This is a genomic window from Qipengyuania sp. HL-TH1, assembly GCF_036365825.1.
Classification (GTDB): Bacteria; Pseudomonadota; Alphaproteobacteria; order Sphingomonadales; family Sphingomonadaceae; genus Qipengyuania; species Qipengyuania profunda.
This window is the reverse complement of the sequence record NZ_CP142674.1, coordinates 54,983-112,653: the sequence shown is the minus strand read 5'-3', so window position 1 is coordinate 112,653 and position 57,671 is coordinate 54,983. Positions and strand designations below refer to the sequence as shown.

Genomic DNA, 57,671 nt, shown 5'->3' with positions numbered 1-57,671 from the left:
GCAGATGATGGAGCTTCAGTCGCAGGTCGACAGCCTGCGCAACGAGAACGCCGCTATGGCCCGCGATGGCCAGCGGGTTCTCGAGGCATACGAGCGCGAGAACGAGCAGCTCCGTCAGCAGGCGAGCCGTGGCAATGCACGCCCCAGTGCTCCCGGGCCGGTGGCCGCCGCGCAGGCGCTGGGGGTTGCCCCCTCCTCATCGCCTGCCGCGGCGGCACCTCAGCCGCCCCGACGCAGCAACGACGTCCAGATGGTGTCGTTCAGCGCGAATGGCGGCACCGGGTCGCGCATCGACGCGTCCAAGTCGCCCGCGGTCTACACGGATTCGCCGAACTATCTCCCGCCCAACTCGATCGCGAAAGCGACCGTGGTGGTGGGGGTGGATGCGACCACGAACACCCGTAGCCAGAGCGATCCGCTGCCGGTGCTTCTGCGCATCACCGGGCCCGCGCGCTCGGTTTACAGCGAGGGGCGCCTTCTCGCCACGCGTGTGCAGGGATGCATGGTGAACGGCGCGGCGTATGGCGACCTCTCCTCCGAGAAGGTCTACGTGAAGCTACAGCGCATGACGTGCGCTCAGCCCGGTGGGCGCTTTGCGGTGTCCGAGGTTCAGGGCTTCATCGCGTTCGGCGGCAAGGTCGGCATTCGCGGCCGCGTCATTAGCCGTGAAGGTTCGCTCACGACGCAAGCCTTCCTTGCCGGTCTCGTTAGTGGCGCCGGGAATGCGGTGAACAGCGCCTTCAGTGTTCCCATAGCGGCGGTCGGGCAAGATCGCGATGGCGATTCACGCCTTCCGAGCCCGAGCGCGGGTGACATTGCCCTCCGTGGTTTTGGAGGGGGCGCTGAAAATTCCGGAAAGATGCTCTCCGAATATCTCATCGAGCGCGCCGAGCAATATCAGCCAGTCGTCGAGATGCCCACCGGCGCCAGCGTCGAGGTCGTGTTCCTTGACGGCACTTTCATCAGGAACTGAGCCTCATGAACAACCAACGCATTCTTCCGGCCTCCGGCGGCGACAGCTACAGGAGCGGTGTCAAACGGGTCCTTCAGGGACTGCTCATCCTGGCCACTGGCGGCGGGATCGCAATGGGCGCTGCCGCGCTGGCACAGAGTTCGGGCCCGTCGGTCGAGAAGGCCCTCGCAGAACGACTTCCAAAGACCGAGATCACAGCGATCGACTGCGAGAAGATCAAGGGGGTGTGTGAGGTCCAGGCCCGTCAGAACCTGTTCTACATCGATCACGGCGCCCGCTATCTCATCATCGGCCGCGTGTACGACATGGAGACGAAGCAGGATCTGACAGCGGCGCGGCTGCTGGAGATGAACCCCGATATGCTCATTGGGGGAGGGGGGACACGTCATCGTCCGATCCCGCCCAAGCGCCGGGGCAGCAAGGCGCAGACACCGCCTCGATCGACGATCAGATCGATCCGCGAGCACTCGCTGCACTGCCGCAAAACGGTGCGGTCGTCATGGGCCGCGGCGCGAGGACTCTCACCGTCTTCAGCGATTTCCGCTGCGGCTACTGCAAGCGTCTCCACGAAACCCTCGAGACGTTGAACGTGAAGGTCGTGGAGCGGCCGATCTCGGTGCTCGGCACCCGCCCCATCTCCGAAGCGGTCATCTGTTCGCCGGACAAGCGCCGGGCCGTCAACCAGGCCTATGACGGCGGGTCGATCACGACCGGATCGGATTGCGACACCTCCGGTCTCGACGCGAACGAGGCTTTCGCTCGCAAGCACGGCTTCAACGGAACCCCCGTAATCGTCCGCGAGGATGGCGCCGTCGTCCACGGCTTCCGTCCGCGCGAATTCCTCGAAAGCTGGATTCAAGGGAGTGCGTCGTGAACAGCAAAGCCATCCTCGCCATCGCGGTCTTCGGAAGCCTAGTCTCCGGCTGTACCACCCTCGGCACCAATGTGAGCGGCAGCTTTCGCTGCGACGCCCCCGACGGGGTGTGCGCGCCTTCCACGGTGATCGACGACAGCGCGATCTCCCGGATCGAGGAGACGAGTTCCTCCGACCTGCTCAATCCGGCCGGCCCGTACCAGATGGATGACGGGATCGACGCGCCGGTTCACAACACCGTCCTCGCAGCTGCACCGATGACGGCGAGGAGTGCTCCAAGCTACGAGCTCGCGGTCGTATTCCCGGGCTACACCGATGCCACGGGCATGAGTCACGCGCGGCGCACGGTCCGCACCGAAGCCGTCTTGCCCGGTCGCGGCGATGCGATGGACGCGATGGCTATGCGCGGCCGCCATCCGACCCGCAATCAGGGTCTCCTGGCGGCTGCGGAGAGCGCGCCTCCGTTTCTCGCCATCGCGCCGGACATTGTCGGCGCTTCGCCGGGTCAGGCCGCGCAGCCGAGGGAGGTCGCGGTAGCGGCAGGACCCGATCCCATCGCCGCGATCGAAGCACAGGTGTCGGAACGACTGGCGGCGCGTGAGACGAAGCCGCGGCGTCAGGCCGCTTCGTTCCCCGGCGTGGTGGAGTGAGCCGCTATGATGAAAGCATTCAGCAACATCGTGGACCTGGTAGTCGGCGACAGCCGCAAGCCTGAGCACAAGTCTGCCCCACCGCAGGTTCCCATGCTCGCGCATTACCTCGGCTATCGTTCCTACGACGAAGGCAAGCGCATTTTCCATCAGGTGCGGTCGAAAGGCTTCATTCTCGAGCTCGCGCCCCTCGTCGGTGCGAACGACCGGGTGAACGACATCATCAGCTCGCTGTTCTCGGACATTCTCCTGCCCGGAACCAAGTTCAGCGTGACGAACTATTCCTCTCCGCGCGTCGCAGAGAAGCTGCAGGACTGGGCTCTGCCGCGCTTCAAAGCTTCGGGCGTCTTCCAGACGCTCGCCAAGCACCGTCTCGACAAGCTGCGCAACGGCGCATGGTCGACCCTCGCGAGCGACGGTCCGTTCTTCGTCCGCAATTACCGCGTCGTCATGTCGGTCGGCATCAGCCAAGGATCCGGCCTCTCCACCGACGATCTGGTGACGATGCGTGACGGCATAATTTCCGCGCTGGAATCGATCGACGTGCCGATCAGGCAGTTCGAGCCGACCGACCTGATCCGTTTCTTCGATGAGATATTGGCGCCGTCCACCGGTGCCGGCGACGAAGTGCCTGGCTACAACCGCTTCGATCCGATCAACGAGCAGTGCGTGCGGCGCGATCTCGTCACTCATGTCGAGAAGGATCGACTTATCCTCCATGCGCAGTCGCTGCGCCCGACCGGCACCTCCGTCGAGGGCGTGCCTGAGATGAAGGACTTCGTTCCGGAGCGTTTCGATATTCGGACGATGGCGGTGCGCAACTTCCCCGACCGCTGGGCTCCCTGGGATACTCAGAAGATCATCGGCGATATCTTCAATCCGAAGCTGAACCTGCCATGCCCGGTGCTCCAGACGGTCTGCGGGATCATCCCCGGCCAGGAGTCCTCGGAAAGCAAGGCGGGCTACAAGTTCGCGCGCACCAGCTCGCTTGCGGAAGGGAAGGGCGTGAAGCTCGTTCCGAAGCTTCGTACCGAGGCGGCCGAGTGGCAGTTCATCCAAGACCGTGTGAAGCAGGGGGAGAAGCTGGTCTCCTGCTATTATGCCGTCTCGATCCTCGCTCCGAAGGGCCGTGGAGAACCGTGCGAGCGGACCCTCAAGGCGCTCTACAAGGCGAGCGGATGGGATCTGATCGACGAGACCCACATCCAGCTACCCGCTTTCATGGCCCACTTCCCGCTGATGCTCGCCGACGGCTTGGATTCCGATTACAAGCGGATGAAGCGTCTGCGCACGATGCGCTCCGCGAATGTCGCGGCGATCGCTCCCATTCAGGGTGAATATGTCGGCGGGAACATCCCGCACCTCCTGTTCGTCGGGCGGCGCGGACAACCGCAGTTCTGGTCGCCGTTCCAGAACGGCGCCGGCAACCACAACGTCGCGATCGCCGGCAAGTCGGGGTCGGGCAAGTCGGTGCTTTTGCAGGACCTCACCGCCAGTTTCGCTGGCGTCGGCGCCAAGACGATCGTCATCGACGATGGTCGCAGCTTCGAGCACATGGCGAAGGCGCTTGGCGGCACCTTCACCGAGTTCAAGCTCTCGTCCGGTATCTCGATCAACCCGTTCCGGATGATCGACGAGGAGCTGGCCGAAGGCGACGACGACTATCTGGTCGACTGCCTCGCGATGCTGAAGTCAATTATCTCGCAGATGGCGCGCAACGAGACGCGGCTTAACGATACCGAGCGCGGCCTCATCGACCAGGCGGTGAATGCCGTGTGGGAGGCACAGGGTCGCGACGGAACGGTCGATCACATTATCGAGGCACTCAAGCAGCCCGAGCACCCGTTCGCCTACGATCTGGCGACCTCGCTCCTGCCGTTCGCATCGACCGGCACCTTCGGGCGGTTCTTCCTCGGCGATGCCAATCTCGATCTTTCGGCCGACCTCACGGTCTTCGAGCTTTCCGATCTCGCGACACGCGAGGAGCTGCGCGGCGTGGTCCTGACATCGGTCATGTTCATCGCTTCGCAGGTGATGCGCAGGATGGACCGTGCGATCCCCAAGCCGCTCATCATCGACGAGGCTTGGCAGATGCTGAAGGGCGGGGCGATGGCCGACTTCGTTGAGACCTATTCGCGCACCTGCCGCAAGTATGGCGGCTCGCTCATCACCGCCACGCAATCCATCCACGATTACTACAAGTCCGAAGGTTCGCGCGCCGCGCTCGAAAACTCGGACTGGTTCCTGATCCTCCAGCAGAAGGGCGAGACGATCTCGGACTTCCGCAATTCGGATCGCTTCGAGATGGACAACATGACCGAGGCACTCCTTCGATCGCTCAAGCGCAACGGAGTGGACTATTCGGATGTCTTCATCCGCGGGCCGGACACGGAAAGCATCGGGCGGCTCGTCCTCGATCGCTACTCGGCCACTCTCTACTCTTCGAGCCCGGACGTCTTTGCCGACATCGAGGACTACGTCCACCGGGGCTTCCCCATGCACGATGCCATCGAGGCGGTGGCCTTTCCCGAAACCCATCAGATGCTGGAGGCGGCGGAATGAACGCTCAACTTCTCGCACACCGGGCGCTGACCCGCGCGCCGGTCGAACGAGGTCAGGACGCAATGGTCGTTGCCCTCCGGCTGACAGGTTGGATCGCCACGACCGTGCTTGCGACCCTGGGCGTCGCGACGCTGTTCTTCATTCTCCTTGGCAGCTTCACCCTGTCAGGAACCATGTTGCAGCTCGACAATCTCGCGGCGCGGTTCCTCGCGGCCGACGCGGCGCGGCAGGCGCAGTTCCAGACGATCGTCTTCACGGTTCTCGGCGGCGCCTTCGTTCTCATCGCTTTCTTCCGCCGCGCGAGCCTTCGCTCGGCATTCGACGTCGCTGGAGGTGACAATGACTGATCTGTTCGAAACCCAGTCCTTCCGCGCGCCTGATGATTCGGCGCGCAAGCCGAAGGCGGCCGTCGCGAAGCGTGGTTTCGCCGGTCTCTCGCCGCGAGAGATCATCCTGCTCGCCGCTGCCCTCGCCATTTTCATGTGGGGAGCCTGGGTCACTAAGAACCTCGTTTTGCAGGATGGAGGGCGGCAGGAGTTCGTGCAGCTCCAGCTGCAGGGCATCATCGGCGAATATCTCCAGGCGCAGGCTCGCTCGAGTTCCGATGAACAGACGGCAGCTCAGGAGACGGCGGTGTTCATGGCCGCGCTGGACCAAACGGTCGCCGGGCTTTCGAAAAGCGGGAAGGTGGTTCTCGTCCACGAGGCGGTGATCGGCGGCGAGGTGCCGGACGTCACGCAGAGCGTCAAGACGGCCGTCTACGCGAAGGTGCCGCGCCCGCAGATCGCACAGGCCTCGCTCGATGTTCAGCAGAGCCAGGGCGCGCGTGTCGAACAGGAGATGCAGGCGTTCATGGCTGCCAACGGGGGAGGGCAGGGCGGTGTCCAGAACTGAAACCAGGCGCCTGTCGACCAAGAGCAAGCTCCTCGCGATCGCAGCCCTGTTCGGCGTCGGCACCGCGGTTACGTCGCTGCAGCACTGGAGCGAAAGCCACGCCTTCATGATTAACGCGACGGATTCACTTCCGAACTGGGCCTTTCTGGTCGAGAGTGGCCGGTTTCCCGATCGCGGCGACTACGTGATCTTCCACCCGGGCCACGATCCGGTCACGCAGAAGTATTTCGGCGAAGAACCCGGAGCATTTGCCAAGATCGCTTTTGGCCTCCCTGGCGATGTCGTGACGCGGGAAGGCCGCGACGTGCTGGTCAACGGCGAACGGATCGTCTCTACCAAACCGCTCACGAAGAAGGGCGACGCCCTCACCGAAGGGCCCTTGGGGGTCGTGCCCGACGGTTGCGTGTTCGCGGCCACCCACCACAAGGACGGTTTCGACAGCCGGTATTCGCATATCGGCTTCGTATGCCGCGACCGCCTCGTTGGAACCGGAGTGGCGATCCTGTGAGGTACCGTCTCGCCATCGTCTCCTGCATTGCCGTTGGCGCTGCCGTATCAGCGCCCTCGATGCTGACCGCGCAGGCGCAGGATCACGGTCAGATGGGGCAGACCTGGCCAGTCATCGAACCCGACTTGCTATCCGTCATCAAAGCGCGGCTCGATCATGCGCGAGAGACCGGCAAGCTCGAAGAGATGAACCAGCAATTCGCCGCGAAGGTGAAGGACCGCGTCATGCGCCCGGTTCCCGTCTCGGGCATGTCCCGTGCGGAACAGACGCGATCGTGGGAATTCGATCCCGCCATCGTGGTCGAAAACGACATCCGCGACCATCAGGGCAACCTGATCGCGGCGCGCGGCCAGAGGGTCAATCCGCTTGCTACCTCGGGTCTGTCGAAGAAGCTGGTCTTCGTCGATGGCGACAATCCCGCCGAGATCGAGTGGGCGCTCAGGCACGGATCGGACGAGCGGGCGAAGATTATCTTCGTCGATGGATCTCCGTTCGAGTCCATGAAGACCCACCAGCGACGCTTCTACTTCGATCAGGAAGGCAAGCTCACCAGCCATTTCGGTATCCGGCACACCCCCGCTCTCGTCGAGGCGAAGGGAGATGTCCTGGTCGTCACCGAGACCGCTCTTCCGCGGAGGCAATCGTGAACTCCTGGCGCGATCTTATCCCGGTTCCTCTTGCTGCTCCCGAAACGAGGGAGCTGCGCTCCGCCCGGGTGCGCGTCATTGCGTCCTGCGTCGTGGTCGCGATTGCGCTGCTCTTCTTTGGCCAGCTCCGCCAGCTGCTCGGCACCGCCGCTCTCCCCATTCTGGTCGCGGCGTTCACCTTCACCGTTGTCCAGGGCTGGGCGTGGGCCAAGCTGAAGAATGCCGCCGACGACGCCTGGCTGTTCCGGGAGACGGACGATGTGGCGTAGGTGGCTTGCCGCGATCACCACCCTCGCCGCCTTCGCGCTTGCCGTGCCGGCGTCCGCGCAAGGGTTGCCTTCCGGGCCGGGGCGGTGTTCCGGATCGTTCGTCAATCCCATCACGGATGTGTGCTGGGGCTGCATGTTTCCCCTCTCGCTCGGATCGCTGAAGATCTGGCCATCGTCCCGCGCGGATACCAAGAACCCTGATCTCCCGATCTGCGCTTGCGGAACCCCTGTCCCCCGCGTGGGGCTGGCAATGGGCTTCTGGGAGCCGGTTCGCCTTGTCGATGTCTCGACCAAGCCGTGGTGCTTTCCCAATCTCGGCGGCATCAAGCTCGACCCGGGGTTCTCTATCGGAAACGGTTACGCGTCCAACTCCTCCCAGATAGGCGGCCAGTCGCAGAACACCGCGAAGTATCACGTTCACTACTACATCTATCCGCTGCTCTATTGGCTCGAAGTCGTAACTGACTTCCTGTGCCTGGAAGCCAGCTCGTTCGACGTCGCATACATGAGCGAGATCGATCCGCTGTGGCAGGATGATGAGCTCACGACCCTGCTCAATCCCGAAGCTGCGCTGTTCACCTCGCCGATCGCTCAAGCCGCCTGCTCGGCCGACTGCATCGCATCCAGCGCCAAGCTGCCCTTGGATGAGCTATTCTGGTGCTCGGGTTGCCAAGGGCCGATGTACCCTATGAACGGCAATATCGGAGCGAACGTCGGCATCAAGCAGTCGGCTAGGCTCGCGGCCGAGCGCATGATCTACAAGATGCATCGCCAAGGTCTCGCGTGGGGAACCAGCGGTTCGAAAGCGCTCTGCTCGAAGTACATCATGCCGATTCTGAAGAAGAGCCAATATCGCCTTCAGCAGGTCAATCCCACCCCCATGGTCAGCGGACGCGAGAGCTGCTCTCCGATCGGCGCCACCACCATCCTGCCGAAGTCCGGCCAGGTTTACCCGGTCAAGGGAGAGGACGTGGGGTTCCTCCTTTGGCGCAAGCGCAATTGCTGCGTGCTGTAGTCGGAAGGACCGCCCGTGAACCGCAAGATCGCCTTCTCCCTCGCCGGTTTCAGCCTCTTGGGCTGCGTCACGGCCGTCTTCGCCCAGACCACCGATGGCTTCGATCCGCAGGCCATCGAGGCACGCGCCGGGGAGTTCCAGGAGGATGCCCAGGCCCTGTTCGATTACGTCACCGCGAACGGCGAGAAGCACCAGGAAGAAGCTCAGACGGTCGTGCAGGACGGATATGCGTCGATCGAAGGGCTCGACGTGTCCGATATCGCTGGCGGGGACGGCCCGTTCGACTTCGACGAAATGGTCGCCGGCGCCAAGGCGGGCATGGCCAATCCGGAAGGCGCGCCCCTGTTCATCGCGTTCGCAAGCCTTTCGATGCCGGAAGAGGCGCTGGCGAAGATGATCGAGGATACGACGAAGGCGGGCGGCGTGGTGGTGTTCCGTGGTTTCTCGGCCGGAAACCCCCAGGCGTTCATCACCGGCATTCGCAACGTCGTCGATCAGGCGGGTGCGAGCAACGTCGCTATCGATCCGCGACTGTTCCGCTCGTTCCGCGTCGACCGGGTGCCGACCTACGTCGCGCTCTCCAGCGATTTCGAGCCTTGCGACCAGCTCGATTGCGTGACTGCCCCGCCTCCGCATGATCGGATCGCGGGCAATGTCAGCGTCGGTTATGTCCTCGAGACCTTTTCGAATGCCAATGGCCCGGGTGCCCCTGTCTCGCGCGTCGCGCTTGCCAACTACCGGTCGGCGCGGTGAATCTGCGCGGACTCGCCCTTGCATGTGCCGCGCTCGTGGCGACGGGTCAGCTTGCGCACGCGCAGATGACCTCTTCCGATGCGCGGGCAGAGGGCGAGGCGCTCGGTGAAGGTGTACGCGACGCGACCAACGGTTCGATCCTTGCCAACGGCGCCGAAGCTGATGTGCCGACATTTGGCGGGACGAGCTTTCCATCGCTGGATTATGCCGACGATGCGGTTGGGCTGACGACGGCGGGGGAGGCGCAGCGCTATCAACAGGACTATCAGGTCGTGGTCGATCCCTACCGCAAGGTGGTTGATCCGGCGACGATCGACCTTTCGGCGGCATCGGCGATCGAGGCGGATCCGGACACCTACCTCGGGCCCGGCGGCGCTCTTGGCGGGTCCACCGGTTCGTGTAACCCGCTACCGCCTGGGGGAGGGGGCTCCACAACCTATCTCGAAAGCTGCAACCAGGGTTCGCAGCCGTTCGACGAAGCGAGGACCTGCAGGGCGCCTCTCGTGGTCCAGACCCAAGGCACACGGTATTGGGAGTATCAATGCTCGACCGGCTTTATCAAATACCAGACTAGCGGGCCGTACTGCGACATTATCCAGCCTGATCTCGATGCGGGAAGCTGCCGTCTCATCGATCGGGAGCGTATCGGTGAAACCTGCCTTCAGTGGGGCGGCAGGGATGGGCGGTGGTGCACCGAGCCAGGCGATCCCGTCTACCGTGAAACCTACAGCTGTCCTTCCCAGCTCAGTATTCCGGGCGGCGTCGAACGCAATTCAGTACGGATCGTCAGCGAGGCTGTCGACGAAGCGCAGTGTCAGGCCACGATCGGCACGGCGTCATGCTCTCTCCAGAACGAAACCTGCACCGCGCCGAACGAGACGCGAGTCATCAACGGATTGTCTGTGACGCGCCCGTGCTGGGAGTGGAGCCGCACCTATCAGTGCCAGGGATTGCTGCCCGCCAACGATTGCGCTGCGCTCGAAGCCCGCCCGGAATGTTCGTTCAGTCACGACGAATGCCTGAGCTACGATACCGACGGCACGACCTGCAATGTCTACGATCGCTGGTTCCAATGCACGACGCCGGATACCGGCACACCGCCCCCGCCGGCCTATGTATGCGCCGGCGATCTCTACTGCATCGATGGGGAATGCACGAGCGTCACGCGCGAGGCGTCAACCGAGTTCAAGGATGCGATGGTCGCCATGAACGTCATGGGCGAGCTCAAGGATGGGTTTGATCCCAACCAGTTGAAGATCTTCAGCGGCGAGAATCTCAAATGCACGAAGAAGGTGTTCGGCCTGTCGAACTGCTGCAGCGGGAAGGGTGTTCCTCTCCTGACGCCGTGGCTCTGCAACAGCCAGGATCGGGACGTCGACAAGAAGGATGACGCGGGCCTGTGCCACTACGTCGGCACCTATTGCTCGGACAAGATCCTCGGGGTCTGCGTCACCCGCAAGCAGTCATACTGCTGCTACGGGAGCAAGCTGGTCCGCATCCTCAACGAACAGGGCAAGGCGCAGCTCGGAATGCAGTGGGGTAAGCCAAAGGAACCCGACTGCGAAGGTTTCCTCATTGCTCAGTTTCAGCAGCTCGATCTCAGCCGGATGGATTTCCGCGAGGTCTACGCCGAATTCGTGGACGCTGCAAAGCTGCCGGACGAGATCGAGATGTCGATCCAGATCCAGACCAGGATCGAGAACTACTACAACACGAACGGGGGGACATGACGTGGCGGGTGCCGAAGTCATCGCTTTTCAAAAAGGGGATCCATTCCCCGCAGCCGAAGTGCTCGATCTTGCGATAAGCGTCGCGATCGGACGCGATCTCGCTGCCAGCGAAGAGGAAATGCTCTCGCGCATCCAGGACTGGTTTCTGCGTCCGGCGTCGCGTCCTGAATTCATGGCTTCGATCGGACGTCTCCTGGAGCGTGGCTGGATCTCGCGCAGAAGCGGAAGCGAAGGTGATTTCGACTTCTGCCTCACCAATGCCGGCGTCGATGGCGCCACGACGCTTTCGGGCGGGATGATCCGCATGATCGATCGCGGTCGCGGCCACTTCAAGACCGCCTTCCTCCTCCAAATGCTCGAACTCGACAAAGGGAAATGCTCATGAACAAGCTCGCTTTGCTCAGCCTTGCGGCCCTCGTCGCCGCGGCTACGGCCCCCGGTTTCGCGCAGACCGCCGATCCGGCGTCGCAGCGCGATTCCTTCTACTGCGACGAGCGTAAGCTCGGGTCGTGGTTCTACTGCAATTCGGAAAAGGTGAAGCGCGAGGCGAGAGAGCGGCAGCAACAGCCCGCCCAGGCCGCCCCGGCCGTTCCCGCTGTCGAGCGGATGGCGGCGATCACCAAGCAGCTCGACGAGCTCAAGGCGCTGGCGATCCTCGAACCGACGTCCGACAACATCGTCAACTACATCCGCTTCCAGCGCGAGCAGCTCGATCGGGCGTCGACCTTCGCCGATACGTGGAGCCGGTCGATCTGGCAGAACCCCGAGCTCGATTACACGCTCGAACGACCAGTCGGGACCCTGGCCAAGCAGACCTGGCTCACGGACCGGCGCGACCAGCGCGAGGGCTCGATGCAGGCGCTGACCCAGCGATACGGGGTCTTCTACTTCTACTCCTCGAGCTGCTCGGCGTGTCGCACGTTCTCGCCCGTCATGCGTGCCCTTTCGGACAATTACGGTCTCGAGGTCCTGGCGGTGTCGATGGATGGCGGACCGAACGAGGTCTTCTCGAACTATGTCGTCGACAGCGGGCAGTATCAGCGGATGGGCCTTCAGGGAGGCACCGTGCCGGCGATCGTCCTCTTCGACACCCAGACCAAGCAGCCGATCCCGATCGGCTACGGCGTCATGGCGGCCGACGAAGTCATGCAGCGCATCTTCTACCTCACCCAAATCGAGCCAGGGAGCGATTACTGATGTCTATTCGGACGAGAGGCGGCATCGCCGCCCGTTTCGCAAAACGCGCCGGCGTCGCGCTGTGCGCCCTGGCAGCGGCGGGGATGGCCGCAGCGCCGGTGAACGCTCAGGTGGGCGCGGAGCTCAACGATTTCTTCAACGACATGGGCGCCTCGGCGAACGCGACGGGACCCACGGCCTATCAGGGCCAGTCGGCGGGCTATTATTCGGGGGGCAACATCTGGACGCGGTTCCCGCAGAAGAGCGTGAATCCGGTCAACCTGCAGCTGCCGTCGATCAAGGCGGGTTGCGGGGGCATCGATGTCTTCTCGGGCAGCTTCTCCTTCATCAACACGGATGAGATCGTCGCGATGTTGAAGGCGACGGCCAACAACGCGCTCGGCTTCGCCTTCCAGCTCGCGATCAAGTCGATCAGCCCGCAGATCGCGTCGACCATCGAGGAGATGGCGCAGAAGGCCCAGCAGATGAACCAGTTCAACATGAACAGCTGCGAGACCGCGCAGAACCTCGTCGGTGGTCTGTGGGGGAAATCGGACCGCATGTCGTCGGAGATCTGCAAGTCGATCGGCAACAGCCAGGGGCTCTTCTCCGATTGGGCGAAGGGCCGGCACGAATGCGGGACCGGCGGACAGCGGGAGTCGACGATCGCCGCGAACAGCGACCCGACCATCCCGTCCGAAAGCTACAACTTCACGTGGGAGATGCTGAAGCAAAGCTACCCCAGCTTCTCAGATGAGTTCCGCGAATATCTCATGACGTTCGTGGGCACGGTCATCTACTACCAGGACGGCGATCCAAGCGGCAAGCGCGGCTACCAGTTCGTCGGGTCCGGTGATCGCGCCTTGCTTACAGCTCTCCTCGACGGAACGAACTCGGTCACGATGCTCGACTGCCGCGGTGATGACAAATGTCTCGAGCCGGTGACGCAGACGCTAAGTGTAAGCCAGGCTGAGGCTCTCAAACCGCGCGTCCGCGCGATGATCGAGAGCATGAACGACAAGGTGCGGTCGAACGCCGCTCTCACGACGGACGAGATCGGCCTGCTCGGCGCCACCACCATCCCGCTCTACAAGATCATCTCGGTCAACGCGGCAGCGACGCTCGGCGGAATGACCGATAACGAGATGAACGATCTGGCCGAGATCGTTTCGATGGATTTGCTCGATGCTCTCGCACAGCAATATTACGGCTACGCCTCGAGGGGGGTCGGCACCTTCCAGAACGCAAACGAGGAGGCGCTGTCGCAGTGGCGAGAGCAGATTACCTCCGTGCGCGCGGTCCTCGATACCTATTCCAAGGGCATGAACCAGCGCCTGGATCGGACGCACCACGTCGTTCAGCGCGCGGTCTTCTTGGAGAGCACCCTGCGCAACAGTCTCTCTCCGCAAATGTCGGCAGCGCTGTCCTTCAGCACGTCGCTGTCGAACCAAGGCATCCAGTAAGGGTCACGAGCGATGATGGAGATATTCACGATCGGTGGCGGCGAGTACATCGTCAACGTCCTCAATGCGGTCAGCGCATGGACGGGGGGAGGGGGCTTCCGATCCCTCCTCCGCGTCGTCATGGTCATGGGTCTCATCTACTCGCTGCTGATCGTCGCCTTCAGCCTCAACTGGCGCGCTTGGCTCAACTGGTTCCTCGGCGCCACGCTGATGTACGGCGCATTGATCGTTCCGACCACGACCGTGAAGGTTACGGATCGCCTCAATCCTAGCTTGGCCCCTGCGACTGTCGCCAACGTGCCCGTCGGACTGGCTCTAATCGCCTCTGTCAGCTCGACCGCCGGTGATTGGCTGACGAGAACGTCCGAAACGGTCTTCACTATGCCGAACGCGCTCCAGATGTCCAACAACGGCATGATCTATGGGGCGCGGCTATGGGACCGCACGCGGGATTTCTCGATCCGCGATCCTCGCATCAGCGCCAACCTTGAGGAGTATTTCAAGCAGTGCCTGTTCTATGACATCCTGCTTGGCCATGAGTCATTCGATGCGATCGCGAACTCCAATGACATTCTAACAGAGATGGGTCCCGGTTCGCCGGCGCGCGGGATGAAGTGGATACCCGCCAGCGGTTCCCCGTCGATCGTGACATGCCAAGCCGGCTATAACAGCCTCCAGAGCGGTATTGTCACCTATACCGATACCCAGCTCGAAGAGGAGGGCCGAAAGCTGTTCCCCGGTCTGACCCCAGCGGCGGCACGCGCGAAGTTGATCGCCGATCTCCCCGTGATCGCGAACCAGTTCCACGGCAGCAGCCAGACAGCTCAGCAGATCTTCCATCAACGCTCGCTGGTGAGTGCCTTCCTCGAAGCTCGCGCCAACCTCGGCGCGGCGGACGGCGACACCTTTGCGATGCTCCGGGCAGAGGAGCAGGCACGCAACACCTACACCTCGATCACACAGCAAGCGATGACGTGGGTTCCGCTTCTCAACATCGTGCTGACGGTGGTCTTCTACGCGATGTTCCCGGTCATCTTCCCGCTCTTTTTGGTTCCGCGCACCGGGGTGACCGCCCTGAAAGGATACTTCACCGGGTTCTTCTATCTCGCGGCATGGGGGCCGCTCTATGCGGTGCTGCATATGTTCATCATGGACCGCGCCTCGGACTCGTTGAATGCGACAGCGCCGGGCGGAATCACGATGGCGGGCATGGCGGGCATCGATGCAGTCAATGCCGATACCGCCACGATCGCCGGCTTCCTTATGATGTCGATCCCGTTCCTCGCCGCCGGCATGGCGCGCGGAGCAATGGCTGTATCCTCCCAAGCGACCTCGATGCTTGCGCCAGCGCAGGGCGCGGCCGAAGCTGCGGCGGTCGAGCGGACGACGGGCAATTATTCCTACGGGAACGAGAGCTACATGAACCTGTCGAGCTTCAATCGGCAATCCAATCAATGGAATACCGCACCGTCGTTCACGGGCGGTGCCGCGGTCATGTCCACTGTCAATCCGAACGGGACTCTGACGAAGACCACAGCGGACGGCTCGACCGTCTTCGACACCTCGCCAGGCATGAGCCGTTTGGCATTCGGATCGTCCCTGTCCTCGTTCAACAACGCCGAGAGGCAGCAGACGCTTTCCGAACTCGAGACGGCACGCAACACCCTCACCGAAGAGCGCTCGAGGGCTGTCTCGTTTCTCGACCGGACGTCCACCAGGCAGACGAGCGGGGTTCGGAACGCGAGTGGTTCGGAAAGCTCGGCCGGTTATCGCTCCGGAGAGAATACGCAGCGGTTCGACAACCAGTCGATGGACGCCCGCGATGGCGTAAGCGAAAGCGAGCGCATTACCCGCAGTCAAGGTGATCAGCAGGTCAACACGGATCGTCTTGAGACGACGAGAGGTGGAAATATCGGCGTCGGAGGATCTGCCGGCAGGGGTAATACGGGCGGGCGGCCAGGGCGGGGCTCTGGCGCGGGGCTCACCGGCGGCGCGCAAGCTGGGATGTCAGGCGGTCGCACGCGACTGGATAGTGTGGATCGCGGAAGCAGGCGGGACGAAACGCAAGGCTTTGACTCGTCCACATCGGATAATCGTTCGAATGGATCGAACGTCACCCAAGACAGTGGGACATATTCTCAGAGTGGGAGCTTCAACAGAAGCGAGGCCTACACCGACAATTCGTATTCCCGCGAGCGGGCACTGGAGCAGATCCGCAGGATCGACGAACGTATCGCAGCGATCGACGAGACCGCACTGTCTCTCAGCAACAATACTTCGACGCGCGATGGCGTCGGGGCGAACGTGAGCTTCGATATGAGCCAGATCGTCGCCAGCAGGTATCAAGAGAAGGCGGCGGAGATGGGCATAACCGCCCCCAGCCTCGCTCGGACGGATTACTCTCCTCAAGAGCAGGCCGCTTACGATCTCGTCGCCCGAGAGATTATCTCGGATTACTACGACCAGCGAGTGGCACCCTATCGCGATCTCATCCCGCAAAGCGGCAGCGTCGTCGGAAATGTTTCGGGACCTGGCAATTTCACCGAAGCGGACCTTCGCGGTTCAACCCCGCGGCCATCCCATGGTGGTCCCCGCAACCATGTAAGCGGTACCTCGGATAATTCAGTGGGCGACAGGATTGATGAAGGTGGAAGTTCGATAGGCGAACGCTACGAGGCTAATGGCCAACGCTATGGTCAGCGGCGTCAGGAGTTCGAGCAGGGTAGAGATGGTCTTGGTGGTGCCGACGACCGCTTCAATGAGCGCTTCTACGACCGCGATGAAAGACGTCGCAGCCCGCTCCAGCGCCGACTACGTGGAGATAAGGAATAGTTACATGCCTAGGATTGCGACGATCAGGAAAATCATTGCCAACGCTAAGCCAAGGTACGCGTTGGCTCGCCGGCTAAGGCCAGTCCGACTATCAAAAACAGGCCCTTCAGCGTTATCGTCATAGGACATTGAGACATCTCGTGGCGAAGCTCCATGAGAAATATCTCCAGTTTTCACGGCATAGCTGATTGGGTCGTCAAATCGATACGGATCGTAGTTTTCCACTTCCATCTCCTATTTTGAGCGTAGCATTTTCGGTCATAACTTTCAACGGCTGACCGAATGCTTCGTTCAAAATCAGATGGGGTAAGACGCTACGGATTGCTTGCTGACAGATGATGCCAAATGATAGTTTCTGACAAATGCCAACCGAAGAGAAGGGTAAGGCAAACCTCGTGAACGAAAGTCTTTCCAAGATCGATGCGACTTATATCGAGCTTCGGGAGCGCATTCTCTTTGGCGAACTGGCAGCAGGTGCGCCAATGTACGCCGAGGATATCATGCGGTACACCGGCGTGTCGCTCTCCATGGCTCGCCAATTATTGCTCTCGTTGGGTGCTGGCGGATATCTGAAGAAGTCTGGACGGTCCTACGTCGTGTCGACGTTTACCAAGGAACAGGTCGAGGAATGGCGCCTGGCGCTGTGCGCCATCGTCGAAATTGGGGCGCTGAAGCTTGCGCTGACGGGGGCCGAAAAGATCGATGAAACCGCGGCGTTTCTCAATGCGCATGTACGCGGCATCGACGTGCGAAACGAGCGCTTCTTCATAGGCGCGATGGCGCTAACCACCTTCGTGCTTGGCGGCCCGCGCAGCACTCTCTCGCAGCTCGTCGAGCAGTTCATCCCGCAGGCGTTTTTCCGACTTCTTTGGATTGCTGACTCCTATGCCGACAGAACCGGATTCCTGGTCGAGGCCGGAGACCGGTTTCTCAGCGCCGCAAGGTCAGGCGATCTGGAGGGGATCAGACAGTCGGTCCGATTTTTCTTCGATGGGACTGCGCCGTCGCTCTACACACTGATCGACAATATGGCGGGGGGTTCGTTTCCGGCGAACGAGAAAACCGACGGTTTCCAGACGATCGAGCTGCAAATCAGCGGCGTGCCAACCTATGCCGGAAGCAGTCGCTCTTCGACGCCAATCCTTCGGCCGATCTCCGATGCAGGGAAACTGGCGTTCGCCCTCTGAGTGTCGTTAGCTCAGGCTTCGACCGGCGTCCTGGGGGTGGAGGCGCATTGCCGTCGCAGCAGCTGCGCAATCGCGAGGAGGCATGGAGCAAATCGTGCGGATCATGCTTGCGGCCGATCTTACCATACCCTTCAATGCGTCGCCATCAAGGCGACGCGCTTGAACATAGGCGAGGGCCACGGTTGCTCGTTTTGCGTATTCTTCGAGGAGATGCACTTCGCCCGTTGCAGCGACCACGGACAGCATCAGCTTTTGATGCGCCAATGACGATGCAAGGGGTTTACCGGCGCGAGCAGTCTGTTCGAAGGTCTTCTCTCTCTTGCGGAGCTCGGCACGCGCGGCTGCGCAATCCAGCGACGCGAGGCGGATGATCGCGGTGGCTTCGACGCCTGCAAGGGCGGCCATTTCATCGTCGATATACGGCGACGTAGGCTGGAACCATTTGAACCGCATCAGGTCGCTTTGAATGAAGCCGTGCGACCGCAGGCTGTCGAAGGCATAGCTTCCCCAAGAGGCATCCCGGCCGCTTGCTTCGGCGATACCCCCTGGATTGGGTGCGCCAAGCGAACCCGGGTCCTTAATCACCGATCGGCGGAGTTTCTCAATGTCGGAATCCGCGCTTTTCGCCATCTTCTCGACAGCGGACCTGTATAGCTGGTCGACTCCCTGTTCCATTGTCGGATTATATCAGCAACGGCGGTTTCATCCAATTATCTGTGATGGCAGCTTCCGACCCTAATTGCGGACATTGGTCGGTCCGTGAATTTGAGCTAGACGTTACTTTGTGAGAGCTTGCCGCCCGAAATGAAGAAGTTTGCGCTTTTCGCTGCCGTCCTGATTGTTGCAGCATTTGGTTGGCGTACGTCACTATCGATGACGGACCACGATGTGGGTGTTGCTGACTGGTGTCCGGTTCCAGAAATTTGCATTCCCGCTGCCGATATCAAACGATTCTCGATACCTACATATGCCACTAGCCAGAGAGCGCTTCCGACGGAATTCTTGATGCGCGCTGGGGCCGATCTAGGGGTTCGAGAAGAGGCTGTCGCAATTGCGATCTATCCAAAACCATCGGCAGCTATCGATGATTTCGAGCTTGTTTCGGCAGTGGAAGACGACCTCTATGCTAAGGTTCTTTATAATGAGAAGTTTGGCAATCAGCACACATGGAGAGTGATGGCACGCAGTCATTCTCAGCGCGGCGGAAGCTTCTACAGGACTGAGAATCTTGTCTATTATTGCAACGAACATGACATTTGCAACGCCCTCATCCATAGAGGGAAATTCGAGGCGTCAATATTCCTGGATCGAGAGAGCTTGAATAAACTACCGGCCCTGCGCCAGTTTTTCTTATCCATGTTTCAGAGCTGGAACCAGTCGGATTGAGTTGGAGCACAGCATTGCGCAGAACGAAAGCAGCGCTCGCGGCTATGGGCGTAACTTGCCTTTCAATATGGCCAAGCCATGTTGCCGCAGAAAGCATTTGGGCTGTCCAGAAATTGCATGACTACGAACGGGGGCCTGAGCTTATCGAGCAGTTTTTCGATGATGCTTGGGAAGGGAATGCACGCGCCCGATTTCAAAGCTTCGGATGCACCTCGGATGATAGTCTTTACGAGCGTCAGGGTCGGCGCGATGAAAGACCAGTCGAGGTTGCGCGTATAAAGCTTCTTGGCGAACCAAGGGCGCAATCTCGACCAACATACCTAGTAGCTGGAAGTCGTTCGGCTTGGTTCGAGAACCATGGGAGCTTTGTTGAGCTTTCGTGTATTTGGCTCATCTCGTTCGAAGGCAACCAAGTCCGGTCGGTGCGGGAAGCGGGTGAACTTGGCTATCTGCTTCGATCCGGCTCAAAAGACTGACCGAGAGTGCCAATGAAGCCCTTGATCATCGCGCTACTTGCGGGGATTCTTGTCGTCTCGTGTTCCGAAGAAAGATCATCGGATAGTGGCACAGATTCCCGCATTGCGATAGCGCAGTGCTTGAATGAGAAGCTTGCTGGCATAACCTCTGAGCATACTGAACTCCGCTCCGTTTTCCTGCACGAGGGTCGCGTCGTCAGCTACATTTTTCATGTCTTCACCGGCCAATTCTACACGATCGATTCTGGCACATTACTCCCCAAGAAGAATATGGTGATCGCTGCAAAATTCTCTGAAGGATATTTTGACGCCCTCAAGGCCGCCTCGCCGAAGAGGCGGGAGGATTATGAGCCGCTGCGCGAGCGTTTTGGTGAGGCTGATGCCAGGCGTATCTCAGACATTGTTCGCCATGGTGACCTCTATTTTCTCGGTCCAGAAGTTGCCGCGGTAAGTCGAGACTTAAACAGCATCACGCCGAAGCAGCCATATCTTCTTCGGGATGGCAGGTGGATCTACCAGATGATCAGCGATGGTCCGCCGAATGACATTCTGCGCTCGGAAACCTCAGATGTTCTTCACGGAATTGATCGCTTCAGCTCAAAATGTGAGAAGAGCTGAAAGGACAGTTCGTCGTCAGCTTTCCATCTGTGGACGCCCCGCAGGATGCAAGCGGATTTTTGAGAGTTTTGGCACGTAGTCGGATGCTGCCATCTGTCCGGCCTCCTGGTGCAGCTTTTTGTGCTGCGGGCCCGTATGGGAGTTCGCGGACCGGAACCACATCACCCTTAGCGTGCTGATGAAGCACGGTGGAAAGCCCTGGTTCTTCCGATCCCGTCTCGCCGACTGTTTTGCCATACTCTCCTTCGTCCGCCTACGTCCTTCCGACGACCTCTGGTCCGCCTCGGCTTACGCCGCGACCGCGACCGGAGCTCTGTAATCCTCGTTCCTGGTCATCACTGCCCAAACGATCCGCGCCGTCTTGTTGGCCAGCGCGACCGTTACCAGCATGCGCGGTTTGCGCGCCAGCATCTGTTCCAGCCACGATCCTTTGGGCGCACCGCGTCTGCTGGCCTGGAGCACGACTGCGCTGCTGCCGATGATCAGCAGCCTTCGCAATGTGCGCTCGCCCATCTTTGAGATCGCGCCCAGCTTCTGTTTGCCGCCAGTCGAGTGCTGCCTGGGAGTAAGCCCGACCCATGCGGCAAAGTCGCGGCCCTTGGCAAAGGTGCCCGGCGGCGGCGCCAGCGCGGTGATCGCGGTAGCAGTGATCGGCCCGATGCCCGGAATCGTCATGAGCCGGCGCGCGGTCTCGTCCTCGCGAGCACGCCGAGCGATCTCCTTATCCAGTTCGGTAATGCGGTCGCTCAGCACTGCCATCTGGTCCAGCAAGGTTCTCAGCACTGGCCTTGCAGCCTGCGGAACTGCATCTGGATCCTCCAGCAGCGCGGCCAGCTTCTTCATATGCGCCAGACCCTGCGGCGCGATCCAGCCATGCTCGGTCATGTGGCCGCGAACGGCGTTGCTGATTTGCGTGCGCTGCTTGACCAGCAGGTCGCGCGCCCGGAACACCAGCGCGGCTGCCTGCTGCGCCTCCGTCTTCACCGGCACAAACCGCATGCTCGGCCGCTGTGCCGCCTCGCAGATAGCTTCGGCATCCGCCGCATCGTTCTTCTGACGCTTCACGAACGGCTTTACGTAAGCCGGCGCGATCAAACGGACATCGTGGCCCAGCTTGCTCAGCTCGCGAGCCCAGTGATGCGCGCCGCCGCAGGCCTCCAGCACTACTTGGCAGGGCGGCTGCGAGGCGAAGAACTCCAGCAGCCTGGCTCTGCTGACCTTCTTGCGGAGCACCGCGCGCCCCGATGCATCCGCGCCGTGCACCTGAAAAACAGACTTTGCGATATCGAGACCAATTATGCTAACTTCCGACATGGACGCCTCCTTCACTAGTGGTGTGTAAACACCTCCACTATGGCACATCGATGCCGTCGGGGGGCGTCCACCCCATCACCCCATTACTGCCGTATAGTCTTGCCAGTTGAGAGGGCCTTTCGACAATCATGCTAACTTAAGGGGGGATGGATCAGCCGCGGTCGGGCCACTCGCCGCCAGCCAGTTCCTTTTCGTAGTCCGCGATCCGCTTCCACTCGATCGCCGTTTCATCGAAACGATCGTAGTTCAGAACGCGGGCGCAGACCTCGTCCAGCTCTGCTGGATCGTCAGGAAGTTTGCCTTCCTGGCGATACTTGTGGACCGCATGGAGCAGCCTCTGCAGATCGGCATAATGCTCCACGGAATGCGCCCCCTTGGAACTTTCTATCGAAGAACCTTGCTTAAAAAGATGTCAGTGTCGAGACTTCTTGTTCGATTCCTAGCCCCTGTTCTATTCTGGCTCGCTGCTCAGAAAGCGGGCCGTCGCGCTCGATTTCGCGCGCAGCTTCTTCCCGTAGCGTAAGATGGTTCCTGGAGATGTCCAGCGCATGGCATTGGTGATCGCCACCCCGTCGGCGCCGAGCGCGATGAGATCGTGGGTCAGGCCAACCCGTAACGAGTGGGAAGATATCGTCTTCAACGCCTTGACGATGTCGTCCTTCTCGATCTCGATCAGACCATCGGCCCATGCGCGCTCGACCAGGCGCTTGTAGATCGCGTTGACGCCCTGCGTCGTCAGCGGATTGGGGCCGACCGTGTAGACGGTGATCGCCGGCGTCGCAGCCTGGCCGACAAGCCGCTCCTGATAGTGCCGCGTGTGCCCGGGGATGCTGTCCCACGCCTGAGGGGCGATCGCACCCTTGGCCTTCTTGCGTGTGACATGGATCCGCCTGAACATCACCCCTTCATCGATCTCCGCCGCCTCCAACCACGCCCGCAGACGCCGGACCGCATCGGCCGGCATCCATACTTCCGCGCCTTCCCCTTCCTGATCGGTCTTGGAGAAGGGCACGGTCAACGTGCCGGTTCCGTCGGCATCGACCGCGAGATGCTCGACTTCGGCCGCTGTCAGCTCGCTGACGCGCAGGCCGCCGTAGTAGCCGACCGAGAGCAGGGCCGCATCGCGCAAGCCCGGAAGCGTGCTGTCGCAGCACTGGAGCAGCGCCTCGATGGTGATCGGCGAGCTGGTGCCGGTACGGCTTTCTCCGACGCGGATTGCGGCAGCCTGCCGCTGCTTCTTCTTCTTGCCGATCGCGACCAGGGTCTGTCGGACCATGCGATCGCGCGGGCCGATCGGTTCGAGTCCAAGCATATGGTGCGCCTTGGCGATGCTGGAGATTCTGCCGCACGATCGTTGCGGGCTTCGCCTTGGCCTTCACCTTCGACTCGATGTAGCGCACCAGCGTCACCGGGTCGGCCGGAAACGCCGCACGGCGCTCGGCGATGCACCAGTCGACATAGCAGTCTAGGTCGGCCGCGGCCGCGATCTTGCTGTTCAATGCCATCGCCTTGAACTCGGCTTCGAAGCGGTCCTGGCTGATATCCTCTAGGGTTCCATCGGCGCCGGCAGCCAGAGCCTGCGCGATCCGCAGCTCCGCCTGCAGCTCGCGGTCGATCTTCTGATCCTTGCCGCGCGGCTGCGGCACCTTGCGCGACTGGTCGTGGACGATGATTTCGGAAGCGGGACGCTCGGGCATTGGTGCGGATTTCTCTTGATTGCTGGACTGCTATCGCAAAAACGTGCCCCGCCCCGCAAGACCGCACTTGCTATAAACCGCAATTATAGCAAATCGCCTCGATTGCCCATTTTTCTGTGCTAGTGATTGGAGGATCGCTGGCATAGAATGATGCGATGGAAGATTTCGACCTATTCTGGATCGCTGGCTCACTGCACGGTCGAATGCCGCTGCTTTCCGGTTCAGTCAGGGCGGCGGTTGATCTCGCCTTGGTCGATATGGCGTGGAAAGCCTTCATTAGAGACGCAGGGCCGGGAGACACGGGTCCCTTATTCTCGGGGTGGCGGCATTCGGACCACGTCCTTCTCACTGAGGATCCTCGCGTAGGCTCAGTCCTAGCTTATCTGGCCTCCAGAGACGGCCCGCTGCGTCAGTCCGCACTGCGATTGCAAAGAGCGCGGGGAACTGACGACAGCCATTTTACCTCGGCAGAGCGTGAAATGCTCGTCGATGCAGGGAACGCGCTCAAAGGGGCCGGAGTGCAGCTGATTGCGGCTCCACCGGTCGACAACCTCGTGACTGCGGTAACGAATCTTCGCGAAGACCCGCGCTTTGCATCTGCGCGGCCTGCACAGTCAGCTGAGCGTCGTGGGGTATGGGCGATCAATCTCGCCTTGATTACCTTGCCGGCACAGCCGCCTCTGCCGGGGATGGTTACACGGAAAGCCCTTCGCATAGATCGCGCCCTTTCGCGCGATGCTGTGCTGAAAACGTGGGGAATGACGGCACGCTCCGTTCATGAGCGGGTGCGGACCATTGCAGATCGTCTCGGGGCGGCAGAGGTTGCGTTGAGCAAGCTGTCGAAGAACTCACGAGCACCTGCTATTGCGGGGGCATTGGCGGCGCTGGATACTTTGCGACGATCACATATCAGGCGTGGTTGGGAACTTTCTCAGTCGGGCACGACGGTCGTCGTTCGCCAACTCGACAAGCTGTGCGCAGCTCATCCTGCCGAACGAGGCCTTCAATCCTGGGCGTTAGACAAGAGGACGTTCAAAGTAAGAAGGATTGAAAAAGTCCGCGATGACGACGTCATCCAGGAATTTGATGAAGCGATGGCAATGGCCGACCGTATTCTGAGTAGATCTTGGGAGTAATATCGAGAGCCTTGTATGAACCCTTCAAACTTGCGGGGGGTCGGTATCTTCGTATTATAGCTTGAAGCGTTGTAGGTGTCGGTCGAGCCATCTGGACATTCGGTCACGTCCTTCATCGTAAAATGCCTTAATGGCGTAGCCAAAAAGCAGAAGCCAGATAGCTAATAGGATCGCGAGTGCGCCGTTATCTCCCCGATCAATGTCGAATGAACGGAGCGCTCTGCCGGAAAAGGCTCCTAGCGAGGTAAACACTACCACATAGAATATCCCGAGAATGGCCAGTGTTCCTCCATCAATCGTGTTGAATCGTGCGCGCGCGAAAGCGCCGGCCAACCATGAGAAAAGAGCCGCTAGAAGAAGGGGTATCGATAACAACATGGCTCCGAATGGGCGATTGAAGACAACAGCTCCATCAACCGTCCGAGCAACGAATGATAAGCCAACAATCCAAAATAGCAGATATCAGCTGGCGAGGAGCAGAACCATCAACGCGGTGTAAATCACTATGGCAGCCGCAGATTGTAGGAATCCTCGGTGTGGTTGGTCCTTCGTGGCAAGCGAGGGCGGCGCCATTACGGAGTCTGCCGTTCCAGTATCGTCGTTTGTCATCTTATCAGTCTGGCATTCGCAGCATGATACGCATAGTAGGCATGGAGGTAGGGGCGTTGTCATTTGGTAGAGGTTCCCTGAACCTGGGAGCTCTTTGAGTTTGAGTCCGCGCGAATTCATTACCAAATGGAGCGAGAGCACCCTTGGCGAGCGCCAGGCAGCGCAGTCGCATTTCCTCGACCTGTGTAGGTTGCTGGAAGTCGAGGGTCCTGCGGACGCTGATACCAGCGGTGAAACGTATGCCTTCGAGAAAGGCGCTCAGAAAACAACCGGGCGAAGCGGCTACGCCGATGTCTGGAAGCAAGGCGCTTTCGCATGGGAGTACAAAGGTCCGGGACGCGATCTGGACGCCGCATATGCGCAGCTCCAGCAGTATGCGCCGGCCCTTGGCAATCCACCGCTTCTGGTCGTTTCCGATACGCGGAGAATCGTGGTCCGGACGAACTGGACCAACACCGTCAGCGAGGTTCACACATTCGAACTGGCTGACATTGCTATCCCCGAGACACTACAAAAGCTGCGATGGCTGTTTGTCGAGCCTGAGCGGTATAAACCGACTGTCACACGCGAGGCGGTGACGCAGGACGTCGCGGGCTCGTTCGCCGAGCTTGCCGACGAACTGCGCAGAAATGGTCACGAACCGCTCGTGGTCGCTCACTTCATCAACCAGATGGTCTTTTGCATGTTCGCCGAAGACGCGAACCTCCTGAAAGACAAGATGTTCACCCGTGTCCTGGAGACTGCCCTTTCGGGGTCCGATAGCTTCGAAGAGTTGGCGAGCGATCTCTTCTCGAAGATGCACGCCGGGGGCCGTCTCGGCTTGGAGAAGGTCCCCCACTTCAACGGGGGTTTGTTTGCGGATCGAGACGCAAGGGCGCTGCCCCTATCAAGCGACCAGGTGCAGCGGTGCCTTGCCGCCGCGAGCTTGGATTGGAGTCAGATCGACCCATCGATCCTCGGTACGTTGTTCGTCCGCGGACTCGATCCGTCGAAGCGCGAGGAACTTGGTGCCGAATACACTAGCCGGGAGACGATCATGACGATCATCCGTCCCGTGCTGAGCGATCCGGTGCTCGCCGATTGGGCCAAGACCAAATCCGAGATCGAGGCTCTTATCGAACCAGCGGCAAAGGCGCTGTCGGCCGAACTCGAAGCGGCGAGCCAGTACCCCGAATTGGCGGAAGAAATTCGCGAGGTGCGAAGCAGCCTGACCGGCGGGCCGCAGCTGGCTCTATTCGACGAACTTCCCAAGCTGCGAAAGCATCGCCAACTGGATCAGGTCCGCCGCGGCCTTCGCGGCGCCGACCGTGCTTATCGCCAGGCGCTCGAAGAGGGCGAGGCCTCCTATAAAACGTTTCTGGAAAGTCTTCGCGCGTTGCGCGTGCTCGACCCCGCCTGCGGATCCGGCAATTTTCTCTATCTCGCGCTCGACGAGCTCAAGACGCTCGAATGGCGGATCATGGTCGAGGGAGAAGCTCTGGGATTTGAACGCGCTTTTCCATCGATCGGACCGGAAGCGGTCTTGGGTATCGAACTCAACCCCTACGCGGCCGAGCTTGCGCGAGTTTCTGTCTGGATTGGTGAAATTCAGTGGATGCTGCGCAATGGTTTCGATCTCAATCGTGCGCCGGTCTTGAAACCCCTCGACACGATTGAGAACAAGAACGCCCTTGTCGACGCTGACGGAAACGCGGCTTTCTGGCCCGATGCCGATGTGATCGTCGGGAACCCGCCGTACATGGGCGCAAAATTCATGAAGCGCCGGTTGGGAGCGGAGGAAACTGCCCGTATCAGGGGTGTCTACAAGGGGCGTTTGCCGGCCTTCACGGACCTGGTCTGCTTCTGGTTCGAAAATGCTCGGGTCATGATCGAGGAGGGCCGGGCGAAACGTGCTGGATTGGTCGGCACGAATTCGATCCGGAAGAACACGAATCTCAATGTCATGCACCGTATCCTCGACGGCACTCGAATATTCGCCGCGTGGCCAGAGCAGCGCTGGGACATTGATGGCGCCGCTGTAGACGTGTCGCTTGTATGCTTCGGCGAACATCCCGATCCGGCTGCCTATCTCGACGGCGCCCCGGTCACTGAAATCCATGCCGATTTGACAGCCGGTCTCAATTTAACCCTCGCGAGACCACTGGCAGAGAATGCCGGGGTCGCGATGCTGGGTATCCAAAAGAGCGGGCCGTTCGACGTCGCCGGCGGCCTCGCGCGGGAATGGATGGCACAGCCCGCTAATCCGAACGGGCGGGGAAATGCGTCGGTGCTCAAGCCATATTGGAATGGAGATGATGTAACGAGCCGACCCCGCGATGTCTGGTTGATCGACTTGCCGCCGGGCCTGTCGGAGGCTGCAGCCGCGCAGTTCGCCGCCCCGTTTCACCATATTGCCTCGACGCCGGACGAGGATGGCAAGATGATCGATGAGCTGCGCGATGCCAGCGGAAGCGCTTCGGAGACATACCCGTGGTGGGAGCCGTGGCGGCGGAGGCCCGACATGCGGGAGAAGATAGAGCGACTGGAGCGTTACATTGTCACGCCGGAAACCGCGCAATACCGGGTGTTCAGCTGGCTGCGCTATCCGACTTTGCCCGACAAAAATCTTATCGTGATCGCCCGCGAAGATGATCTGATGTTCGGCCTTCTCCAAAGTCGTTTCCACGAACTCTGGTCGCTTCGAAAAGGGTCGGATTTGCAAGATCGGCCGCGCTACACCCACACAAGCACGTTCGCGACGTTCCCGTTTCCAGACGGAATGTCGCCCGACCTGTCGGTCGATGTGGCGCTTCAGGCGCCAGGAGCGGCAGCGATCAGTGAAGCGGCACGCGAGCTCGATCGATTGCGCACCGGTTGGCTGTGGCCCGAAGGAAGTTGGACTGAGATTGGCGAAACCACGGGCGATTTTCCCGCACGTCGCGCTCCTGCGGATCAAGCAGCCGCCGATCTTCTCAGACGACGCACGATGACCGCCCTGTATAACGAACGACCCGAATGGCTTGTCTTGGCACATCGCACACTCGATGAAGCCGTCGCCGCAGCCTACGAGGTTGCCGGCGATATTGCAGACGACGATTTACTCGAAATGCTCTTGGCGAAGAACCTGGAGAGAAGCTCGGTGAACTGATCTTTAGCTCACCGCAGCCGCTGTCTGTTAGTTTTTGTTCAGTCCGATGGACCTGCTCATGAGCTTCCGTTTCCAAGCCTCTTCCATCGCGAGAATGTCGGACCGGCCCGCCGTAGACCCTGCGACTTCTAGGACGCTGACCAAGTAATCACTTGGGTCTCTGATGCGCATACCGGCATTTCCGCCGTGGCCGGTTGTGACATAGTCCATCCAGCGGCCGAAGAAGCCATCGGCGCCGTCGGCCGAGCCGACATAATGCTCGCGAGTGCGCGGACAGGCCAAAAGGTAAACCCCGCGTGCGGCTCCCAGCGCCGCTCGCCAACCGATCGGCACCCCGGGCAAATCGGACAGCGGAAGGGAGAAGGCGGTGAAACCCGGGAACGCCTCCTCGCGAAATTCGCGGGTAAGCTCGACAATCTCCTTGTTCTGGCGATCGGCGCGCTGGACCCAAGCTCTGTGCGAACTGCCGACACCCCACGAAATGTGAAGGCGGCCGATGTAATCTCTAAGCAGGTCGGACCGATCGCAACGATACTGATCGTAGTTGCTGCCGCCTTTGTCGGCACCGGGTGCGAGGCCGGTAAGGGGGTCGATGGCGTCATCGGCAACGGCACCGACATGCGTGATCTCGTAGAGCCCAACGAACAGGGTGCCACCTCCTGGTGGGGAAACGAAGCTCGCCCAATAGCGGGCGTCGAAACGCGCTCGCTTCGCTGGATCCTGTGTGCTTTGATATTGTTCGAAAGCCGTCACATCGTCGCGCCAGAGCGTATAAGGTGATCGTCCGGGCACCTTGCCGGTCTGATGGCGAAGAAGCCGGACATCGCTTGAGCTGATATCGGCGTCCTCAAGCAACATGTTGAACATCAGGGGCATGGTCTGTCGGGATACCGCGTCAGCGCCGGGATTTCATTACCGGCGACGGCGACGCTTGCCGTCGTTCTCGCTGGGATCCCACGGAAGTGCCCGCCCCGTTCGTGTATCGATCAGGTCGACACGGAGATTGGACGCCTTCACGACGCACAGAGTTTCGTCGGTTTCGGTCGGAGATGTGAATGTCGCCTTTCCATGCTCTCGCACACAACCGATGCTGCCTCCAAGCCCCCAGCTCTCTATCGAACCTGAGTACCGCACGACCAGCGCCTGCGAAAGCGCACGCCCCTCGTCGGGTGTCACTGCCTGCGACCAGCGGAGGTATTCAGGGTCAGCAGGAGCGCTGAACCCGATGACCAGCTTCTTGCGATGAGTGATGGTCACGCGCGCACCAAAGCCGTTTACACCCTCGGATTCCGTGGTCGGCGGTAGGGCGCAGGAGAACGGGCGAAAATGGTACGCGCTGTTGGCCGCGCCATTGAGATCGGCGCCAGGGCCGCGCAGCATCGTGTAGGTGCTTGCGACCCCATAAGGCATGGTCACCTTAAGGGAGTTGTCCCTCTGGCTGTACGTCCAGTGCGGGCGGCAACTGAGGCTTTCAAAGGAAACTTCCTCGACAGGAACGTCGATCGCGAAGGTTCGGCCGGAAAAGTCAGCGACCGGACCTCTGTCGAAAGCGTCACTAGGGACGTGGCCGACAATCTCCAGCGTAGCGATCTGCAGTTCACCTTCAGTGGCCACCTGCGCATTGGCGACCGTGGGATGCATGAGAGCGCACGCAAGAACGGAACCTATAAGGTGGGGGGAATGATCCTTCTTCATTGCGCCACCGTAAGGGCCGCTTGCTGACATATGGTTACCAGCTTCGGCTTGGTCGATGTGACGAACTTTTCCTTAAACGAAGCGCCTTATTCCATGTCGAATGGCTGATACCCGCAATCAGAACGAGTGGTCAGCGGTCTTTCTGGCTGCCGCCGAACTATCGCGCAGGGGCTACAGCGTAGCTTTGACGCTTGGTCCTAATGCGCCTTTAGCCGATCTCGTTGTTCGCTCTCCACAAGGGAAGAACTTCATCGTCGATGTGAAAGGCAAGGGCCGATCGGGCCGGTGGTGCGTCAAGCCGAAGGCTCCTACCCCCAATCTGTTCTACATTCTCGTGCGACTGGGAATGACGCCAGCGGGCATAGATAGACGAGCCGACACATTCCTCGTGATGTCGCAGAAGACCGCTCTGCAACTCACGAAGCCCAATCGTAAGAATCCAGGTTTGAGCGGGTTCTCCTCACAGTCCGCCGCCGCCGCCGTCGACCATTGGGACTGCCTCCCCAGGTAGCTGCGAGTCTCGGCATCACCCCCATTGAAAGAGCGCGCCAATTCGATCGGACTGCGGTAGAAGAAGACCATGTCGATTATTGCGGCCGCCATCTTCATTTGCACGCCGATCGCCGTGTGGGACGGCGACGGTCCCATCTGGTGCGAAGAGGGTCCGAAAATCCGCATCTCATCGATAGCGGCGCGCGAGATCGATGGTAGTTGCCGGCCGCATCACCCATGCCCTCGGGCCTCGGGAGAGGCTTCAAGAGATGCTCTGGTCGAGTTGCTCGGACGTCGGACGGGGCGATGGAAAAGCGGTCACATTACGATTGCCGCCCCACCCATACGCTGTCGCCATGAAGGTCGAAGCTTTGATCGCGTCGTTGCTTCCTGCACCCTCGCGGACGGTCGCGACCTTGGCCGCGCCATGCTGGCGACCGGTACCGTTCTACCCTGGGACTGATCCTCGCGCTGAGCGGAGGATCGCTCCGGATGTCAGATCCCCTTCAGCAGCTCGAGTCCTGCCTGATCGAAATACTGCTCGAACTCCTGGCGAGGTATCGGAACCCCGTCCTTGAACTTGGCCGGTTCGCACCGCCAATTGCCATTCTCTTCCTGAACGATCTTCTCTCGAGGCATCCACGCGACATGCAGCGGCATGGGGTCATCGGCATTCACGAACATCGGGATGGCCAGCACCATGCGCTCGTGCATCGCGGATAGAGATGCCCGAAAGCCATAGGTCCTCCGATTGCGCGTACCCTCTTTTGGATATTTGCCCTTCACCTGGATCGGGCGGAGCTGCATCTGCGCGCCATCGGTATAGGTCGCGATCAGGTCAAATCCCTTGTCGCGGTGCGGAAAATAGACGTTCCAGCCCGCGTCGACCAGTTTGCCCGCCACCCAGAACTCCGCAAGATGATCGCGCGGTTTCCACTCTGCCATCTAACACCCCATTCGGTCACTCGTTTGTCGGCGAGCTTGCCCCTGAAACGAAAAAGCCCCGGCGAACCGGGGCTTCGTTCTTTTCTCGTCAGCTGCGGATCACCGGCTGCCGAAAAGCTCGTTCCACCAACGCCACATAATAACCTCCTGTTTGGCACGTAGAGTGCTAACAGGGATGGTTAACAGGTCGTTAGAATATTTCAAGCGCAGGCGACCGAGTACTCCTCCTCGAGCATCAGCAGCAGCTCGTCCATCGCCACGGCAGGCGAGAACAGGAACCCCTGGCCGATGTCACAGCCGAGCCGCCGCAATCGCTCCGCGGTCAGATCGTCCTCGATCCCTTCCGCGACCACCACCTTGCCGAGCGTGTGAGCCATCTCGATCGTGCCCTTCACCACCGCCAGGCTATCCTCCGACGTCGCAAGGTTCATGATGAACCGCCGATCGATCTTGAGTTCCGCGCTTGGAACCTGGCCGAGATATGCGAGCGTCGAATGACCTGTCCCGAAATCGTCGATCGAGAACGTGATGTCGTCCTTCTGCAGCCCGCGGATGATCTCACGTACCGCGATATCGTCGAGTGGCGTCGATTCCGTCACCTCGATGATGAGGTTCTTGCCCGGAAACCTGTGGCGGCTCCGCAGTCGGGCGACGTGGTAAAGGACCATGACGCTGCCGAGCGTCTGCGCGGAGACGTTCACGGCCAGTTTGAACATAGGGTCAAGCGCGATCGCGGCGCCGGCATCCTCGAGGGCACGATCGACCACGTAGGCCGTCAGCTCGTCGATCCTGTCGTGTTCCTCGGCTACTGCAACGGCTTCGGTAGGCTCGATGTAGCCTAGCTCGGGGTGTTCCCAGCGGATGAGTGCCTCCGCCCCAACGACACGGCCGCTCAGGAGGTCGACCTTGGGTTGGTAGCCGATACCGATCGAGCGTTCTTCCATCGCCTTGTCGAGCTCGGAGAGCAATTCGATGCGCCGTTCCCGGAGATCGAGCCATTTGGTGTCGGCGATCACGCTGCGAATTCGCTTGCGTGATCCCAGCTCGGCCGCCTGGATTGCGTTGTGGATGCGCGTTTCGAGTGGCAGGGTCCGATTGGTCTCGATCCCGATCGTGCCCTCGATCCGCGCACCTCCCTGCACGGCGGTTCCCGAACGCAGAAGCGCGATCAAACCCTCGGCGTTTTTGTGAAGATCGCGGGCATCGAGCTTGGTCGCCTGCCAGATGAGCGTGTCCTTCTCAAAAACGATCTGCCGGTCTCCGACACGGCTTTGCGCGGCGCCCTGCAGGGTATCGATGACGCGCTCGACAAATCGGCCGAGATCCTTGGAGACGCCGGTGCCCGTAAGATCACCCAGATTGGTGATCTTGAAGGCATAGACATCGGTCTTGGCATCGTCCCCGGTGGTTTCGAGAGCTTCCCGCAGAACCAGGTTGGTCGACTTGTTATAGATCTTTCCGGCATGGAGGTTGAGGCGAACCATGCCGACACCCAGAGCGATCAGCGCGGGAAACACATCGATCGATATCCGGGATGCATCGAGTAGCGTCGCTGCAACCGGAAGCACGCCGATCGCGCCCCACGTAACCGCCCGCAGGGGCCTGCGGCGGCGCGCCTGGGCGAACAGCACCATCGCGGCGAACAGCATCGCCGGGTACCACGACAGGTCGAGCGGCATCCCGTCCTGAAGCGTGTGTGCGCCCATGACATGGAAATAGACGCCCGGAATTTTCCCGCCGAGGGGGAGATTGTGAAAGTCCGTCGAGCCCAGATGCGTCGGCGCCACGACCACCGTCTTGCCCTTCAGGTCCACGTCGCCGGCACCCGACAGAATTTCCGCGTAGCTCACGGTAGGGATCGAGCGCGCATCAATCGCGAGGTCGGGGCGATACCAGCCTTCCTCGCCTCTGTATTCACCGAGGATCGCGGAAATGGATGGTATCTCGTCTGCGCCGATGGGCGTGGAGGTCGGGAAGCGTACCGAGAGGCCGAATGGTCCGCTCTGCCCCATCATGGAGGCGACCGCCACGCTGTCGCGCAGCGCGGGCGTGGGAAGCAGCCCGGCGTGCTGCTGCAGACCGTTGTCGGCCGCCGGCGAGGCTCCCAGCCACACCTGACCGCGATGCTGCCGGAGTTCGGCCGCGAAGGCGGCGTCGTCTTCAGGCGGCGCCGGGTCGGCGTAGGCCCTGTCGAACACAAGGCGGCTCGCCCCTTGCGCGAAAATCCGGTCGACGAGTTGTGCGTCCTGGCGACGAGTGGGACGATCGGTGGCCAAGGCGTTCAGTGTCGCATCGTCTATGGCCACCACCACGATATCGCCCGGCGCTTCGCGGGTGCGCAGCTCGGCCCGGGCAGCCTTGAACCCGTCCTCAAGCGGCATGGGAAGTTCAATGAGCGCGGCGAACAGACCAATGACGACCGCGACGATCGCGATTCGTCGCCGCTTGGCTCTCTGTCCTGTTCGCCCCGTCGATGCGCGGCCGAGAAAAGGAAGTCTCCTTAGTAGAAGACCGAACGCACCAAGGTGCGGCTCATTGGGTGCGTTCGAAACATGCTTCATGACCAGTCTTCCATGAAGCAAACTGGTTTCGCAATGCTTTCGGATTGTTCGTTACTATCGAGTTACTTCGGTTGACCCGGCAGTCTCATCCGGATCGCCTGTTCCACAACTGATCGGTTCGCTCGATCGCCAGGGCGCCCTCATATCCGCGGCAAAGTTCTTTCGCTTCGTCCTGCGACCCGGTTTGCCAGACAGCCTGCTGTTTGTCACATGTCCTTTCATCTGAGACTCAGAAAAATTTCCGTCATCGAGTCTCAATTGGATGACGCATGCGAACCAACTACGTCACTGACGTAGAACGCGAAAGTACACCTTTTTGAAATTGTGTCTGGCCGTCGTTCGCGTGAGACTCCGCGTTTCAAATTGCCCAGGAAGCTCTAGACTAACAAGCCAGCTGGGAATATCGATAAGGCATGCGTATTCTTAGATCGTCTGTCGTCCCCTTGGCACTTATTCTAGGTTTGGGAGCTTGTTCCTCGGGCGGTGGACCAGACGGCGAAACCGTTGGCATCACAATCGCCGATAATGTGGAAGTCGGTGCTTCGGATGCGAAAGCAGAAAGCATCGTCAGTGCCGCCGAAGCATTCCTCACCACATTGAGTGATGAGCAGCGCGCTGCGGTAGTTTATGACTTCGACGACAACGCCCAGCGTGCCCGCTGGTCGAACTTTCCGACCAGCTTTGTGGAACGCGGCGGAATCATGCGCAAGGACCTCTCCCAAGACCAGTTGGCGGCGCTCGATGCGCTGCTGCGCGAGGTGTTGAGTGCCGACGGTTTCCGTAATGCCAGGATGCAGATGGCGGCGGACGACACGCTTGTCGGCGGTGACGGTCCGGCGGCGGATTTCGGCAGTGGCTTCTATTACGTCGCGTTCCTCGGCGAGCCTTCCACCGATGCGCCATGGATGTTGCAGTTCGGCGGACACCACATGGCCTACAACATGACCTTCGTCGGAGCGAAGGCGTCGTTCTCACCCATGCTGACAGGAGGGCAGCCCCTGACAATCCAGTTCGAGGGGAAGGAGGTCTACATCACGCGCGAGGAGGTCGCTGCTTCCCGCAACTTCCTCGGCAGTCTGACGGAAAGCCAGCGCGGCGAAGCGATCCGCGGCGACGCAGTAATCAACATCTTGCTAGGCCCGGGGGCGCATGGAACGGTCATCACCGACGAGGGCGTGCGAGGCGCGGACCTTGACGAGAGGCAGCGCGAACTGCTTCTCGCTGTTGTCGAAGCGCGGGTCGGTCAGTTCAACGCGCGCGACGCTGCGGCGAAGATGGCCGAGGTGCGCGCTACGATCGGCGATACATGGTTCGCATGGTGGGGACCGACCGAGCCGTTCGGAGCCGCTTACTTCCGCGTTACGGGTCCTGCGATCATGATGGAATACGGGCCGCAGGAAATGGGCGACGATATTACCGAGCACGCGCACAATATGTATCGCGATCCCGGCAACGATTATGGTGCGCGATGGATCGCCGCCGATTGATACCGCTTGCACTCACGGCGATCGTCGCTTGCCTAACGAGCACCGCGATGGCCCATCCCCATAACCGGGTCGAGCAGCAGGCCCATCTCACCATCGCTTCGGACCGAGCCATTGTCGTCTATTACCTGGCAGCCAGCGGGAAAGACGGTGTGCATCTCTTTGACCATCTCGATACCGATGGTGACCGAGTTATCGGCAAAGCGGAACGCCGCGCGTTCGGGTCGGCTCTAGTCCGGAATACCGCGTTGACGATCGACGGCCGAAGGTCGGCGTTATCGCTCAGTCGATACGCTTTTCCATCGCGCGCCGCGATGCGGGCGGGTGGCGGCGTCATCAGGGTTGAAGCGACCGCGCGGGGCCCGCATTCGAAAAGCCATATTACAGCGACATCGCTAGCGATCGGTTACAATCGCTTCGCCTCGCGCTGGTTCATTCAGCCTTTCGTCTCAAGAGAATTTCGCCAAACTGATAGGCGTGTTGAAGTTCTACGACCGGCACCGTCCAACGTAACTGTAAAGTTCAAGCATTAAAGAACGTCGAGGGAAGGGTCGCAGCGATGACGCTTCAATGCACCGGCAATCCGCGACAAGGTATCAAGGACGCAGCGTGGTCGGGATTGCAACGTAGGTATCAAGGAGCGAACTGTGAGTAATAGTGTTCTGGATAATCCCGACCGCTACGGCGCGGTCTCGCGCTCGCTGCATTGGGGCATGGCTGTGCTATTCCTAATTCAGTTTTGCTCGGCGGCTGCCCATTGGGGACTGCCGCGCGAGAACGCGCTTCGGGAAATGCTGTGGGGATATCACACGGATGTCGGACTTACGTTGTTCCTTCTCGTTTTTTTAAGAGGAGCGTGGGGATTAGCAAACATGTCCCGGAGGCCGACGCATCCGGGCGCGCTGGGCCGCGCGGCCATGGCAGGCCATCTCGCGATTTATGCCTTGATGATAATCGTGCCGTCGGTGCGCGTTCTCGCTGCTGCCGGCGGGACCCGCGGGCTGAGTTTCTGGGGGATAGAGGTTCTGCAACCTCGCGGACAGGAAGTAACCTGGATGCAAATCCCTGCCGAATGGCATGGTGAGATGGGCTGGCTGCTCGCCGCGCTCATTCTCGGTCACGCTGGGATCGCTCTATTCTGGCATGGCTCAATCAAGCGGGACGGAACGCTGCAGCGTATGGTCGGCTGACGGGGCTCTACCCAAGCCTGGGGGTGAAGACAGTGTGGCCAATTTCAAGATTGGTGTCGGAAGCCAAACTACAGCTTTTGCCGTTCTCTACATCATAGCCAGACTGGCCGCTTACGGCCCAGCATTCGTCAGCAGGACAATGTCCGCCTTTCTCTGCCTCGGCCCAAAAAGCAGACTGTCGCAAAACCACCCAATTCCAGCCATTAGCGCGACAGACTGCGGAGCCTGAGATCTGCCACCAGCAAGACGGTGTTTAATTGGCAAAATCTGGGCCGAAAGCGGTCCGTCCGCTTCTGGCCGGCAGTGCGCAGCAAGCAGATGTTTAGCCTTCAGCCCACTATTCGACGTCTACCAGCCATGGACTGGATATGCATCAAACGTGGCATCGCTGCAATCGCGTAATCATTTTCGGTCCGATCTCCGGCAGCCGGGTCTCTATGCGCTACCGATATCGCATTAGGTTCCTGCAGCAAGGAATTTAAAATGGAGAAGACTTGCGGCGATAGCCTCATCACGCATGACAGACAATACTTGAAAGAGAACGGCTATGCTTGCGACGCCTAATAAGGTATGTTCGATGCATGTCGGACGTCACTAATCCCTTGGACGAGATCGAAGCGCTGTACTTCGATTCGCTCGCTCGATTGGAAGAAGCGCTCGGGGAGCCCGACGAGGCAGTGCATCGAGCAACCGCCGAGAGCTGCCTGCAGATGTTGCGAGATTATGGCCGAGAGCCGGGTGGCACCGCTAGCCGGCAATGAGAGTAGACGACGAGGAAGAAGCTCTCGGCATCGACTGGCGAAAATTAGCGTCCGATAGATCTTCGGCTTGCGTGTGGTCATACTCGCAATCTCGACCCAATATACCAAACCTTTCTCTTCATCCGGCGGCGCTGGTCCGCTAAGCCGGAGGACGCCGCTAATCGATCCCGCAGTCCCAAATGCCGGATGAAACGGTTCGTTTTGCAGTATGGAGCACCAATCATCCAAGAGGGCGACGGGTAGCCGCGACCGAAACCTAATTGGCTGAGCGCGAGAGAGATGAGAGGATACCTCACGCGTGGATGTCGAACTGAGTCTGGATTGGGCCGACAGTAGACGGTCCGGTCTTGGGGGCTTGAACGGCAAAGGCGGCCATTCAGTTTACGACCCCATGGCGGATTTGAGGTTGCCGAGGTTTACGTTGCACTAATGCGTCAGCGCGCTGTGGGTCGATAACGCCTTCTTAGTCGTGAAGCGATGGCATACAGTCAGCAAAAGCAGATCAGGGACCCCAGACTATGAATGAGGTTGGAAAGAAAGGTTTTCCGGTTATCGGTGTGATTTTTCTCGCGTTGGGCATCTTCAAGCTCATTCAAGGCGATGGCTGGGTGGTGTGGATCGTGCTGGGCGTTTTGTTTGGCGGTCTAAACGCAGTCAGCTGGCGTAAGAACAGGCAGCCTTAATTTCGTAATCTAGCACCAAAGCTGCTTTGCGCTCAGTTTTGGATGTAGACCTCTGTTGAGTGGTGCAGATGACGTCAGCTTTCCACCCAATTTCAGCCGATTATCGCATGGGTTTGCCGCCCTGGAAGCGTCGATCAGAACTGCGGATCGACCGCTTCTTCGGCTAGATTTTAGTTCGCTCGGCTAAGAGCAGAGCGTCTTCGACGTCAACGCCCAAGTAGCGCACAGTGTTTTCGATCTTCGTGTGGCCAAGCAGGATCTGCATCGCGCGGATGTTTCCGGTTGCGCGATAGATCATCGCTACCTTCGTCCGCCGAAGCGAGTGCGTGCCGTACTCAGCCTTCCGCAGTCCGATCGCCGTCACCCATTCGTCAACCAGGCGTGCACACTGTCGCGTGCTCATGTGGCCTGCGAGGTCGATACGGCTGGGGAACAGATAATCGCCAATTGAGCCGCCTCGACGTTCAAGCCACGCTAGCAATGTGGCAGTCGCCGCGCATTTGGGCAAGACAGAGCCGCGATAGCGGCGCTGCGATTCCGCAAACCGCGTTGAGAACGCGAGCGATGATTTTCCGGAACCCCAGATACCCGTAAGACGACCAGCGCATCGCGAGGCAAATCGACATCGATATTTGTTAGATTGTGGACCCGCTCGCCGTGCGCCAGACCGCGCGCGTGCTGCGTGTCGATGCCGGGTGCTGGTGCTCGAACAGCCGCAGGGCATGATCGAGGGCTAGCGTCCGCGCCTGAGGCATCAGCTAACGAAAAAAGCAGATATCCGGCGACCGAAATGCCGGATATCTGCTCATAATCGCTTCGTTTAAGTCAGCCTTGGCCGTATTGTCGCCAAGGCATCGGGTCAGTCATGCGGGCGCATGACGACCTTGATGACTTCGTCTTCCTTGTCGCGGAATTTCTTGTACATTTCCGGGGCATCTTCGAGGCTGGTAGGATGGGTCACGACGAAGCTCGGATCGATCTCACCCGCTTCGATCTTGGCCATCAGCGGCTGCGTGTAAGCCTGCACATGGGTCTGGCCCATCTTCATGGTCAGCCCTTTGTTCATTGCCGCGCCGAGCGGGATCTTGTCGACCATCCCGACATAGACGCCAGGGACCGAAATCGTCCCGCCCTTACGGCAGCTCATGATCGCTTCGCGAATCACGTGCGGCCGGTCGGTGCCTAGGAATGTCGCCGCTTTGACCTTGTCGATGACGGCGTCGACCGAACCATGCGTTGCGGCCTCGGTGCCCACGCAATCGATGCAGCTGTCCGGGCCGCGCCCCTTGGTGCGTGCCATCAGTTCGTCATAGACGTCGGTCTCGGAGAAATTGATCGTCTCCGCGCCGCCGGCCTCCGCCATCGCAAGCCGTTCGGCAACTTCGTCGATGGCGATGACCCGGCCCGCACCCATCATGATCGCCGATCGGATCGCGAACTGGCCGACGGGACCGCAGCCCCATACCGCCACTGTATCGCCCGGTTCGATCTGCGCATTTTCAGCGCCCATATAGCCGGTCGGGAAGATGTCGGACAGGAACAGCGCCTGCTCGTCGGTGACATTGTCGGGAACCTTGATCGGGCCAACATCGGCCATCGGCACGCGCAGATATTCGGCCTGACCGCCGCAATAGCCGCCCAGCATATGGCTGAAACCGAACAGGCCGGCGGGCGAATGGCCCATCGCCTTGATCGCCATTTCCGCATTGGGGTTGGTGGTGTCGCACAGCGAATAAAGCCCCTTCTTACAGAACCAGCAATCGCCGCAGCTGATGGTGAAGGGAACGACGACGCGGTCGCCGATCGAAAGATTGGTCACTTCGGACCCGAGCGCCACGACCTCGCCCATATTTTCATGGCCCAGGATATCACCGCTCTCCATCGTCGGCATATAGCCGTCGATCAGGTGGAGATCCGAGCCGCAAATGGCGCAAGCGTTGACCTTGATGATGGCATCGCGGGGATGCTTGATTTCGGGGTCGGCAACGGTGTCGACGCGAACATCGCCTTTTCCATGATAACAAACGGCGCGCATGAGATTGTCTCCTGATGTGTTGTGAACCAAACGTTAACGGTTCGCAGTCGTTCGCGACCGCTTTTCAAACGGTGGGTGGGAAACCACCCAGACTTAGCGAACGCAGATCGCGAATGACGACATAGGGTTGATTATAAATAGGTAAGGACAATCGGCTACTCTGCGCACCAAGGAGCGATAAACTGATTATCAAGAAGCCGCAACCTCAATGTATCGCGGTGCTACGCCAGCTAGGTCTGATCGATTCGCCGGTGAGCGAAAGCTTCGATCGCATCACGCGAATGGCTGGACAGATCTTGTCGGATGCGTCCGCTATCTCGCTAACAGATAGCGATCGACAGTGGTTCAAGACTCGCTTGGGTATTTACAGATACGGAGATGCCTCGTCACGACGCGCCGTGTAAGGAAGTAACGAGCAGCAGTAGTGCCAGATTTGCTTGCCACCCCACGCTACGCTGAAAGCACTCTAGCCAGCACCGGGGCTCGCTTCTATGGTGGCGATCCACTGATCACACATGAGTGATATTGTCTCGGCGCACTCTGCGTACTGGGCGAGACACCGCGGATTGCCTGCGATGATGAAATGTCGGCACTTGGCGACCTGGCAGCAATGGTTATGGCACAAATCGAACTTCAGCATGCCTATGGTCGGGTGGATCCGCTAAGCGGACTGCCGAGCCGCAACTAGTTTAACGAAGATCTTTGTGATATCGCACGCGATCATACCGGAGAAAACCGGCGTGCGGTTCTAATTGATCTAGCGCAGAACAACGAGCTCGACAGCGTTGGTCGCGTCATGGGGCCAGCGCATCACGATGAGATTGTCAGAGGCGCGGTGCGAACGCTCGAGTTTGCTCTGCAGGCGTCATGCCAATCCTATGACGTAGCCGCTACGCAGCTGGCCTTTCTAGCTGACGATGGCTTCAGTGATTCTATGCTGGCGAGCATCGCTACCGACATTACTTCGATTAGCTCCGATGCCGTCATCGGCTTCACCACGACCCAGCGCTTGGTATCGCACCCATGGTGTTGGGGGAAATCAAACCGCAAGGCGTGTTGCGAACCGTTTACAGCGCCGCGCAAGACTCGTGGGCGAACGAGCGTGCAGTCAGCACCTATTCGCCGTCAAGCGATGCAGTGTATCGTAGACGATCCGGTTTGGTGGCTGCCTGCGGTGAGGCCTTGCAGCGTGAGGGTGAGCTTTGCCTGGTCTATCAGCCGAGGGTTTCGTTGCCGTCCGGCCGCTGCTGCGGCGCGGAAGCGCTGCTGCGTTGGGACCACCCCGAACTCGGCGAGATTTCACCGAGCGAATTCATTCCTCTGATTGAAGAGACGGCGTTGGTTCGCGACACAACGGCGTGGGTTCTGAACCAAGGGATGATTCAGCAGGCCAACTGGCGTAAACAGGGTCTGCAGATTACGCTCTCCATTAATGTGTCAGCTGGTAATCTCCGTGAGCACGACTTCGCTACCCGCGTTCAATTGCTACTGTTAAAGCATCGTTTGCCGGCTTCCTGTATCGAACTGGAACTGACCGAAAGCGCGATCATGGGTCGGTCGGAGAAGGCTCGCAATCAACTAATGTCGCTAAAAGCGGCTGCAGTGCGGTTGGCGATCGACGATTTCGGCACCGGTTATAGCAGTTTGTCTTACTTCCAGCAGTTGCCAATCCATGTTGCGAAGATTGATCAATCCTTCATACGAAAACTTAAGCAGGGCACGCGGCAAGACACACTTGTGCGTTCAATAATTGCACTATCACATGACTTGGGGTCCCAGGTTGTCGCGGAAGGCGTCGAAAGCTTGGAAGCTTTGCAGCCGCTAATGGCAGCTAGGTGTCGTGGACAAAGGGTATCCAGAGCTTGATTGAAGCGAGAGCGACGAAGCCGAGGTAGGACTCTTTGGTCTTGTCGTATCGAGTGGCGACCCGGCGCCAGTTCTTCAGCTTGTTGAGCCGCTCGACGAGGTTCCGCCAGCGGTATTTTACGCGGTCGTGCGGAGCAGGCGTGCGGCGGTTGGCCTTGGCAGGGATGATCGCTTCGACGCCGGCATCGGCGATCTCCTCGCGGATGGCATCGGCATCATAGCCGCGGTCGGCGAGGAACGCTTCGAAGCGGTCACCGATCATCCGGAAGAGCTGCGCAAAGCCTTGAACGTCGTGAGCCTGGCCGGGCGTCAGCACGAAGCCGAGTGGGAGGCCTCTGGCGTCGCATCTGGCGTGGAGTTTGGTGGTGAAGCCTCCCCGCGATCGGCCGAGCCCCTCTGTTTGCTGAGTCCCCTTTTTAAGCCGACTGCACAATTATGTGCTCGGACCACTGTGCTGTCGATCATGTCGGCGGCAGTGTCCCGTCCTGCCAGTTCGGCCAGCGTCTCGAGCATGGCAGCGAACACGCCGGTCGTGACCCATCTTCGGTAGCGCCGGAAGACGTTGCCCCACTTGCCATACTCATCCGGCAAATGTCGCCACTGCGCGCCGGTGCGCGCGATCCACATCATGCCTTCGAAGTAGCGTCGATTATCCTGCGCCGGCCTGCAGCCACGTCCACGCTCCGTCGGCAACAGTGGCCCGATCAATTCCCACTCTTCGTCCGATACTCCGATCCGTTCGCCCAAGGCCGCCTCCAAAAGGTAGCCTTGAATCGAAGGGCGAGTCTCAGGTCAAGCTTTGTCCACGAAGCCTAACTACATCAAGACACTGGTCGTTAAAACCGACCGCGTCGCGTCACCGACGAAAGGAAAAAAGCGCGGTTGGCAGCGAAGCGGGGGCGCCCGGCTTATACCAGTTCGTATCCTGGATATGCGAGGCAGTGACGTAGATCGTCCCGTCCGGCCCTTCCGACAGCGTATCGGGCCAGCGCAATCTCTTGTCGGTTACCACCGGCTCCAGCGCATCGCCCGTCCAATACTTCACGGAATTGTCGGTTGGTGAGGTGACATAGAGCGTGTCGTCGCTGCCCATCCAGAGGCCGTCCGCAACATTGGTCGTGCCGACGGTCTTCACCGCCGCTTCAACGTCCGAGGCCGAAGTGCCCTTGCTGAGTTTCGATGTATCGATCGAATAGAGCGTTCGGCCGGTCAGCGCCTGCCAGTAAAGCGTCTCTCGGTCGTTGGAGATCGCAAGGCCGTCGGACGAGAAGCTGGGCTGGCGACCATCGGGCCGACGAAGCGGCTTGCCATCGATTTCGACGATCACGTCCTTCTCGACCTGCGTGGACTTATGGCCGTCGAGCGCGCGGAAGGCGTCACCGGTGTCAAGGTCGACGACTATGATCGCGCCGCGTGTGCCCGAATCAGTAATGTAACCGGTCTTGCCGTCAGCGCTGAAGCGGATGTCATTGAGATAGGTGCCCTGAAGCGCCACCGTCTCGTCGAACAGGATCGTCTTGGTGACTTGGTCGGTCGCGAGGTCGACACGGACCAGCTTGGGGCCGCCGGGCAGGATCTTTTCGTTGCCGGGCGCGGCGGGATCGAGCACCCACAAGGCGCCCCGACCATCCGCCACGATCGATTGCACGCAGACGAAATACTCGCCGACCGGCATTTCGCTCGCCTTCGCGTTGCGCCAGGAATTCCATCTCTCGTCCGGATAGGCCTTGAGCTTTCCGCTCGGCAGCAACTCGGCGACCGAGATCGGGGCGTCGTCGGTCCAGCGCGGGAAACAGACGAAGATCCGCCCGTCCTCGGTGACGCTTACGCCGGTCACCTGATGGTCGAAATCCGCGACCTTGGTGAGTTTCGAATCCGTGCCCGCGAACTTGAACGCGAACGCGGCCCCGGCTGCCGCGGTGCTGGCGACGGCCGCTCCGACGAGCGCCTTCTGCTTCGTGTCCATCAGACTGTCCCTCCCTCAAGCGGCCGCGCGACCGACGTGTTCCTGCTCGTCCTCTACTCATCACCAGCGGATGCAATCTTGAACGCCAAGATTTGTGCGCGGTGAATCTGGGGAGGCTCGGCGAACAGCGAAGCGGAGCTTCCGGATAGCGCCGTGCCGACTTCGCCCGACAGATGCGCCTCGCGCCCTGCCTCGTCGGCGAAGGTATCGACGATGGCGAACCGAGTCTTTCCGAGACGCAGAGCGTACCACGACAGGGTGCCCGGCTCCCGCTCCACGGCCGATTGAGCTCCTTGCAGGAAGCGGGCAACCTCTTCCTCCGCACCATCCCGTGCTTCAAGCGGAACATGCAGGGCCAAGCGCGGCAGGGCGTCCGCCGCCGGCACCTTGAGGGCGAGGATGTCGGCCGGCTCGATCTCCGGCAATCCGTTGAGGATGGTGAAGGTCTTCACCACCAGCGCCCGGCCGACCGTGCCGAACAGATGCTTCAGCCGGCCGGCATTGCCGGGGAAGGTATCGAAGATGGCGAAGTCGGCGGGGCCAAAGCGCAGCGCGTACCAGTGCCGCGTGTCCTGCTCATGCTCGACCGGCTCCAGCGCACCCCGGAGGAATTCAGCGGCATCTTCCTGGTGGGTCGGCCCGGCTTCAATGCCTACGAACAGTGCCTTGTGCATCTTTTCTCTCCTTGTTCCGATGGTAGCGCCTCGAGCTCTACGGAAGGCGTCCTGAGCCTAAATCATGGGCGATCGAGCGGCAAGGGAATTGCGCGATGCGCGCGGCGGACTCAAAACTGAGAGCCGAGATCTGGAGCGATGGCGACGGAGACGATCAGGACGGCGCTCACGACAGCGGTCGACGCCTCCTCGCTTCCGGCGGTGCGCTCGACGCCCTGATGCGGCGCGAGCGGCGCGATCTCCTCTTCGAGGTGCGTCTGAGAGCCGAGCGGATCGAGACGCGATACACCCGCTACATGGACAAGGAACCCTTCGATGAGCTCAGGAACACGCGGTACGTCGTCCTCCGCTCCGGCCAGCCCGCCAAAGCAACTGCGCGAAATTATCGAACTCGGAGAGGCCCTCGTCGCCGAGCTAGGCCTCGACCAGTCGAATGATGTCCTTGGCCGTTGGATGGCGCACCATCTCGCGAAACTGATCGAAGCGGCGAAATCGGCGGCAGACGATGCGCGCGTTGCGGCCGAGGATCGATGCGTCACCGCGATCCTAGAGGTTTGGCGGCATCGGAATTGCCTTCCGCATGGTGCACGCCCGTTCGAAGCCGCGGAGCGAGTGCTGGATGTGATCACCGCACTCGATCCCGATGCGACGCAACCTTTCTACAACCGCCTCGCCCTCGACTGGGACGACCAGTCGAAGCCCGCGGAACGCAAGGTGCTCGACGTCGTCGTCCTTTTCGATCGAGTGGCGCGCCAAGTGCTTCGTCACCTGTTGTCCCGTGCCATCGAGGAGATTCCGGACCAGACCCGCGCCTGGGTGAAACGCGCTTCCGGGATGGGGCTCGCCGGCCGCGACATCGCCACCTTGCGTCAGATCGTCTACGTAACCGGCGACGCCGAGAAGGACGAACACCGCAGGCTCGTGGACGAGGTGAACGGCGTGCGGTCGCAGATCGAACGTCTCGAGCGCTTCGCCAATATGGCGAAACTCGTTCAGGACGAGCTCGAGACCCGCCTCGCATCATTGGAGGCGGAACTTCCCGACGAGGATGCGGAAAACTGACGGCAGATCTACGCGCTGACTCAGCACCACTGATGGGCGAGCAACGAAATCAAGCTCGAAGATTGAATGTAGCCATTTGAAGGATGTCCGCTTTTGGGGATCGACGTCCAAGTGCTAAACGACCGCGATTGGGGCGCAAAGCTGCCGGTGACAGCCGCGTAATAGCACCTGCCGAGAGCCTTAATCTAGCTTCGATAGAAGCCGACCTGCTGCCCCAGCTTCGGCAGCAAGATTGCGGTTGTATGCAAGTGGCATCTTCGCAGACTTCCACCGCAGTGCGTCCATGATCCCGGCTAGCGTCTCGCCAACCGCGAACAAATCCTGGTTCAACCCGACGCGCGTCGAATGCGCGCTGAACCCGACGACGAGTCCCTTCGCCTGTCCCTTGTCGAGATCGCCGAACGCGCCCGCTTCGATCGCGGAAGCAATCATTCCGCGCACGATCGGCGTGACCGAGCCTGGGGGAAGCGCCTTGTCACCGACGTGATATTCGGTCCGCGCCGCGACCGCCGCCTTCGCTGCAAACTTACGCGGATCCCAGATCGCTCGGCCCGAAACCGTGTTCGGATCGATCCGCCTGCGCGCGGGCCGGGCGGCGTAGCGGCGCACGATCACGCGCCGGAACACTGGCCCCTCGGTGATGTTTGCGACGCGCAGCCACACCTCGAGCGCTTGGACGCTGCGCGGCGAGAGGTAGGCGGTCGAGCCTTCGCCGTCCTGGTCGCCCTTGTGCCGCCCGATCCGGAGCAGCCGCGCGTCGGGATCGAGCGCCTCGACGATATCCTCGACTGCGACGGCGACCAACTCGCTCGCGCGCAGGCCGGTATCGTAGGCGACCGAGAGCAGCGCGCGATTGCGCAGCCCGGTCGGTGTATCATCGCAGGCTCCGAGGATCGCGCGGATATGGATGCCGCGCGGCGTGTCCTGGACCGGATCTTTGACCGCGCCGCGGAACCGCAACGGCCGAGCCTGCTTCTGCCGCGAGCCCACCTTGCGGCGGTGCGCCGCGATCGCGAGCCGGCAGATTTCATGCTTGGTCGGATCGTCGAGCCCGAGCAGCCGATGCGCCTTGGCGATCGATGCCTTGTACCGCACCAGCGAGGCGGGCGCTGCGCCTTCGCTCGCGCGATGCTTCAGCCAGTCCGCGACCATCCCGGGCGTCGCAGGGAACGCGCGGGTATCGCTGCGCCGGCACCACAGGTTGAACGTCTCGACGTCCTGCCGCAGCGCGCGGATCGAGTTCGGCGCGGCCGCCTCGACGTAGGCGGCGAGAAGCTCGCGATCCATGGCGACGTTCGGCGCGCGCAGCGCGAGTGCGAGGTCGGTTTGAAGCTCGGTAAGGGCGCTACCGGGCGACGCGGAAGGGGGCGGGACTTCGGTCATGTCGGCGCAACACTAGTCCATCCGGGCGGTTCTGCAACATGTGATAAGTTCCCCTTATCACATGTGCGCTCGCGAACCGTACGAGTGGGCGAAAGCTAACCCACTTTTTGCTTTCCTGCGGAATCCATATGCGACTAGAATCGTTGGATATTCGACCACGCATATATATGGAACGCCTAGACCCTCTCCTCGCCCTCGGACGGCTCGACGGGCGCCTGACCCACAGTCCGGCGCGCACGGCCTGGAGCATCCGTGCGCGTTTCGAAGGCGCGGCGATCACCGCGTGCAACGCGGGAGTGCCGACCGATGCAAACGCAATCGAGGCGTGGGTCGCTGGGTCGGGTTCACCGCCGCGCGCGAGCGAGGGGCTGAATGATCCGCTTGGAGTGGCGGCAATCGTCCATTTCTTCTTCGCCAGCCTTGCGCCCGCGTCCGCCGGGCGCGATCGCCAGGTTCGTCGGTTGCTGCAAGGCTTGTTCGACGCTGAAGCCGAGGCGTCGACCTGGTCGGGTGCCGACCTCGTCCATTACGGCCCGCTGTGGCGCGGTCTCCGCAAGATTACGGATGAGCCTGGGCTCGAGCCATCGCTGACGTCAATCTCGGGTAGGCTTGCCCAGATGGCGCGGTTGGTTCGCCGCGCCGCGGATCATTCCGAGCTGGTTGCGACTCTCCCCGACGGGCGCACCATCTCCTTCGGCCACGACCATCTCCGTGCCTGGCTGGTGATGATAATGGTACCGACACTGCTACAGCGCTCGGGACTCAGCGCGAACCTGCTTCCCTCGCTCGTCCCCCGGCACAAATTTCTGTGCTCGTCGTTCGCGGAATGGCGTGACCTGCTTGCCGAGTGCCTGTTCAGTCAGGCGCCGCTTGCTGCTCGCTCGCTCGATCGCATGGAGCGAGAAATGTCGCGGTTGCATGAGCGATATCGGCGGACCGCGCGCAGCCGCTTGGTCGATGCGGCCGAGCTGCGGGTCGCTCTGCCGTCGCTGACACGCAACAAGCTCGCGATCGCGGTGAACGCCACGCCGGCCGGTGCCGGTTACCTGATGCGCCAGCTTGAGCGCTAACGGAGCGGGGCTTTCCTTCCGCTCCCGATCGGCTATCACTCTCGGCACGAGCCTTTTGCCTGCCCGACTGCATCGCCCACGCGGCTCCGCGGTCGGCGGGATTGTTGTACGCAATCGAAAGGTTCTAACTCCATGAAACCACATGCATGTTTCCGCATCTCGGTCGACGAGCTGGCGCAGGATCTTGGCAATTATGTCGAACTGGCGAAGACGCGGACGTTCGAAATCTACGACAAGGGCAAGGTCGAGGTGATGTTGGTTCGCATCTCCGCCATTCCCGACTGGAACAACCAACTGCAGAAAAGCATCCGGACCGACATGATGACGGCGGAAGAATGGGAAACATTCGCGAAGCCACCTGAAGATCTGAGCCATCTCCCCGACGACTACGACGATTGGACGGGCGACGCGGAGTAGATCGACGGTCGGCCATCACGTATTGAGTGGTGGCCGACCACGAATGCCAAGTGGCGACCTTTCCCCCGGTTTGGCAGCTTAATCGAACAGCAGTCCCCAGACCCGTCGCCGCGCAGGGCATCGCAGGTATATCGTAGACAATTTGAATTAACGCCATAGTCGCCTTCGTTAGATCGGCTATGCCGATTATAGGCGACAGGGACCACAATGAACGATCTTGACGCGATGGCCGAGGCATTACAGGCAAGTGGGCAGTACCGCGTACTACGACGCTTGCAACCCAGGCTTCGAATCAATGATTCAGGCGGTGCCCCGACCCGTCTCGGTCTATTCGTGGATGTTGAGACGACGGGGCTCGATCCGACCAAGCACGAGATCATTGAGCTCGGCATGATACCGTTCAGCTATCTCCCCGACGGTTTGATTTGCGATATTGGTCCACCATTCGAACAGTTTCAGGAGCCGTCGGCGCCGATTCCGCCCGAAATAACCCGTTTGACCGGGATTACCGACGCGATGGTTGCCGGGCATCGTATCGATCTCGACGCTGTCCGCGCACTGGTCGATCGCGCTTCTCTTGTGATCGCGCACAATGCCGGCTTTGATCGGCGGTTTCTCGAACGTCTCAGCGATGCATTTGTGTTCAAACCCTGGGCCTGTTCGATGTCGCAGATCGACTGGATCGGCGAAGGTCATGAAGGCGTGAAACTGGCCTATCTCGCCGCCGGCGCCGGGTTTTTCTACGATCGTCACCGCGCCGTTCATGACTGTCGCGCAGCCATCGAATTGCTCGCTATGCCGCTTCCCGCAAGCCGCGTGCCGGCAATGCAGAAGCTTCTGGAAAAGGCCCGACGCCCAAGCTGGCGAATCTGGGCGGAGAACTCCCCTTTCGATTTGAAGGACGTGCTCAAGGCACGCGGCTATCGCTGGAACGGTGACGACAATCCCAACCCCCGCGCTTGGTACATCGATGTCGACGATGGTCTGCAGGGCGATGAAATCGCCTTTCTTCGCAAAGAAATCTATCTGCGCGACGTCGAGTTGCTGGTGCGTGAGATCACCCCCTTCAACCGCTTTTCCGATCGCACCTGATCACGCTACAAACTCAAATCCGGGGGAACCATGCACATATCGAAACTCCAGATGGTCAATTACCGAAACTTTGCCGCTGCGACGGTGAAGTTTGAAAAGGGCGTCAACACGATCATCGGCGAGAACGGGTCCGGCAAGACAAACCTGTTTCGGGCGATCCGGCTGCTTCTCGATGAGAACCTGCTCCGCATGGCCTACCGTCTCGATGAACGCGACTTCCATCGCGGTATCGCCGAGTGGCGCGGTCACTGGATCATCATCAGCCTCGAATTCACCGATGTGTCGCAGGATGAAACGATCCAGTCGCTGTTCCTCCACGCTACCGGCAACATCGCCGCCGCGACCGTTGATCGGGCGACCTATAATCTGATCTTCCGTCCGAAAGCTGCAGTTCGCCAGAAGCTAGGCGAGCTGGCTGTCGGCGATCATGCTGGCTTGGCGGCGCTGCGCGCCGAGGTCAGTCTGTCGGACTACGAAACGATCTTCACCGGCAAAAGCAGCGCTGATTTCTGCGATCCCGATGTCTATCGTTCGCTTGTCGGCGATTTCGATACAGTCACTTTCCCGGAGGAACTCACCCCGCCCGAAATTGGCGGGGTCGTCCCCGGCATGTTTTCGATTGCGCGCGAAGTCGGCTTCACCTTCGTCCAGGCGCTCCGCGACGTCGTTGCGGAGTTCCAGAACAATCGCACCAATCCGCTGCTCACTCTGCTCAAGGGCAAGAGCGGCGAGATCGACCCCGCTGCCTTTGCTCCGATCAGCGACCTGGTGTCTAACCTGAATGATGCGATCGAGGGTCTTGACGACGTAGGCGCGATCCGCGCCGATATCCGCGAAACAATCACTGATGCAGCAGGCGAAACCTACTCCCCGAAATCCCTCTCTATCCGGTCCGACCTGTCCGATGAAGCCGATCGCCTCTTCCAGTCGCTGAAGCTCTTCGTCGGCGAATCGGAAGCCGGATATGAGGGCGCGATCCATGAGCTCAGCCTAGGCGGAGCAAACCTCATTTACCTGACCCTCAAGCTCCTCGAATTTAAATATCAGAAGGTCAAACAGACTTTTGCCAATTTCCTCGTGGTCGAGGAGCCCGAGGCGCACATCCATACTCATATCCAGAAAACGCTGTTCGACCGCCTGAACTATGACGACACGCAGATTATCTACTCGACGCATTCGACTCACATCTCAGAAGTCAGCAATGTCGAGAACATCAACATCCTCGGACGAAACGGTGGTGTTTGCGAAGTCTTTCAACCCGCTGCCGGTCTCGATCCCGGCCAGATCGGTAATATCCAGCGATACCTCGACGCGGTGCGCAGCAATCTGCTCTTTGCCAAAAGTGTGCTGCTGGTCGAGGGAGACGCCGAGGAGATTCTCGTTCCGATCCTGATAAGGCAGGTGTTCGGTCTGAGTCTGGACGAACTTGGCACCAGCCTGATCAATATTCGCAGCACAGGCTTCGAGAATGTGGCCGTCCTTTTCCACGATATGCGAATTCGCAAAAATTGCGCGATCATCACGGACCTCGACCAGGCCTTTATCGACCTGACGCCCGATCCGCTCGACAGCGATGCCGAGATCAAGGCGAAGAGCCGTGCGCTCGGATCGCAGACCTCCGGAGCGGCCCGTTCGGCTCGGCTCAACGCTTTCTGCCACGACAATGCCTGGCTGAGCGCGCATTTCGCGCAGCATACCTTCGAAGTGGACTTCATTCTTGCCGGCAACAATGCAGCAGTGGCCTCCATCCTGAACGACGTCTATGTTGACGCAGGAACCATCGCTCAGGCCAAGGCCGACCTCGAATCCGGTGACATCGCCCGTTATGGAACGCGTGTGCTCACGATGGCGAAGCAAGTCGGCAAGGGCTGGTTCGCGATCATTCTCGGCAAGGCAATCACCCCCGATGTGCATCTGCCCAATTATCTCCTGTCCGCCCTATTTAGCGCACATCGGCCGATCTCCGTCGAAACCATGGCGAGCATTCTCGAGTACCGACTCAAGGTTCAAGTTGCGTCGGGGCTGGTACTGCAATCTCAGGTCGATGTGATGCGCGATACAATCGCGCGCTTTCGCGATCGAGAGATCGACTTTGCCGCGGTGCGCGCCGAGATGCTGGCCGCATTCCCCGGCGATCGGATTAATTCCATCATCGCGATGCTCTGATGTTCGTTTGGAACGCGAATGCCCTGAACGCAGATCAGGTCAATGCGATTGAGCAACCCGGCAGCGTGTTCCTGACCGCGTGCCCTGGCAGCGGGAAGACGCATACGCTGACCTACAAGATCGCCCGTGAACTATCGTTGCTCACGTCCGACAAGCAGCGTGTCGTTGCGATCACTTACACTCACCGCGCGGCCGATGAAATCCAGGAGCGGATCGAACAGCTCGGCGTCGACACCGGTCAGCTCTGGATCGGCACTATCCATTCCTTCTGCCTCGAGTGGATCTTGCGACCTTACGCTGTATACCACCCCGAGCTCAAACACGGCTTCCGAGTGATCAATGCGCACGATACCGAACGTGCACATGAGCTACTGTGCACTCAGCATGGCGGCGGTCTTCGCACCTTTGACTGTGGCCACTATTTTACCTCGACTGGCTATGTCATCTCCTGCCCGCACTGGAAGCAGGCCAGTGTCGATGCGCTTCTCCAGCAATATTGGGCCGACCTGCGTTCCAGTCGTCAGGTCGATTTCGAGATGATACTCTCCTACGCCTACGAGCTGGTCCGGGACGTCCCATCCATCAGCGTGCTTCTGGGCTCGATTTTCGCGATCGTGCTGGTCGATGAGTATCAGGACACCAAGGAAATCCAGTACGCGATACTTGGCGCCATCCTGAAAGCGTCGATGGGCAAGGCCAGAGCGTTCGTTGTCGGAGATCCCAATCAGGCGATCTACGGGTCGCTTGGCGGCTATGCGATCACCCCTGCCGAGTTTTCCGCACTTAGCGGTGTAAGCTTTACCGAGATGGACCTTTCGGTGAACTACCGCTCATCGGATCGCATCGTCAGCTATTTCGAGAACTTCAACCAGCTGACTTCCAAGATCAGCGCGGGAGGCAAATACAAGAACTTTGCGAGCGCAATTTCCTACGACCATTCGACGCACCGCGACATGCTGGTGGCTGAGGTCGTGCGGCTGATCCGCCACAACATCGACACGCTGGGAATTCCGCCCAGCGAAGTCTGCATCGTCGGACCGCAATGGTTGCCGCTTGCCGCCATGACACGCCAGCTTGTGGCGGCTTTGCCCGATTACAGCTTCTCCGGCCCCGGGATGGTCCCCTTCGCGCGGGACATCGACAATTTTTGGTACAAGCTTGCTCGGATCATCCTGACCGAGGCTTCGCCGCAGCTTTACATCCGGCGCAGCCGATGGGCCGGTGAAGTGATCGCCGCGCTCGATCTGGCGGGCATTAATACCACCGCGATTACCCGCAAAAGTCTGTTGCGCGTCTCGAACGGTATCTCCTCGACCGAAACCGATGGTCTTGCATATTTGCTCGAATGCTTCGACGCCCTTTTCTCGGCGCTCGGCATCGATCGCACTAGTTCCCCAATGCTGGTCGAGCATTACGAGGCCTTCGTCGAAGGATCGCAGCGGCGTATCGACCGGCTTGTTGCAGATGGTGCGACCGCGATTGCCGACGTTTCCATGTTCCGCAAGGTTTTCGATGAGAAGACCGGGATCACTGTTTCGACGATCCATGGTGTGAAAGGCGCCGAATTCGAAGCCGTGATCGCCTTCGGCCTCCTTGAGGGAATGGTCCCGCATTTCAACGAGGACGACAAGGTCGCGGCCGCGAACAGGCTCCTGTATGTTATATGCTCAAGGGCGAAAAAGAACCTGCATCTGATATCGGAAGCAGGGCGGCGCCGGGGCCAGCACAATGTCTATCACCCTACCGATATCCTGCTCGCCTGTAATTTCGGCTATGACCAGGTCCCCTGACACGGCGTCCGCGCGGAAGGGAAGGTGTGAATCATTCTTGTTAAACCAAGCGGCAAGCAAATTTTGGCTTTCCCGGTTTGCGGCCGGAGCAATCAAGACGATCTCCTGGTTCTAGCTTTGGCGATCCGCTTCTTCTTACGCGTGGTTAGTCTCGGGTCTTCGCGAACTTCGTCGATGCCGATGAAATGGCCCCGCAACCACTCGATGAGATAGTCGTGCGCCCAGCGCGCGTTCGATAGCCGTGCTCGCAAAGCTCGCAGCTGCAGTTCGAGAACAAACAGAAGTGGATGCCAGTCCGATCGGCCGGCGATAAGACGACCAATTAACAAGCCCAAAGCTCGCCCTCTTTGCCATTCAGGAAGTTTAGCGGACGCAACAGCGAGCGCGAAGCCTTTCACCGCCTCGATATGCGAGACCGGCTCGGCTTTTGCGCCGCCGATGTAGCGGCTCGCGGCTCCGAAATACTCGAAGGCAAACTCATCTTCGAGCAGGAGAATGCCGAGCAGTGCGTCTCCGCTGAGCGACACGTGCCCGTGGCGCGAGACAGCGAGCCGGGCGGTCGCGCGGTAGTAGCTTCCGTTTGCGAGCGCGCCTTGTTCGGCCATCGTCATCAAGGTGGCCTGCAGCCACGAAGTGCGTGCGATGCCGAGCTGATGTGCCAGCTGTTTGGTGTTCAATTCTTCGGAAAGCAGCAGGCAATCGCGTTCGCGCGCGGCCAGGATCGGATCAAGAAGCAACGAGTTTTCGGCCAGCGCGGATTTCCACCCGCCTTCGATCGACTGGGAATCGTCGACAGGGACAATTTCGCAGCAGCGCTGGATGTCCTCGAGCGCCGCATCAATCCGCGCTTTCTGCGCACCAGCCTCCTCTGCCGTAAGCTCGCTACGAAAGTGCTTGCCCTCGTGATAGCCGAGGAACCCGGTATCCTGCCGCGACGCGAATTCCGAACTCGACCGTAATTCCAGCAGTTCATCGAACGAGGATTGCGCGACATAAAGTGTTCCGAACCAATCGCGTAGATCGTCCAGCACCCCGAGCTGGCTCGCGCGCCAGACCGCGATCGTGTCCAGAGCCGCAGCTTGCCCCTTGCCCTCGACGACCGCTTGCTGCGCGTTGTTTCGTTCGCCGTGATCGCCGAGGCAGGTCCTAAGATCCTCGCCGATGATGACGAGATGGTCTGCCATCTCGATGACGTTCTTGCGGCACATCGGAGCGACGGCAGCAAGCGGTATCGCGTTTTCGAGATAGACATCGATAATCGAGCGCCCGCGTTCCGACATCTCTTTCGCCATGTCGAGGATGGGCTGGACATCCCCTTCCCTGGTTTTCAGCGAGAACATCGCGGTCTCTTCCGGAAACCGGGCCCCGTGCGTGTGCATGATATCGTGGAGCAGCCAGATGTATCTGTGCTTCGCCTCTTTCACTTCATAAGTGAGGTCGGGCCCCATGTTCTGCGGGAGGGTCACGCTGTCGCCGACGACCTTTCCTGCAAGCGCCGCCGCGAGAGCATGGGTTCCCGGAAAAGTCTGGACCTCCGGGATTGGCTCGTCGCTGAGAATGCCCTCGACAGGCTCCTCGCCATCGACGCCTTCGAGCCTGAACCAGAAGTTTGGGCCAAGGCCCTTGGCCATCGCAATCGACGAGGGAAGTTCCTCGTCGGTAAAAATCAAACCGGGATACGACGAGACGATCTCGCGGTCCCCGCGATTTTGCGATGCGGCATCGAATGCCAGTTCGAGTGCGCGTCCAGCCTCCCCGAAATGGCGCAGGAGCATCGCCAGTCGCAGGCGATCATGGGGGTTTCCGACAAGCTTCGTTTCGTCGAGCGGCAGGATGTGATCTTGCGCATCTCTGGACTTGTTCGCCCGCTGAAGCGCGCTTTGTAGCAGCAAGTGCGCGCGTAGATCGTTGGGGTCGTCCGCTATTGCCATGCGGAGATACCGCTCGGCCGCTTTCACATCGCCGCGGTTGTGCTCGGCCGCTCCCGCAAGGCGGGCGTATTTCGACGTTGCGAGCAATTCGGGAGACAGTTCGCGGAAGAAGGTGCTCGCCCTGGTTCGCTCGTCGCTGTTCGCATGCGAAAGGGCCAACCAGGACAGCTGTACGGTGTCGCGATCAAGCGCGACGAAGCCACTGAGCGTTCCGATGACATCGTCCCATCGCTCTTCGAGGTAGAACAGATGCGCGAGCATCGATCGATGGCCAAAGTTCGTGGCATCGGTGACCAGCCCCATCGCTCTGTCGATCACGTGACCCAAGCGGTCCGAACCGCGGTGGCTGAGGGCATCGGCTACCGTGACATGCACCGGCAGCGAGGCCGGCCAGCGTGCCAGCAAAATATCTGCGTCTTCGCGGCAATCGAGCGACGTGTCGGCCGCGTAGGTCGCGCGGAAAACCATCGCGTCGTATTGCTCCTGGACGGCTTCCGACAAAGCGCTGCGCCGTTCGTCGGATTTGTAGTCCAGGATGCTCACCCAGTTGGATTGCGCCGACCAGATATGCAACAGCAGGGCGGTCTTCGCCGGCCCGTCATCGAGCTTGCGAGCATGGCCCAGTGCGTTCTCATGGTGCCCTTGGTCCATCGATGCGTAGGCCGCGTTCATCAGCGCGTTCTCGTCGGTGGGAGCGATCGCGAGCAATTGCGTGGCGATCGTGTCGGCTTTCTCGGGATGGCCAAGAGCGCGATAGGCGGTGATTAGATTGCAGGCGACGCAATTGTAGGTGTTTTGATCGGCGTTTTCGTATTGCCGCACCTCGTCCCAGTAGTTTTGCAGGAGGTCGCGCGCAGATGCGAGCGCCTCCTGCCTAATGGAGTCGATCTTTGCCGATCGTTCGAACCGGCCATCGCCGATCGCGATCTCGAGGTAGGCATCGCCGGCAAGCCGGCCCGCGGGAAGGCTGTCAGGATTGTCGTGCCAGTTCTTGATCGCCAGTTGCCGCCATTCGTCGTCACGGCCGCGTGAGCGCAAGAAGGCGCAGCGATAGATACGGACCAGCTCGCTGTTGCAGAGCTCTTCGGGGATATCTGCACTCGGATCGTCCAGGTCCGTGAGAAACGTCGCCGCCTGGAGCAGGAAGGCGGCGGCGTGTTCGTCGGAGGAATCTTCTCGCAGCCGCGCGCGCGCCCACTGCGTCGACTCCTCGAAGCGTCCGAGAAGCTGAAGGCCAAGAGCGCGATTGGTAGCGACTTTCGGATCGTCGGGATTGAGCTCGTAGGCTTCGAGAAGCAGTTCGCCGGCTCGCTCGTCATCGCCGAGCCGCTGGTAGGCGAGGCCGATATTGGCGCGAGTGCGCGCACGTATCGCTGCAGAACTGTTTGCGGTCAATTTTGCTTCGAGGTTCTCGAGCAGGCCGAGCGCGGTGTGCGGTTTGCCGCCGTTGAGGATGTCGCGATACCCATCGATCTGGAGATCGAGGTGAACATCCAGTTCACCGCTGCGGCCAGCATCGATGGCCGTCACCGTTCTCAGGATGCGCTCCTGCATCTCGAACCCGCGATCGACGGCTGCTTTCGTATGGCCATGGCGCTCGAGAGATTCCTCTCCCAGGGCCACAATCCGATCGGTCGATGCGCTGTGACCGGGATCGAACGCATCGAGCGCCGCCTTATGCGCGCGAATTTTCGGTTGGAGCGTGTCCCATCCCCAGACCTGGACGTCGATTCGGCGGCCGAGCGCCGCCTGCTCCTGCGACAGCGTGTTTGCAATGCGATCGTATTCGAGATCGTCGTTCGCGGTGGTGGCGACGATGAATTCGGTCAGCGCCGGAGTGATCTGCAGGGCTTTGGCGAAGTCGGCGCGGACGATCTCCTCGGTGAGCTTTCCGCCACGCGTGATGAGCTTGCACTGGATACCGACCAGCTGCGTGGGATCGCGGTCGCGCCTGCCGGTCAGATCGATCCCCGATTGGGCTTTGCCCCGCGTGCCGACGAGCTTGACGTTCGGGTCATTCAGGACGCCGCAGAACAGCGGCACACAGTTTTCCTCGAAGGCCTTGTCGTCCGATGGCATCTTGATGATTGTCGAGGAGGGCATCGTGGGTAACGGAGCTTTCGAAACTGGGAGGCTAATTCTATAGGGTTGGCCGGGTTCTCGGTTGCATGTCGGTCTGTGGCGAACGGCGTGACCAGTTACGGATCGGTCTGGTTGCCCTCGGCGCCCGGCCTATCGGGGCTGATCGGTTGCGCCGGAGGCTCGGTCGTCGACCCGGCTGCCAAGAGTTTCTCGTGCTTCTGGAGCGCGCTCGGCCGGTAAGGCTCGTGCCGGTCGTAGTTCCTGACTGACGTTGCGCGAGCGCGCTCGAAAACGCTCGGATGCAATTCCGCTTGCGGATTGATGGATCTGGCTTCCTGCGGCCATGTCTTTCGCCATTTCCTGGGTAGCAGGGCCTGCCAGGGGGCGTCGAGCAGCGCTCGGCGCTCATCATGCTGGATTCCGAGCGCAT

General features: G+C 60.4%; 50 protein-coding genes and 3 pseudogenes (2 of these 53 running past the window's edge). 35 read left to right on the top strand and 18 right to left on the bottom strand.

What is annotated here, in order from left to right; all coding sequences use genetic code 11:
* The 17 genes in view from VWN43_RS00565 to VWN43_RS00485 are tightly spaced (at most 35 nt apart) and all read left to right on the top strand, a layout consistent with a single transcriptional unit that may run on beyond the window.
* Positions 1-973 carry the 3' portion of a TraB/VirB10 family protein gene (locus tag VWN43_RS00565; protein ID WP_320179857.1) on the top strand. 341 nt of this gene lie to the left of the window's left edge, so the window shows 973 of its 1,314 coding nt (coding positions 342-1,314); its start codon lies off the left edge, out of view; it ends in the stop codon at positions 971-973.
* Positions 974-978: 5 nt separating this feature from the next.
* A complete protein-coding gene (locus VWN43_RS00560) occupies positions 979-1,560 on the top strand; it encodes a disulfide isomerase DsbC N-terminal domain-containing protein (RefSeq protein WP_320179856.1) in 582 nt (193 codons plus the stop codon).
* Positions 1,473-1,847, top strand: a complete 375-nt coding sequence (locus VWN43_RS00555; RefSeq protein ID WP_320179855.1) for a DsbC family protein — start codon at positions 1,473-1,475, stop codon at positions 1,845-1,847. Before VWN43_RS00560 ends, VWN43_RS00555 begins: the two co-directional genes overlap by 88 nt.
* Complete coding sequence (locus VWN43_RS00550) at positions 1,844-2,497, top strand: hypothetical protein (protein ID WP_320179854.1); 654 nt, start codon at positions 1,844-1,846, stop codon at positions 2,495-2,497. The genes VWN43_RS00555 and VWN43_RS00550 overlap by 4 nt, the downstream gene beginning before the upstream one ends.
* Before the next feature lie 9 nt (positions 2,498-2,506).
* Positions 2,507-5,059, top strand: a complete 2,553-nt coding sequence (traC, locus tag VWN43_RS00545) for a type IV secretion system protein TraC (protein ID WP_320179893.1) — start codon at positions 2,507-2,509, stop codon at positions 5,057-5,059.
* The gene (locus VWN43_RS00540; protein WP_320179853.1) at positions 5,056-5,406 is read left to right on the top strand and encodes a hypothetical protein; all 351 of its coding nucleotides are present in this window, start codon (positions 5,056-5,058) and stop codon (positions 5,404-5,406) included. The genes traC and VWN43_RS00540 overlap by 4 nt, the downstream gene beginning before the upstream one ends.
* On the top strand, positions 5,399-5,953 hold the full coding sequence (locus tag VWN43_RS00535; RefSeq protein ID WP_320179852.1) for a TrbI F-type domain-containing protein: 555 nt from the start codon (positions 5,399-5,401) through the stop codon (positions 5,951-5,953). The genes VWN43_RS00540 and VWN43_RS00535 overlap by 8 nt, the downstream gene beginning before the upstream one ends.
* On the top strand, positions 5,940-6,461 hold the full coding sequence (locus VWN43_RS00530; RefSeq protein WP_320179851.1) for a S26 family signal peptidase: 522 nt from the start codon (positions 5,940-5,942) through the stop codon (positions 6,459-6,461). The genes VWN43_RS00535 and VWN43_RS00530 overlap by 14 nt, the downstream gene beginning before the upstream one ends.
* Complete coding sequence (traW, locus tag VWN43_RS00525; RefSeq protein WP_330767166.1) at positions 6,458-7,108, top strand: type-F conjugative transfer system protein TraW; 651 nt, start codon at positions 6,458-6,460, stop codon at positions 7,106-7,108. Before VWN43_RS00530 ends, traW begins: the two co-directional genes overlap by 4 nt.
* Positions 7,105-7,377, top strand: coding sequence for a hypothetical protein (locus VWN43_RS00520; RefSeq protein WP_320179849.1), 273 nt, complete (start codon positions 7,105-7,107; stop codon positions 7,375-7,377). The genes traW and VWN43_RS00520 overlap by 4 nt, the downstream gene beginning before the upstream one ends.
* Entirely contained in the window at positions 7,367-8,392 is a 1,026-nt protein-coding gene (gene traU, locus VWN43_RS00515; protein WP_320179848.1) for a conjugal transfer pilus assembly protein TraU, read from the top strand. Before VWN43_RS00520 ends, traU begins: the two co-directional genes overlap by 11 nt.
* A 15-nt stretch (positions 8,393-8,407) precedes the next feature.
* Positions 8,408-9,145 (top strand): type-F conjugative transfer system pilin assembly protein TrbC, encoded by a 738-nt coding sequence (gene trbC / locus VWN43_RS00510; RefSeq protein WP_320179847.1) that lies wholly within the window; start codon positions 8,408-8,410, stop codon positions 9,143-9,145.
* A 35-nt stretch (positions 9,146-9,180) separates the two neighbouring features.
* Entirely contained in the window at positions 9,181-10,875 is a 1,695-nt protein-coding gene (locus tag VWN43_RS00505; RefSeq protein WP_320179846.1) for a conjugal transfer protein TraN, read from the top strand.
* Between the two features lies 1 nt (position 10,876).
* Positions 10,877-11,260, top strand: coding sequence for a hypothetical protein (locus VWN43_RS00500; RefSeq protein WP_320179845.1), 384 nt, complete (start codon positions 10,877-10,879; stop codon positions 11,258-11,260).
* A complete protein-coding gene (locus VWN43_RS00495; protein WP_320179844.1) occupies positions 11,257-12,072 on the top strand; it encodes a conjugal transfer protein TraF in 816 nt (271 codons plus the stop codon). The genes VWN43_RS00500 and VWN43_RS00495 overlap by 4 nt, the downstream gene beginning before the upstream one ends.
* Positions 12,072-13,514 carry a conjugal transfer protein TraH gene (locus VWN43_RS00490; protein WP_320179843.1) on the top strand — a complete coding sequence of 481 codons (1,443 nt, stop codon included), beginning with the start codon at positions 12,072-12,074 and terminating at the stop codon, positions 13,512-13,514. Before VWN43_RS00495 ends, VWN43_RS00490 begins: the two co-directional genes overlap by 1 nt.
* Positions 13,515-13,526: 12 nt before the next feature.
* Complete coding sequence (locus tag VWN43_RS00485; RefSeq protein WP_320179842.1) at positions 13,527-16,346, top strand: conjugal transfer protein TraG N-terminal domain-containing protein; 2,820 nt, start codon at positions 13,527-13,529, stop codon at positions 16,344-16,346.
* Here VWN43_RS00485 and VWN43_RS00480 read toward each other — a convergent pair whose 3' ends face one another.
* Positions 16,347-16,571: a hypothetical protein gene (locus tag VWN43_RS00480; RefSeq protein WP_320179841.1), complete on the bottom strand. Its 225-nt coding sequence runs from the start codon at positions 16,569-16,571 to the stop codon at positions 16,347-16,349.
* 170 nt (positions 16,572-16,741) lie between these two features.
* On the opposite strand from VWN43_RS00480, the gene VWN43_RS00475 reads away from it, so the two are divergent.
* Positions 16,742-17,533: a GntR family transcriptional regulator gene (locus VWN43_RS00475; protein WP_330767160.1), complete on the top strand. Its 792-nt coding sequence runs from the start codon at positions 16,742-16,744 to the stop codon at positions 17,531-17,533.
* A 6-nt stretch (positions 17,534-17,539) separates the two neighbouring features.
* On the opposite strand, the gene VWN43_RS00470 is transcribed toward VWN43_RS00475, so the two are convergent.
* Complete coding sequence (locus tag VWN43_RS00470; RefSeq protein WP_330767159.1) at positions 17,540-18,208, bottom strand: hypothetical protein; 669 nt, start codon at positions 18,206-18,208, stop codon at positions 17,540-17,542.
* Positions 18,209-18,337: 129 nt separating this feature from the next.
* Here VWN43_RS00470 and VWN43_RS00465 point away from each other — a divergent pair, with 129 nt between their 5' ends.
* Positions 18,338-18,919 carry a hypothetical protein gene (locus VWN43_RS00465; RefSeq protein ID WP_320179838.1) on the top strand — a complete coding sequence of 194 codons (582 nt, stop codon included), beginning with the start codon at positions 18,338-18,340 and terminating at the stop codon, positions 18,917-18,919.
* 596 nt (positions 18,920-19,515) lie between these two features.
* Entirely contained in the window at positions 19,516-20,013 is a 498-nt protein-coding gene (locus VWN43_RS00460) for a hypothetical protein (RefSeq protein WP_320179837.1), read from the top strand.
* 288 nt (positions 20,014-20,301) lie between these two features.
* Here the strand turns inward: VWN43_RS00460 and VWN43_RS00455 are convergent, their stop codons facing one another.
* The 3 genes from VWN43_RS00455 to VWN43_RS00445 form a co-directional block, all read right to left on the bottom strand.
* Complete coding sequence (locus tag VWN43_RS00455) at positions 20,302-21,327, bottom strand: IS110 family RNA-guided transposase (protein WP_320179836.1); 1,026 nt, start codon at positions 21,325-21,327, stop codon at positions 20,302-20,304.
* A gap of 151 nt (positions 21,328-21,478) precedes the next feature.
* On the bottom strand, positions 21,479-21,688 hold the full coding sequence (locus tag VWN43_RS00450) for a hypothetical protein (protein ID WP_320179835.1): 210 nt from the start codon (positions 21,686-21,688) through the stop codon (positions 21,479-21,481).
* A 90-nt stretch (positions 21,689-21,778) separates the two neighbouring features.
* On the bottom strand, positions 21,779-22,639 hold the full coding sequence (locus tag VWN43_RS00445; protein WP_320179834.1) for a tyrosine-type recombinase/integrase: 861 nt from the start codon (positions 22,637-22,639) through the stop codon (positions 21,779-21,781).
* Positions 22,640-23,503: 864 nt separating this feature from the next.
* Here VWN43_RS00445 and VWN43_RS00440 point away from each other — a divergent pair.
* Positions 23,504-24,160, top strand: a complete 657-nt coding sequence (locus tag VWN43_RS00440) for a hypothetical protein (RefSeq protein ID WP_330767157.1) — start codon at positions 23,504-23,506, stop codon at positions 24,158-24,160.
* Positions 24,161-24,869: 709 nt separating this feature from the next.
* Positions 24,870-27,896 carry a class I SAM-dependent DNA methyltransferase gene (locus VWN43_RS00435; protein ID WP_320179832.1) on the top strand — a complete coding sequence of 1,009 codons (3,027 nt, stop codon included), beginning with the start codon at positions 24,870-24,872 and terminating at the stop codon, positions 27,894-27,896.
* Between the two features lie 27 nt (positions 27,897-27,923).
* On the opposite strand, the gene VWN43_RS00430 is transcribed toward VWN43_RS00435, so the two are convergent.
* Positions 27,924-28,772, bottom strand: coding sequence for a GIY-YIG nuclease family protein (locus tag VWN43_RS00430; protein WP_320179831.1), 849 nt, complete (start codon positions 28,770-28,772; stop codon positions 27,924-27,926).
* A 36-nt stretch (positions 28,773-28,808) separates the two neighbouring features.
* Positions 28,809-29,591 carry a hypothetical protein gene (locus VWN43_RS00425; RefSeq protein ID WP_320179830.1) on the bottom strand — a complete coding sequence of 261 codons (783 nt, stop codon included), beginning with the start codon at positions 29,589-29,591 and terminating at the stop codon, positions 28,809-28,811.
* Positions 29,592-29,691: 100 nt separating this feature from the next.
* Here VWN43_RS00425 and VWN43_RS00420 point away from each other — a divergent pair, with 100 nt between their 5' ends.
* Positions 29,692-30,102, top strand: a complete 411-nt coding sequence (locus tag VWN43_RS00420; protein ID WP_320179829.1) for a hypothetical protein — start codon at positions 29,692-29,694, stop codon at positions 30,100-30,102.
* Positions 30,103-30,578: 476 nt separating this feature from the next.
* On the opposite strand, the gene VWN43_RS00415 is transcribed toward VWN43_RS00420, so the two are convergent.
* Together VWN43_RS00415 and VWN43_RS00410 are read right to left on the bottom strand one after the other, a co-directional pair.
* Positions 30,579-31,028: a hypothetical protein gene (locus tag VWN43_RS00415; RefSeq protein ID WP_320179828.1), complete on the bottom strand. Its 450-nt coding sequence runs from the start codon at positions 31,026-31,028 to the stop codon at positions 30,579-30,581.
* A 200-nt stretch (positions 31,029-31,228) separates the two neighbouring features.
* A complete protein-coding gene (locus tag VWN43_RS00410; RefSeq protein WP_320179827.1) occupies positions 31,229-33,589 on the bottom strand; it encodes an EAL domain-containing protein in 2,361 nt (786 codons plus the stop codon).
* Between the two features lie 443 nt (positions 33,590-34,032).
* Between VWN43_RS00410 and VWN43_RS00405 the strand changes: the two genes are divergently transcribed.
* The 5 genes from VWN43_RS00405 to VWN43_RS00385 all read left to right on the top strand — a co-directional run bounded on the left by VWN43_RS00405 (position 34,033) and on the right by VWN43_RS00385 (position 37,707).
* A complete protein-coding gene (locus VWN43_RS00405; RefSeq protein ID WP_330767152.1) occupies positions 34,033-35,076 on the top strand; it encodes a DUF3500 domain-containing protein in 1,044 nt (347 codons plus the stop codon).
* 47 nt (positions 35,077-35,123) lie between these two features.
* Positions 35,124-35,606, top strand: coding sequence for a hypothetical protein (locus tag VWN43_RS00400; protein ID WP_320179825.1), 483 nt, complete (start codon positions 35,124-35,126; stop codon positions 35,604-35,606).
* A gap of 114 nt (positions 35,607-35,720) precedes the next feature.
* On the top strand, positions 35,721-36,263 hold the full coding sequence (locus VWN43_RS00395) for a cytochrome b (protein ID WP_320179824.1): 543 nt from the start codon (positions 35,721-35,723) through the stop codon (positions 36,261-36,263).
* Between the two features lie 581 nt (positions 36,264-36,844).
* A complete protein-coding gene (locus VWN43_RS00390) occupies positions 36,845-37,024 on the top strand; it encodes a hypothetical protein (RefSeq protein WP_320179823.1) in 180 nt (59 codons plus the stop codon).
* A 518-nt stretch (positions 37,025-37,542) separates the two neighbouring features.
* Positions 37,543-37,707 (top strand): hypothetical protein, encoded by a 165-nt coding sequence (locus tag VWN43_RS00385; protein WP_320179822.1) that lies wholly within the window; start codon positions 37,543-37,545, stop codon positions 37,705-37,707.
* Between the two features lie 163 nt (positions 37,708-37,870).
* Here the strand turns inward: VWN43_RS00385 and VWN43_RS00380 are convergent.
* The 3 genes and pseudogenes from VWN43_RS00380 to VWN43_RS00375 form a co-directional block, all read right to left on the bottom strand.
* A pseudogene (locus VWN43_RS00380) lies at positions 37,871-38,200 on the bottom strand (tyrosine-type recombinase/integrase); the annotation flags it as partial.
* 9 nt (positions 38,201-38,209) lie between these two features.
* Positions 38,210-38,397: pseudogene (locus VWN43_RS16310) on the bottom strand (hypothetical protein); the annotation flags it as partial.
* Between the two features lie 169 nt (positions 38,398-38,566).
* On the bottom strand, positions 38,567-39,742 hold the full coding sequence (locus VWN43_RS00375; protein WP_320179821.1) for a zinc-dependent alcohol dehydrogenase: 1,176 nt from the start codon (positions 39,740-39,742) through the stop codon (positions 38,567-38,569).
* Between the two features lie 1,023 nt (positions 39,743-40,765).
* Here VWN43_RS00375 and VWN43_RS00370 point away from each other — a divergent pair.
* On the top strand, positions 40,766-41,608 hold the full coding sequence (locus VWN43_RS00370; protein WP_320179820.1) for an EAL domain-containing protein: 843 nt from the start codon (positions 40,766-40,768) through the stop codon (positions 41,606-41,608).
* Here the strand turns inward: VWN43_RS00370 and VWN43_RS00365 are convergent.
* From VWN43_RS00365 to VWN43_RS00355, 3 genes and pseudogenes are all read right to left on the bottom strand, one after another.
* A pseudogene (locus VWN43_RS00365) lies at positions 41,574-42,301 on the bottom strand (IS5 family transposase). The gene VWN43_RS00370 and the pseudogene VWN43_RS00365 sit on opposite strands and share 35 nt — an antisense overlap.
* 163 nt (positions 42,302-42,464) lie before the next feature.
* On the bottom strand, positions 42,465-43,574 hold the full coding sequence (locus VWN43_RS00360; RefSeq protein ID WP_320179819.1) for an L-dopachrome tautomerase-related protein: 1,110 nt from the start codon (positions 43,572-43,574) through the stop codon (positions 42,465-42,467).
* A 53-nt stretch (positions 43,575-43,627) separates the two neighbouring features.
* Positions 43,628-44,248 carry a putative quinol monooxygenase gene (locus VWN43_RS00355; RefSeq protein ID WP_320179818.1) on the bottom strand — a complete coding sequence of 207 codons (621 nt, stop codon included), beginning with the start codon at positions 44,246-44,248 and terminating at the stop codon, positions 43,628-43,630.
* Between the two features lie 315 nt (positions 44,249-44,563).
* Between VWN43_RS00355 and VWN43_RS00350 the strand changes: the two genes are divergently transcribed.
* The gene (locus tag VWN43_RS00350; protein WP_320179817.1) at positions 44,564-45,310 is read left to right on the top strand and encodes a hypothetical protein; all 747 of its coding nucleotides are present in this window, start codon (positions 44,564-44,566) and stop codon (positions 45,308-45,310) included.
* A gap of 180 nt (positions 45,311-45,490) precedes the next feature.
* Here VWN43_RS00350 and VWN43_RS00345 read toward each other — a convergent pair whose 3' ends face one another.
* Entirely contained in the window at positions 45,491-46,693 is a 1,203-nt protein-coding gene (locus tag VWN43_RS00345) for a tyrosine-type recombinase/integrase (protein WP_320179816.1), read from the bottom strand.
* A 296-nt stretch (positions 46,694-46,989) separates the two neighbouring features.
* On the opposite strand from VWN43_RS00345, the gene VWN43_RS00340 reads away from it, so the two are divergent.
* The 5 genes from VWN43_RS00340 to VWN43_RS00320 all read left to right on the top strand — a co-directional run bounded on the left by VWN43_RS00340 (position 46,990) and on the right by VWN43_RS00320 (position 53,228).
* Entirely contained in the window at positions 46,990-47,763 is a 774-nt protein-coding gene (locus tag VWN43_RS00340; RefSeq protein ID WP_330767213.1) for a hypothetical protein, read from the top strand.
* Positions 47,764-47,895: 132 nt separating this feature from the next.
* On the top strand, positions 47,896-48,180 hold the full coding sequence (locus VWN43_RS00335; protein ID WP_320179814.1) for a hypothetical protein: 285 nt from the start codon (positions 47,896-47,898) through the stop codon (positions 48,178-48,180).
* A 207-nt stretch (positions 48,181-48,387) separates the two neighbouring features.
* A complete protein-coding gene (locus VWN43_RS00330; protein WP_320179813.1) occupies positions 48,388-49,272 on the top strand; it encodes a 3'-5' exonuclease in 885 nt (294 codons plus the stop codon).
* 30 nt (positions 49,273-49,302) lie between these two features.
* Complete coding sequence (locus VWN43_RS00325) at positions 49,303-51,438, top strand: ATP-dependent nuclease (protein ID WP_320179812.1); 2,136 nt, start codon at positions 49,303-49,305, stop codon at positions 51,436-51,438.
* Positions 51,438-53,228 carry an ATP-dependent helicase gene (locus VWN43_RS00320; protein ID WP_320179811.1) on the top strand — a complete coding sequence of 597 codons (1,791 nt, stop codon included), beginning with the start codon at positions 51,438-51,440 and terminating at the stop codon, positions 53,226-53,228. Before VWN43_RS00325 ends, VWN43_RS00320 begins: the two co-directional genes overlap by 1 nt.
* Before the next feature lie 92 nt (positions 53,229-53,320).
* On the opposite strand, the gene VWN43_RS00315 is transcribed toward VWN43_RS00320, so the two are convergent.
* Positions 53,321-57,262 (bottom strand): tetratricopeptide repeat protein, encoded by a 3,942-nt coding sequence (locus VWN43_RS00315; RefSeq protein WP_320179810.1) that lies wholly within the window; start codon positions 57,260-57,262, stop codon positions 53,321-53,323.
* A 95-nt stretch (positions 57,263-57,357) separates the two neighbouring features.
* On the bottom strand, positions 57,358-57,671 hold the 3' end of the coding sequence (locus tag VWN43_RS00310; RefSeq protein ID WP_320179809.1) for a phospholipase effector Tle1 domain-containing protein. The gene runs 1,159 nt beyond the window's last position; the window shows 314 of its 1,473 coding nt (coding positions 1,160-1,473); its start codon lies off the right edge, out of view — the gene reads right to left on this strand; its stop codon occupies positions 57,358-57,360.

Excerpts from the sequence above, each read along its gene's own strand:
- VWN43_RS00360 (WP_320179819.1), bottom strand. The coding sequence starts at position 43,574 with ATGGACACGAAGCAGAAGGCGCTCGTCGGAGCGGCCGTCGCCAGCACC.
- VWN43_RS00350 (WP_320179817.1), top strand. The coding sequence starts at position 44,564 with ATGAGCTCAGGAACACGCGGTACGTCGTCCTCCGCTCCGGCCAGCCCG.
- traU (WP_320179848.1), top strand. The coding sequence starts at position 7,367 with ATGTGGCGTAGGTGGCTTGCCGCGATCACCACCCTCGCCGCCTTCGCG.
- VWN43_RS00420 (WP_320179829.1), top strand. The coding sequence starts at position 29,692 with ATGGCTGATACCCGCAATCAGAACGAGTGGTCAGCGGTCTTTCTGGCT.
- VWN43_RS00540 (WP_320179853.1), top strand. The coding sequence starts at position 5,056 with ATGAACGCTCAACTTCTCGCACACCGGGCGCTGACCCGCGCGCCGGTC.
- VWN43_RS00465 (WP_320179838.1), top strand. The coding sequence starts at position 18,338 with ATGAAGAAGTTTGCGCTTTTCGCTGCCGTCCTGATTGTTGCAGCATTT.
- VWN43_RS00415 (WP_320179828.1), bottom strand. The coding sequence starts at position 31,028 with ATGGCAGAGTGGAAACCGCGCGATCATCTTGCGGAGTTCTGGGTGGCG.
- VWN43_RS00560 (WP_320179856.1), top strand. The coding sequence starts at position 979 with ATGAACAACCAACGCATTCTTCCGGCCTCCGGCGGCGACAGCTACAGG.
- VWN43_RS00485 (WP_320179842.1), top strand. The coding sequence starts at position 13,527 with ATGATGGAGATATTCACGATCGGTGGCGGCGAGTACATCGTCAACGTC.
- VWN43_RS00430 (WP_320179831.1), bottom strand. The coding sequence starts at position 28,772 with ATGCCCCTGATGTTCAACATGTTGCTTGAGGACGCCGATATCAGCTCA.
- VWN43_RS00470 (WP_330767159.1), bottom strand. The coding sequence starts at position 18,208 with ATGGAACAGGGAGTCGACCAGCTATACAGGTCCGCTGTCGAGAAGATG.
- VWN43_RS00385 (WP_320179822.1), top strand. The coding sequence starts at position 37,543 with ATGAATGAGGTTGGAAAGAAAGGTTTTCCGGTTATCGGTGTGATTTTT.
- traC (WP_320179893.1), top strand. The coding sequence starts at position 2,507 with ATGAAAGCATTCAGCAACATCGTGGACCTGGTAGTCGGCGACAGCCGC.
- VWN43_RS00390 (WP_320179823.1), top strand. The coding sequence starts at position 36,845 with ATGTCGGACGTCACTAATCCCTTGGACGAGATCGAAGCGCTGTACTTC.
- VWN43_RS00315 (WP_320179810.1), bottom strand. The coding sequence starts at position 57,262 with ATGCCCTCCTCGACAATCATCAAGATGCCATCGGACGACAAGGCCTTC.
- VWN43_RS00325 (WP_320179812.1), top strand. The coding sequence starts at position 49,303 with ATGCACATATCGAAACTCCAGATGGTCAATTACCGAAACTTTGCCGCT.
- VWN43_RS00400 (WP_320179825.1), top strand. The coding sequence starts at position 35,124 with ATGGCCCATCCCCATAACCGGGTCGAGCAGCAGGCCCATCTCACCATC.
- VWN43_RS00410 (WP_320179827.1), bottom strand. The coding sequence starts at position 33,589 with ATGAAGCATGTTTCGAACGCACCCAATGAGCCGCACCTTGGTGCGTTC.
- VWN43_RS00490 (WP_320179843.1), top strand. The coding sequence starts at position 12,072 with ATGTCTATTCGGACGAGAGGCGGCATCGCCGCCCGTTTCGCAAAACGC.
- VWN43_RS00495 (WP_320179844.1), top strand. The coding sequence starts at position 11,257 with ATGAACAAGCTCGCTTTGCTCAGCCTTGCGGCCCTCGTCGCCGCGGCT.
- VWN43_RS00455 (WP_320179836.1), bottom strand. The coding sequence starts at position 21,327 with ATGTCGGAAGTTAGCATAATTGGTCTCGATATCGCAAAGTCTGTTTTT.
- VWN43_RS00375 (WP_320179821.1), bottom strand. The coding sequence starts at position 39,742 with ATGCGCGCCGTTTGTTATCATGGAAAAGGCGATGTTCGCGTCGACACC.
- VWN43_RS00440 (WP_330767157.1), top strand. The coding sequence starts at position 23,504 with ATGCTCGTCGATGCAGGGAACGCGCTCAAAGGGGCCGGAGTGCAGCTG.
- VWN43_RS00535 (WP_320179852.1), top strand. The coding sequence starts at position 5,399 with ATGACTGATCTGTTCGAAACCCAGTCCTTCCGCGCGCCTGATGATTCG.
- VWN43_RS00355 (WP_320179818.1), bottom strand. The coding sequence starts at position 44,248 with ATGCACAAGGCACTGTTCGTAGGCATTGAAGCCGGGCCGACCCACCAG.
- VWN43_RS00370 (WP_320179820.1), top strand. The coding sequence starts at position 40,766 with ATGGTGTTGGGGGAAATCAAACCGCAAGGCGTGTTGCGAACCGTTTAC.
- VWN43_RS00320 (WP_320179811.1), top strand. The coding sequence starts at position 51,438 with ATGTTCGTTTGGAACGCGAATGCCCTGAACGCAGATCAGGTCAATGCG.
- VWN43_RS00330 (WP_320179813.1), top strand. The coding sequence starts at position 48,388 with ATGAACGATCTTGACGCGATGGCCGAGGCATTACAGGCAAGTGGGCAG.
- VWN43_RS00425 (WP_320179830.1), bottom strand. The coding sequence starts at position 29,591 with ATGAAGAAGGATCATTCCCCCCACCTTATAGGTTCCGTTCTTGCGTGC.
- VWN43_RS00345 (WP_320179816.1), bottom strand. The coding sequence starts at position 46,693 with ATGACCGAAGTCCCGCCCCCTTCCGCGTCGCCCGGTAGCGCCCTTACC.
- VWN43_RS00335 (WP_320179814.1), top strand. The coding sequence starts at position 47,896 with ATGAAACCACATGCATGTTTCCGCATCTCGGTCGACGAGCTGGCGCAG.
- VWN43_RS00445 (WP_320179834.1), bottom strand. The coding sequence starts at position 22,639 with ATGCTTGGACTCGAACCGATCGGCCCGCGCGATCGCATGGTCCGACAG.
- VWN43_RS00555 (WP_320179855.1), top strand. The coding sequence starts at position 1,473 with ATGGGCCGCGGCGCGAGGACTCTCACCGTCTTCAGCGATTTCCGCTGC.